General features: G+C 66.6%; 57 protein-coding genes and 1 riboswitch (1 of these 58 running past the window's edge). Of the genes, 46 read left to right on the top strand and 11 right to left on the bottom strand.

What is annotated here, in order from left to right:
* Positions 1 to 117, top strand: the final stretch of a protein-coding gene (locus SZ55_RS23490; protein ID WP_044412507.1) for a DMT family transporter. Its footprint begins 837 nt before the window's first position; the window shows 117 of its 954 coding nt (coding positions 838-954); its start codon lies off the left edge, out of view; its stop codon occupies positions 115 to 117.
* Between the two features lie 6 nt (positions 118 to 123).
* Here SZ55_RS23490 and SZ55_RS23485 read toward each other — a convergent pair whose 3' ends face one another.
* Positions 124 to 975 (bottom strand): HDOD domain-containing protein, encoded by an 852-nt coding sequence (locus SZ55_RS23485; protein ID WP_044412504.1) that lies wholly within the window; start codon positions 973 to 975, stop codon positions 124 to 126.
* Between the two features lie 121 nt (positions 976 to 1,096).
* Between SZ55_RS23485 and ung the strand changes: the two genes are divergently transcribed.
* From ung to SZ55_RS23405, 16 genes are all read left to right on the top strand, one after another.
* Positions 1,097 to 1,792 (top strand): uracil-DNA glycosylase, encoded by a 696-nt coding sequence (ung, locus tag SZ55_RS23480; RefSeq protein ID WP_044412501.1) that lies wholly within the window; start codon positions 1,097 to 1,099, stop codon positions 1,790 to 1,792.
* A 158-nt stretch (positions 1,793 to 1,950) separates the two neighbouring features.
* Positions 1,951 to 2,556 carry an outer membrane protein gene (locus SZ55_RS23475; protein ID WP_044412498.1) on the top strand — a complete coding sequence of 202 codons (606 nt, stop codon included), beginning with the start codon at positions 1,951 to 1,953 and terminating at the stop codon, positions 2,554 to 2,556.
* A gap of 53 nt (positions 2,557 to 2,609) precedes the next feature.
* A complete protein-coding gene (locus SZ55_RS23470; protein WP_044412495.1) occupies positions 2,610 to 3,287 on the top strand; it encodes a response regulator in 678 nt (225 codons plus the stop codon).
* Positions 3,284 to 4,648, top strand: a complete 1,365-nt coding sequence (locus tag SZ55_RS23465) for an ATP-binding protein (protein WP_044412492.1) — start codon at positions 3,284 to 3,286, stop codon at positions 4,646 to 4,648. The genes SZ55_RS23470 and SZ55_RS23465 overlap by 4 nt, the downstream gene beginning before the upstream one ends.
* A gap of 110 nt (positions 4,649 to 4,758) precedes the next feature.
* Complete coding sequence (locus tag SZ55_RS23460; RefSeq protein WP_044412490.1) at positions 4,759 to 5,172, top strand: VOC family protein; 414 nt, start codon at positions 4,759 to 4,761, stop codon at positions 5,170 to 5,172.
* A 55-nt stretch (positions 5,173 to 5,227) separates the two neighbouring features.
* A riboswitch (cobalamin riboswitch) is annotated at positions 5,228 to 5,441 on the top strand.
* Positions 5,442 to 5,497: 56 nt separating this feature from the next.
* Entirely contained in the window at positions 5,498 to 7,366 is a 1,869-nt protein-coding gene (gene btuB, locus SZ55_RS23455; RefSeq protein ID WP_044412487.1) for a TonB-dependent vitamin B12 receptor, read from the top strand.
* Positions 7,367 to 7,479: 113 nt separating this feature from the next.
* Positions 7,480 to 8,091 (top strand): cob(I)yrinic acid a,c-diamide adenosyltransferase, encoded by a 612-nt coding sequence (gene cobO, locus SZ55_RS23450; RefSeq protein ID WP_044412485.1) that lies wholly within the window; start codon positions 7,480 to 7,482, stop codon positions 8,089 to 8,091.
* On the top strand, positions 8,091 to 9,380 hold the full coding sequence (locus SZ55_RS23445; protein WP_152644540.1) for a cobyrinate a,c-diamide synthase: 1,290 nt from the start codon (positions 8,091 to 8,093) through the stop codon (positions 9,378 to 9,380). Before cobO ends, SZ55_RS23445 begins: the two co-directional genes overlap by 1 nt.
* A complete protein-coding gene (bluB, locus tag SZ55_RS23440; protein ID WP_044412479.1) occupies positions 9,377 to 10,027 on the top strand; it encodes a 5,6-dimethylbenzimidazole synthase in 651 nt (216 codons plus the stop codon). Before SZ55_RS23445 ends, bluB begins: the two co-directional genes overlap by 4 nt.
* Positions 10,024 to 10,932, top strand: coding sequence for an adenosylcobinamide-phosphate synthase CbiB (gene cbiB / locus SZ55_RS23435; RefSeq protein ID WP_044412476.1), 909 nt, complete (start codon positions 10,024 to 10,026; stop codon positions 10,930 to 10,932). The genes bluB and cbiB overlap by 4 nt, the downstream gene beginning before the upstream one ends.
* Positions 10,925 to 11,917, top strand: a complete 993-nt coding sequence (gene cobD / locus SZ55_RS23430; RefSeq protein ID WP_044412473.1) for a threonine-phosphate decarboxylase CobD — start codon at positions 10,925 to 10,927, stop codon at positions 11,915 to 11,917. Before cbiB ends, cobD begins: the two co-directional genes overlap by 8 nt.
* A complete protein-coding gene (locus tag SZ55_RS23425; protein ID WP_044412470.1) occupies positions 11,914 to 13,386 on the top strand; it encodes a cobyric acid synthase in 1,473 nt (490 codons plus the stop codon). The genes cobD and SZ55_RS23425 overlap by 4 nt, the downstream gene beginning before the upstream one ends.
* Positions 13,379 to 13,897 (top strand): bifunctional adenosylcobinamide kinase/adenosylcobinamide-phosphate guanylyltransferase, encoded by a 519-nt coding sequence (cobU, locus tag SZ55_RS23420; RefSeq protein WP_044412467.1) that lies wholly within the window; start codon positions 13,379 to 13,381, stop codon positions 13,895 to 13,897. The genes SZ55_RS23425 and cobU overlap by 8 nt, the downstream gene beginning before the upstream one ends.
* Complete coding sequence (gene cobT / locus SZ55_RS23415) at positions 13,897 to 14,955, top strand: nicotinate-nucleotide--dimethylbenzimidazole phosphoribosyltransferase (protein ID WP_044412464.1); 1,059 nt, start codon at positions 13,897 to 13,899, stop codon at positions 14,953 to 14,955. Before cobU ends, cobT begins: the two co-directional genes overlap by 1 nt.
* Positions 14,952 to 15,497: an alpha-ribazole phosphatase family protein gene (gene cobC, locus SZ55_RS23410; RefSeq protein WP_044412461.1), complete on the top strand. Its 546-nt coding sequence runs from the start codon at positions 14,952 to 14,954 to the stop codon at positions 15,495 to 15,497. Before cobT ends, cobC begins: the two co-directional genes overlap by 4 nt.
* Entirely contained in the window at positions 15,494 to 16,225 is a 732-nt protein-coding gene (locus tag SZ55_RS23405) for an adenosylcobinamide-GDP ribazoletransferase (RefSeq protein ID WP_044412459.1), read from the top strand. The genes cobC and SZ55_RS23405 overlap by 4 nt, the downstream gene beginning before the upstream one ends.
* Positions 16,226 to 16,259: 34 nt before the next feature.
* Here the strand turns inward: SZ55_RS23405 and sph are convergent, their stop codons facing one another.
* On the bottom strand, positions 16,260 to 17,810 hold the full coding sequence (sph, locus tag SZ55_RS23400; RefSeq protein ID WP_044412456.1) for a sphingomyelin phosphodiesterase: 1,551 nt from the start codon (positions 17,808 to 17,810) through the stop codon (positions 16,260 to 16,262).
* 199 nt (positions 17,811 to 18,009) lie between these two features.
* Positions 18,010 to 19,830, bottom strand: coding sequence for an acyl-CoA dehydrogenase C-terminal domain-containing protein (locus SZ55_RS23395; RefSeq protein WP_044412453.1), 1,821 nt, complete (start codon positions 19,828 to 19,830; stop codon positions 18,010 to 18,012).
* Positions 19,831 to 19,992: 162 nt separating this feature from the next.
* On the opposite strand from SZ55_RS23395, the gene SZ55_RS23390 reads away from it, so the two are divergent.
* From SZ55_RS23390 to SZ55_RS23375, 5 genes are all read left to right on the top strand, one after another.
* Complete coding sequence (locus SZ55_RS23390; protein WP_044412450.1) at positions 19,993 to 20,406, top strand: MarR family winged helix-turn-helix transcriptional regulator; 414 nt, start codon at positions 19,993 to 19,995, stop codon at positions 20,404 to 20,406.
* Positions 20,407 to 20,458: 52 nt separating this feature from the next.
* On the top strand, positions 20,459 to 21,649 hold the full coding sequence (locus SZ55_RS23385; RefSeq protein WP_152644542.1) for an MFS transporter: 1,191 nt from the start codon (positions 20,459 to 20,461) through the stop codon (positions 21,647 to 21,649).
* On the top strand, positions 21,646 to 21,768 hold the full coding sequence (locus SZ55_RS28845; protein ID WP_269082615.1) for a hypothetical protein: 123 nt from the start codon (positions 21,646 to 21,648) through the stop codon (positions 21,766 to 21,768). Before SZ55_RS23385 ends, SZ55_RS28845 begins: the two co-directional genes overlap by 4 nt.
* 71 nt (positions 21,769 to 21,839) lie before the next feature.
* On the top strand, positions 21,840 to 22,388 hold the full coding sequence (locus SZ55_RS23380; RefSeq protein WP_044412446.1) for a glutathione peroxidase: 549 nt from the start codon (positions 21,840 to 21,842) through the stop codon (positions 22,386 to 22,388).
* Positions 22,389 to 22,518: 130 nt separating this feature from the next.
* The gene (locus SZ55_RS23375) at positions 22,519 to 23,571 is read left to right on the top strand and encodes a DUF2167 domain-containing protein (protein WP_044412442.1); all 1,053 of its coding nucleotides are present in this window, start codon (positions 22,519 to 22,521) and stop codon (positions 23,569 to 23,571) included.
* 126 nt (positions 23,572 to 23,697) lie between these two features.
* On the opposite strand, the gene SZ55_RS23370 is transcribed toward SZ55_RS23375, so the two are convergent.
* From SZ55_RS23370 to SZ55_RS23360, 3 genes are all read right to left on the bottom strand, one after another.
* A complete protein-coding gene (locus SZ55_RS23370; protein ID WP_152644539.1) occupies positions 23,698 to 24,963 on the bottom strand; it encodes an OmpP1/FadL family transporter in 1,266 nt (421 codons plus the stop codon).
* A 190-nt stretch (positions 24,964 to 25,153) separates the two neighbouring features.
* Positions 25,154 to 25,633: a hypothetical protein gene (locus tag SZ55_RS23365; protein ID WP_044412439.1), complete on the bottom strand. Its 480-nt coding sequence runs from the start codon at positions 25,631 to 25,633 to the stop codon at positions 25,154 to 25,156.
* 229 nt (positions 25,634 to 25,862) lie between these two features.
* Positions 25,863 to 26,717: a sulfurtransferase gene (locus SZ55_RS23360; protein ID WP_044412436.1), complete on the bottom strand. Its 855-nt coding sequence runs from the start codon at positions 26,715 to 26,717 to the stop codon at positions 25,863 to 25,865.
* A gap of 93 nt (positions 26,718 to 26,810) precedes the next feature.
* Here SZ55_RS23360 and SZ55_RS23355 point away from each other — a divergent pair, with 93 nt between their 5' ends.
* On the top strand, positions 26,811 to 27,605 hold the full coding sequence (locus tag SZ55_RS23355; RefSeq protein WP_044412433.1) for a lysophospholipid acyltransferase family protein: 795 nt from the start codon (positions 26,811 to 26,813) through the stop codon (positions 27,603 to 27,605).
* 127 nt (positions 27,606 to 27,732) lie between these two features.
* Here SZ55_RS23355 and rne read toward each other — a convergent pair whose 3' ends face one another.
* Entirely contained in the window at positions 27,733 to 30,852 is a 3,120-nt protein-coding gene (gene rne, locus SZ55_RS23350) for a ribonuclease E (RefSeq protein WP_082078322.1), read from the bottom strand.
* 562 nt (positions 30,853 to 31,414) lie between these two features.
* Between rne and rluC the strand changes: the two genes are divergently transcribed.
* Genes rluC through sppA form a run of 3 tightly spaced genes read left to right on the top strand, consistent with a single transcriptional unit; the run spans position 31,415 to position 34,026 of the window.
* On the top strand, positions 31,415 to 32,368 hold the full coding sequence (gene rluC, locus SZ55_RS23345) for a 23S rRNA pseudouridine(955/2504/2580) synthase RluC (protein WP_044412627.1): 954 nt from the start codon (positions 31,415 to 31,417) through the stop codon (positions 32,366 to 32,368).
* On the top strand, positions 32,361 to 33,053 hold the full coding sequence (locus tag SZ55_RS23340) for an HAD-IA family hydrolase (protein WP_044412427.1): 693 nt from the start codon (positions 32,361 to 32,363) through the stop codon (positions 33,051 to 33,053). Before rluC ends, SZ55_RS23340 begins: the two co-directional genes overlap by 8 nt.
* Positions 33,046 to 34,026: a signal peptide peptidase SppA gene (gene sppA, locus SZ55_RS23335; RefSeq protein WP_044412424.1), complete on the top strand. Its 981-nt coding sequence runs from the start codon at positions 33,046 to 33,048 to the stop codon at positions 34,024 to 34,026. The genes SZ55_RS23340 and sppA overlap by 8 nt, the downstream gene beginning before the upstream one ends.
* A 51-nt stretch (positions 34,027 to 34,077) precedes the next feature.
* On the opposite strand, the gene SZ55_RS23330 is transcribed toward sppA, so the two are convergent.
* On the bottom strand, positions 34,078 to 34,656 hold the full coding sequence (locus SZ55_RS23330) for a Maf family protein (RefSeq protein WP_044412421.1): 579 nt from the start codon (positions 34,654 to 34,656) through the stop codon (positions 34,078 to 34,080).
* Positions 34,657 to 34,763: 107 nt separating this feature from the next.
* On the opposite strand from SZ55_RS23330, the gene SZ55_RS23325 reads away from it, so the two are divergent.
* The 18 genes from SZ55_RS23325 (at position 34,764) to SZ55_RS23240 (ending at position 49,195) form a co-directional block, all read left to right on the top strand.
* Positions 34,764 to 35,291, top strand: a complete 528-nt coding sequence (locus SZ55_RS23325; protein ID WP_044412418.1) for a YceD family protein — start codon at positions 34,764 to 34,766, stop codon at positions 35,289 to 35,291.
* A gap of 13 nt (positions 35,292 to 35,304) precedes the next feature.
* Positions 35,305 to 35,487 carry a 50S ribosomal protein L32 gene (gene rpmF, locus SZ55_RS23320; RefSeq protein WP_044412415.1) on the top strand — a complete coding sequence of 61 codons (183 nt, stop codon included), beginning with the start codon at positions 35,305 to 35,307 and terminating at the stop codon, positions 35,485 to 35,487.
* A 3-nt stretch (positions 35,488 to 35,490) separates the two neighbouring features.
* Positions 35,491 to 36,501 carry a phosphate acyltransferase PlsX gene (gene plsX, locus SZ55_RS23315; RefSeq protein ID WP_074970096.1) on the top strand — a complete coding sequence of 337 codons (1,011 nt, stop codon included), beginning with the start codon at positions 35,491 to 35,493 and terminating at the stop codon, positions 36,499 to 36,501.
* Between the two features lie 101 nt (positions 36,502 to 36,602).
* Positions 36,603 to 37,541 carry an ACP S-malonyltransferase gene (fabD, locus tag SZ55_RS23310; RefSeq protein ID WP_044412412.1) on the top strand — a complete coding sequence of 313 codons (939 nt, stop codon included), beginning with the start codon at positions 36,603 to 36,605 and terminating at the stop codon, positions 37,539 to 37,541.
* 14 nt (positions 37,542 to 37,555) lie between these two features.
* Entirely contained in the window at positions 37,556 to 38,299 is a 744-nt protein-coding gene (fabG, locus tag SZ55_RS23305; protein ID WP_044412409.1) for a 3-oxoacyl-ACP reductase FabG, read from the top strand.
* 188 nt (positions 38,300 to 38,487) lie between these two features.
* Positions 38,488 to 38,724 (top strand): acyl carrier protein, encoded by a 237-nt coding sequence (gene acpP / locus SZ55_RS23300; protein WP_016493661.1) that lies wholly within the window; start codon positions 38,488 to 38,490, stop codon positions 38,722 to 38,724.
* A 108-nt stretch (positions 38,725 to 38,832) separates the two neighbouring features.
* Positions 38,833 to 40,077, top strand: coding sequence for a beta-ketoacyl-ACP synthase II (gene fabF / locus SZ55_RS23295; protein ID WP_044412403.1), 1,245 nt, complete (start codon positions 38,833 to 38,835; stop codon positions 40,075 to 40,077).
* A complete protein-coding gene (gene pabC / locus SZ55_RS23290) occupies positions 40,077 to 40,889 on the top strand; it encodes an aminodeoxychorismate lyase (RefSeq protein WP_044412399.1) in 813 nt (270 codons plus the stop codon). The genes fabF and pabC overlap by 1 nt, the downstream gene beginning before the upstream one ends.
* A 3-nt stretch (positions 40,890 to 40,892) precedes the next feature.
* The gene (gene mltG, locus SZ55_RS23285; RefSeq protein ID WP_044412396.1) at positions 40,893 to 41,948 is read left to right on the top strand and encodes an endolytic transglycosylase MltG; all 1,056 of its coding nucleotides are present in this window, start codon (positions 40,893 to 40,895) and stop codon (positions 41,946 to 41,948) included.
* Positions 41,945 to 42,577 (top strand): dTMP kinase, encoded by a 633-nt coding sequence (tmk, locus tag SZ55_RS23280; RefSeq protein ID WP_044412393.1) that lies wholly within the window; start codon positions 41,945 to 41,947, stop codon positions 42,575 to 42,577. Before mltG ends, tmk begins: the two co-directional genes overlap by 4 nt.
* Positions 42,570 to 43,556 (top strand): DNA polymerase III subunit delta', encoded by a 987-nt coding sequence (locus tag SZ55_RS23275; RefSeq protein WP_044412390.1) that lies wholly within the window; start codon positions 42,570 to 42,572, stop codon positions 43,554 to 43,556. Before tmk ends, SZ55_RS23275 begins: the two co-directional genes overlap by 8 nt.
* Positions 43,557 to 43,590: 34 nt before the next feature.
* Positions 43,591 to 43,947: a PilZ domain-containing protein gene (locus tag SZ55_RS23270; RefSeq protein WP_044412389.1), complete on the top strand. Its 357-nt coding sequence runs from the start codon at positions 43,591 to 43,593 to the stop codon at positions 43,945 to 43,947.
* A gap of 56 nt (positions 43,948 to 44,003) precedes the next feature.
* Complete coding sequence (locus SZ55_RS23265; RefSeq protein WP_044412387.1) at positions 44,004 to 44,789, top strand: TatD family hydrolase; 786 nt, start codon at positions 44,004 to 44,006, stop codon at positions 44,787 to 44,789.
* Between the two features lie 563 nt (positions 44,790 to 45,352).
* On the top strand, positions 45,353 to 45,991 hold the full coding sequence (locus SZ55_RS23260) for a TetR/AcrR family transcriptional regulator (protein ID WP_044412384.1): 639 nt from the start codon (positions 45,353 to 45,355) through the stop codon (positions 45,989 to 45,991).
* Positions 45,992 to 46,076: 85 nt separating this feature from the next.
* Positions 46,077 to 47,045, top strand: coding sequence for a GTP 3',8-cyclase MoaA (locus SZ55_RS23255; protein ID WP_044412381.1), 969 nt, complete (start codon positions 46,077 to 46,079; stop codon positions 47,043 to 47,045).
* Positions 47,046 to 47,070: 25 nt separating this feature from the next.
* The gene (locus SZ55_RS23250; protein WP_044412378.1) at positions 47,071 to 47,958 is read left to right on the top strand and encodes a radical SAM protein; all 888 of its coding nucleotides are present in this window, start codon (positions 47,071 to 47,073) and stop codon (positions 47,956 to 47,958) included.
* A gap of 63 nt (positions 47,959 to 48,021) precedes the next feature.
* On the top strand, positions 48,022 to 48,624 hold the full coding sequence (locus SZ55_RS23245) for a DUF4823 domain-containing protein (protein ID WP_044412375.1): 603 nt from the start codon (positions 48,022 to 48,024) through the stop codon (positions 48,622 to 48,624).
* 10 nt (positions 48,625 to 48,634) lie between these two features.
* Positions 48,635 to 49,195, top strand: coding sequence for a DUF1285 domain-containing protein (locus SZ55_RS23240; protein WP_044412372.1), 561 nt, complete (start codon positions 48,635 to 48,637; stop codon positions 49,193 to 49,195).
* 56 nt (positions 49,196 to 49,251) lie between these two features.
* Here SZ55_RS23240 and SZ55_RS23235 read toward each other — a convergent pair whose 3' ends face one another.
* The gene (locus SZ55_RS23235; RefSeq protein WP_044412369.1) at positions 49,252 to 50,916 is read right to left on the bottom strand and encodes an electron transfer flavoprotein-ubiquinone oxidoreductase; all 1,665 of its coding nucleotides are present in this window, start codon (positions 50,914 to 50,916) and stop codon (positions 49,252 to 49,254) included.
* 322 nt (positions 50,917 to 51,238) lie between these two features.
* Here SZ55_RS23235 and SZ55_RS23230 point away from each other — a divergent pair, with 322 nt between their 5' ends.
* Complete coding sequence (locus tag SZ55_RS23230) at positions 51,239 to 51,988, top strand: electron transfer flavoprotein subunit beta/FixA family protein (RefSeq protein ID WP_044412366.1); 750 nt, start codon at positions 51,239 to 51,241, stop codon at positions 51,986 to 51,988.
* Complete coding sequence (locus SZ55_RS23225) at positions 51,989 to 52,918, top strand: electron transfer flavoprotein subunit alpha/FixB family protein (RefSeq protein WP_044412364.1); 930 nt, start codon at positions 51,989 to 51,991, stop codon at positions 52,916 to 52,918. It abuts the gene before it with no gap.
* Positions 52,919 to 53,120: 202 nt separating this feature from the next.
* Here SZ55_RS23225 and SZ55_RS23220 read toward each other — a convergent pair whose 3' ends face one another.
* Positions 53,121 to 54,671 (bottom strand): glycoside hydrolase family 17 protein, encoded by a 1,551-nt coding sequence (locus SZ55_RS23220; RefSeq protein WP_044412362.1) that lies wholly within the window; start codon positions 54,669 to 54,671, stop codon positions 53,121 to 53,123.
* A 115-nt stretch (positions 54,672 to 54,786) separates the two neighbouring features.
* A complete protein-coding gene (locus tag SZ55_RS23215) occupies positions 54,787 to 55,008 on the bottom strand; it encodes a DUF2061 domain-containing protein (protein WP_044412359.1) in 222 nt (73 codons plus the stop codon).
* Positions 55,009 to 55,015: the final 7 nt, after the last annotated feature.

The raw sequence follows: 55,015 nt of genomic DNA, 5'->3' as shown, positions 1-55,015 counted from the left end.
CAGATCAACGGCCTGGCCTACGGCGGGGCCGTGCTGGTGGTGCTGGGTTCGGCGCTGACCGCCCTGGCACCCTCACTGTTACGCAGCTGGAAGGCCCGCCGCCAGCGGGCCGGGTGATGCCGCTCAGGCGTGGCCCTTGCCGCCCATCAGCTTGAACCAGAACGCCACACCGCTGGCCAGTTCGGTGCGCAGGGTGGCAGCGTCCAGCTGGTCCGCGCGCTCGCCGAGCACCCGTCGCCAGGCCGGTAGCTGGGGCAGGCTCTCGTCGTCCGGCTCGCTGGCGCAGAGGCGGCTGGCCACCTGCACCAGGTCGGCCAGGTCGGCCCGCTCGCCGTGCTGGCGATCCCAGTGGGTGCGATGGCGCGCGCAGTCCACCAGCACCGGGGGCAGCTTCCAAGCGGTCAGCACCACCACGCCGATGTCCGCCGAGAGCTGTTCGCACAGCTGCTCCAGCACGGCTTCTTCGCGGGGGATCTCGGGCCACTGGTCGGCCTCGTCCAGCAGCGGCAGGCTGCCGATGTCCTGCACCAGGCCGGCGAGCATGGCGTCCTCCAGGGAGAGGCGGGTGTAGTCCTGGGCCAGGCAGGCGCAGTAGGCGGCGCAGAGCAGGGCGGTGTTCCAGCGATGGCGGAAGACCTTCTGCAGCACCGGGTCCTGGGTGGTCAGCAGGTTCTGCAGGGTGAAGCTGAGCACCAGGTTGTTCAGGCGCTGCATGCCCAGGCGGGCGATCACCTCCTGCAGGTTCACCCCCGGCCGCAGGTTGCGCAGCAGCGGGGTGGCGGCGAACTGCATCAGGTAGGCCGCCAGCGGCGGGTTGCTGTGCAGCAGGCGCGTCACCTGCTCCAGGGAGGCGTGCTCGGACGAGAGCAGCTTGCGCAGCTGCATCGAGGTCTCCGGCATCTGCGGGACCTTGGCCTCGCCCTTCATGAAGTGGCTGAGCAGCGAGAACTTGAGGCGGTCGTAGCGGTTATCCATGGGGTGTGTCCTTCCTCCCTCCTCAATTGACAAGAGTAGAGGGCATTTCTTAGGGTGCCCGACCACTGGACGGCCGGCCGGCCGTGCTCATGCGCCACGGGCGCCGCAGACGGGATGCACCATGACTGAAAGCGATCGGATCAAGCTCGAGGCAGGCTGGAAAGAAGCCCTGCGCGACGAATTCGACAAACCTTACATGAAAGCGCTGGGAAATTTCCTACGCACTGAGAAGGCTGCCGGAAAAGAGATCTACCCGCCGGGACCGATGATCTTCAACGCCCTCAACTCCACGCCGCTGGACCAGGTGAAGGTGGTGATCATCGGCCAGGACCCGTACCACGGCCCGGGCCAGGCCCACGGCCTGTGCTTCTCGGTGCAGCCGGGGGTGGCCATCCCGCCGTCGCTGCTGAACATCTACAAGGAGCTCAAGCGCGACCTGAACCTCGACATGCCCAGCCACGGCTACCTGCAGAGCTGGGCCGAGCAGGGCGTGCTGCTGCTCAACACCTCCCTCACCGTCGAGCGCGGCCAGGCCGGTTCCCACGCCAACCAGGGCTGGCAGCCGTTCACCGACCGGGTGATCGAAGTGGTCAGCCAGCACCAGCCGCACCTGGTGTTCCTGCTCTGGGGCGCCCATGCCCAGAGCAAGCAGCGGCTGATCGACACCCAGAAGCACCTCGCCCTGCGCTCGCCGCACCCCTCGCCGCTGTCGGCCCACCGGGGCTTCCTCGGCAACGGGCACTTCAGCCGCTGCAACAAGTTCCTCGAGCAGCACGGGCTGGCCCCCATCGACTGGCGCGTCCCGCCTCTGGACTGAGTCACCGCAAGGGCCGCAACCCCGCCCCGGGCCTGATTTCCTGATCGACCGGCTGTTCAGCCGAGGTTCAGAGAGGGTTCAGGGGCGGTTCAGTGACCCGCCTGCATCATGGCTCCCGAGTTCGACACCTACACACGTCAACAAGGGAGAACCCCCCCATGAAAAAGATCCTCAACCCCCTCGCGCTGGCCACCACCCTGGGCTTCACCGCACTGTCCGCCCAGGCCGCCGAGCCGTTCGTGGGCCTGACCTGGGGCCAGACCAACAACAACATCCAGAACTCCTCGGCGCTGAACGCCAACATGGACCACCCGAGCCTGGACAAGGTCATCCACAAGACCGGCACCTGGGGCATCCGTGCAGGCCAGGCCGATGACAAGGGCCGCTACTACGCGACCTACGAGAACTTCTCCGACACCCACAGCGGCAACAAGCTGCGCCAGCAGAACCTGCTCGGCAGCTACGACCTGTTCCTCCCCCTGGGTGACAACAACACCAAGCTGTTCGGCGGTGCCACCCTGGGCCTGGTCAAGCTCGAGCAGGACGGTTCCGGCCTGCGTCGCGACAGCGACATCGGCTACGCCGCCGGCCTGCAGGCCGGTATCCTCCAGGAGCTGAACAAGAACACCTCCATCGAGGCCGGCTATCGTTACCTGCGCACCAACGCCAGCACCGAAGTCGCGCCCCACGGCGGTCCCAAGCTGGGCTCCCTGGACCTGCACAGCAGCTCCCAGGCCTACGTTGGCGCCACCTACAAGTTCTGACCCGCTGCACCCACGGGCCGGGCACCTGCCCGGCCCTCTTCATGGAGACGCTGATGAAACTGCTGGTCGTGGAAGATGAGGCGCTGCTGCGCCACCACCTCTACACCCGCCTGGGCGAGCAGGGCCACGTGGTGGACGCTGTCGCCGATGCCGAGGAGGCGCTGTACCGCGCCGAGGAGTATCACCACGACCTGGCCGTGGTGGACCTGGGCCTGCCCGGCATGAGCGGGCTCGACCTAATCCGCCAGCTGCGCAGCCGCGACAAGACCTTTCCCATCCTCATCCTCACCGCCCGTGGCAACTGGCAGGACAAGGTGGAAGGCCTGGCCGCCGGCGCCGACGACTACGTGGTCAAGCCGTTCCAGTTCGAAGAGCTGGAGGCCCGCCTCAATGCGCTGCTGCGGCGCTCGTCCGGCTTCGTCCAGTCCACCATCGAGGCCGGGCCGCTGGTGCTCGACCTGAACCGCAAGCAGGCGATGATGAACGGCGAGTCCCTCGGGCTCACCGCCTTCGAATACCGCATCCTCGAATACCTCATGCGCCACCACCAGCAGGTGGTCGCCAAGGAGCGGCTGATGGAGCAGCTCTACCCGGACGACGACGAGCGCGACCCCAACGTCATCGAAGTGCTGGTCGGCCGGCTGCGGCGCAAGCTCGAAGGCGACAACGGCTTCCGCCCCATCGACACGGTGCGCGGCCAGGGCTACCTGTTCACCGAGCGCTGCCGATGAGGCGACACCCCCTGGCGGGGTTCTCCCTGCGCCTGCGCTTGATGCTCGGCGCCGCCGGCCTGGCGGTGCTGTTCATGCTGGCGCTGCTGCCAGTGCTCAGCAAAGCCTTCGACACCGCCATGGAGCAGGCCATCGAGAAGCGCCTCGCGGCCGATGCCAGCGCGCTGATCGCCGCCGCCCGCATCGTCGACGGCAAGCTCGACATGCCCGACAAGCTCCCCGACGAGGAATTCGACAACCTCGACGCCCACCAGCTCGGTTTCATCTACGACAGCGACGGCCGCCTGATCTGGCAGTCGCGCTCCTCGCAGGATGAGAGCGTCCACTACATGCCGCGCTACGACGGGCGTGGCCACGAGTTCACCCAGATCCACGACGACCGCGGCCGGCGCTTCTTCGTCTACGACGTCGAGATCGACCTGCTGCGCGGCCAGGCCGCCGCCTTCAGCATCGTCACCATGCAACCGATGAGCGACTATCAGGTGATGCACGACGGCTTCCTCCAACAGCTCTACTTCTGGCTCGGCACGGCCCTGCTGGTGCTGCTGGTGATGCTCTGGTTCGGCCTCACCTGGGGCTTTCGCAGCCTGCGCCGCCTCAGCGAGGAGCTGGACCAGGTGGAGTCCGGCACCCGCGATGCCCTGAGCGATGCCCACCCCCGCGAGCTGCTGCGCCTGACCAAGTCCCTCAACCGCCTGCTGGACAGCGAACGCCGCCAGCGCGAGCGCTACCGCCATTCCCTCGACGACCTGGCCCACAGCCTCAAGACGCCGCTTTCGGTGCTGCAGGGCGTCAGCGAGACCATCGCCACCCGCCCCGGCGACACCGAACCGGCGCGGGTGTTGCGCAACCAGATCGAACGCATGAGCCAGCAGATCGGCTACCAGCTGCAACGGGCCACCCTGCGCAAGAGCGGCCTGGTGCGCCACCGGGTGCAGCTCGCCCCGCTGCTGGACACCCTCTGCGACGCCCTCGACAAGGTCTACCGCGACAAGCGGGTCAGGGTCCTGCGGGACTTCGACCCGAACCTGCAGGTACCCGTGGAGCAGGGCGCCCTGCTGGAGATGCTCGGCAACCTGCTGGAGAACGCCTACCGGCTGTGCCTCGGCACCGTGCGGGTCAGCGCCCGGGAGCACGAGGCCAGTTGCGAGCTGGTGGTGGAGGACGACGGCCCCGGCGTACCGCCGGACCAGCGCGCGCGCATCCTCCAGCGCGGCGAGCGGGCCGACGCCCAGCACCCGGGGCAGGGTATCGGCACCGCCGTGGTGCTGGACATCGTCGAGAGCTTCGAGGGCGAACTGGCCCTGGGCGACTCGCCCCTCGGCGGCGCCGAGTTCCGCATCCGCCTGCCCCGGAACTGAGCGGCGCGCCGACGCCGTTCGCCGGACGGTCATCGACAATCCGGCGGATCGGCGGAGCATGAGGGGGACGCCACGGAGCGTGGCGGAACCCCACAGGGAGGAACCCCCTCATGCGCATCAATGCCTACCTGATCTTCCCCGGCACCTGCCGGGAGGCCTTCACCTTCTACGCCGATGTACTCGGCGGCGAACTCCGGATGATGACCTTCGGCGAAACCCCGGCCGCTGCCCACGTACCCACCGATTGCCACGGACACATCATCCACGCCTGCCTGACCCGCGACGGCCAGTCGCTGATGGCCTCCGACAGCCTGCCCGAGCAGCCCCACGCCGGCATTCGCGGCTGCTCGGTGTCGCTCAACGTCGACAGCATTGCCGAGGCCGAGCGGGTGTTCAGCGGGCTGAGTGCCGGCGGCACCGTGCAGATGCCCCTGGAGCCCACCTTCTGGGCCGTTCGCTTCGGCATGTTCGAAGACCGTTTCGGCGTGCCCTGGATGGTCAACTGCGAGAAGGACGGCGCCTGAACCCTCCCGTCCGGCGCGGCGCGGGCTCGATTGACCCTGTCCCGCCGCGCCACTAAGCTGCGCGCCTGCACCAGGTGCCCCACGGCTTTTGGCCGGTGGGGTGAAACAGGGAAGCCGGTCCATTCCATCAAGAATCCGGCGCTGCCCCCGCAACGGTAGGCGAGTCAACCACCGCATCCAGCCACTGTGCCCACGCATGGGAAGGCGCGGTCGGGGAACCCCAGGTTCCGCTCGCAAGCCCGGAGACCGGCCCGGTGCGAGCGAGCATGGCCACGGCCATGCATCCATCCCTGGAGTCGCGCGGGTGGCGCGACGGAGACCCCACATGCAGTCCCCCGTATCCCGGGCATCCGCCACATGGATGCTGCTCGGCCTCGGTGCCGTTCTGCCGGCCCATGGCGAGCCCCTCGAACTGGCGCCCCAGAGCGTCACCGCCACGCGCACCTCGCAGCCAGTGCGCGCCAGCCTGGCCGCCACCACCGTCATCGACCGCGACGCCATCGAGCGCAGCCAGGCCCGCTCGGTGCCCGAGCTGCTGCGCCAGGTGCCCGGCGTCACCCTCAGCAACAACGGCGGCCCCGGCAAGAACACCACGCTGTTCATGCGCGGCGCCGAGTCCGACCACGTGCTGGTGCTGGTGGACGGGGTGAAGATCGGCGCGGCCAGCAACGGCCTGGCTGCCTTCCAGGACCTGCCGGTGGAGCTGATCGAGCGCATCGAAGTGGTCCGTGGCCCGCGCTCCAGCCTCTACGGCTCCGAAGCCATCGGCGGAGTGATCCAGATCTTCACCCGCCAGGGCAGCGGCGACGGCACCGCCAAGCCCTGGTTCTCCACCGGCTACGGCACCCACGCCAGCTACCAGGGCAGTGCCGGCGTCAGCGGCGGCGGCGAGCAGGGCTGGTACAGCCTGGGCATGAGCAGCCAGGACAGCGACGGCATCGACGCCACCCGCGCGCGCAGCAGCTACCACGAGGGCGACGCCGACGGCTACCGCAACCTCTCCGGCAACCTGCGCGCCGGTTACCGCTTCGACAACGGCCTGGAACTGGACGGCACCCTGCTGCGGGCCAAGGCCCACACTGATCTGGACCTGGTGTCGCGGTCCAGCCCCGGCGGCGGCCGCAATGCCAACGCCGACAACGAGCAGCGTGTCATCGGCGGGCGCGCCCGTTTCAGCCCGGTGGAGCCCTGGGGCATCACCCTCCAGGCCGGGCGCAGCGAAGACCTGTCGCGCACCGAGGCCGGCGGGCAGTTCGACTCGCGCTTCGACACCCGCCGCGACACCGCCTCCTTGCTCAACGAATTCACCCTGGCCGAGGGCCACACCTTCAGCGTCGGCCATGACTGGCAGCAGGACGAAGTGGACAGCTCCACCCGCTTCGACCGCGACTCGCGCCTCAATCGGGGCACCTTCGCTCAGTACCTGGGGGAAGCCGACCGGCATGACTGGCAGCTCGCCCTGCGCCGCGACGACAACCAGCAGTTCGGCCGCCACGACACCGGCAGCGCCGCCTGGGGCTACGCCCTCAGCGAGGCGCTGCGCTTCAGCCTCAGCTACGGCACCGCCTTCAAGGCGCCCACCTTCAACGAGCTGTACTACCCCGACTACGGCAACCCCAGGCTCAAGGCCGAGACCTCCGAAAGCCTCGAAGCGGCGCTGAGCGGCGAACACGACTGGGGGCACTGGTCGGCCAACCTGTTCCGCACCCATGTCGACGACCTCATCGTCCACGATGCCCAGGCCGGCACCGGCCCCTTCGGCGGCCCCAACAACATCGGCAAGGCGCGCATCGACGGCGCCGAGCTGAGCCTCGGCAGCCGCTGGCTCGGCTGGGACTGGAACGCCAACCTGACCCTGCTCGACAGCGTCAACCGCGCCCACGACGGCAACCACGGCAAGCAGCTGCCGCGCCGTGCCCAGCAGGTGTTCAACCTGGACCTGGACCGGCGCATCGGCGCCGTCGGCCTGGGCGCCACCCTGCACGCCGAGGGGCGGCGTTTCGACGACGTGGCCAACGACGACCGCCTGGCCGGCTTCGCCACCCTCGACCTGCGCGGCGAGTACTGGCTGAACGAGGAATGGCGCCTGCAAGCCAAGGTCAGCAACCTCTTCGCGGCCGACTACGAGACCGCCAAGGACTTCAACCAGCCCGGCCAGGCCGTCTACTTCAGCGTCCGCTACCAGGCCCTGTAACCCCTGAACATCCTTGCCGGGTGCGGCGGAAAAGCCTTCGGGCCGCCGCCGCACCCGGCGTAAACTGCGCATCCTTCCGCCGGCGCCCGCGTCGGCCCGAACCGAGGACTCCCATGAGCGAATCCCCCGAACGCGACCAGCGCCACAAGGCGCGCATGCAGCGCAAGAAAGCCCTGATCGACGAGAAGATCGCCCAGGCCCAGGACGAATACGGCCTGCTGCTGGTGCACACCGGCAACGGCAAGGGCAAGAGCAGCTCCGCCTTCGGCATGGTCGCCCGCGCCCTCGGCCACGGCTTCAAGGTGGGCGTGGTGCAGTTCATCAAGGGCGGCATGTCCACCGGCGAGGAGGCCTTCTTCCGCCGCTTCCCCGAAGAGGTGAGCTTCCACGTCATGGGCGAGGGCTACACCTGGGACACCCAGGACCGCCAGCGCGACATCGACAAGGCCCGCGCCGCCTGGGCCGTGGCCCGTGAACTGCTGGACGACCCCGAGGTGGGCCTGGTGGTGCTCGACGAACTGAACATCGCCCTCAAGCACGGCTACCTGGACCTGGAGACCGTGCTCCGCGACATCGAGTCCCGTCCCGAGCACCAGCACGTGGTCGCCACCGGCCGGGGCGCGCCCGAGGCGCTGATCGAGGCGGCGGACACCGTCACCGAGATGAGCCTGGTCAAGCACGCCTTCAAGGCCGGGGTGAAGGCCCAGAAAGGCGTGGAGTTCTGATGACCCGCACCTGCCCCGCACTGCTCATCGCCGCACCCGCTTCCGGCCAGGGCAAGACCACCGTCACCGCCGCCCTGGCGCGCCTGCACGCCCGCCAGGGCCGGCGCGTGCGGGTGTTCAAGTGCGGGCCGGACTTCCTCGACCCGATGATCCTCGCCCGCGCCTCCGGCCACCCGGTCTACCAGCTGGACCTGTGGATGATCGGCGAGGCCGAGAGCCGGCGCCTGCTGTGGGAAGCGGCGGGGGAGGCGGACCTGATCCTCATCGAGGGCGTCATGGGGCTGTTCGACGGCTCGCCGTCCGCCGCCGACCTGGCGCGGCACTTCGGCGTGCCGGTGCTGGGGGTGATCAACGGCGCCGCCATGGCCCAGACCTTCGGCGCCCTGGCCGTGGGCCTGGCCACCTACCAGCCGGACCTGCCGTTCGCCGGCGTGCTCGGCAACCGCGTCGGCAGCCAGCGCCACAGCGACCTGATCCGCGACAGCCTGCCGGACTGGATCCGCTGGTACGGCGCCCTGCCGCGCAGCGCCGAGGTGGAGCTGCCCAGCCGCCACCTGGGGCTGGTGCAGGCCGAGGAGCTGGCCGACCTGGACGCCCGCCTGGACGCCGCCGCCGACGCCCTGGCCGCCAGCGCCGAAGTGGCGCTGCCGCCCGCCGTGGCCTTCGCCGCGCCGGCAGCCGAACCCCTGGAGCCCTGGCTCGAAGGCGTGCGCATCGGCGTCGCCCGTGACACCTCCTTCGCCTTCCTCTACCAGGGCAACCTCGACCTGCTGCAGCGCCTGGGCGCCGAGCTGGTGTTCTTCTCGCCCCTGGTGGACGCCGAGCTGCCGGCGGTGGACAGCCTCTACCTGCCCGGTGGCTACCCGGAGCTGCACCTGCCGCAGCTGGCCGGCAACCCGGCCATGGCCGCCGCCGTCCGCGCCCACCACCAGGCCGGCAAGCCGATCCTCGCCGAGTGCGGCGGCATGCTCTACCTGCTGGAGGCGCTCACCGATGCCGCCGGCCAGTCCGCCGAGCTGCTGGGCCTGCTGCCCGGCCGCGCGGTGATGCAGAAGCGCCTGGCCGCCCTGGCCCTGCAGGAAGCCGCGCTGCCGGAAGGCACCCTGCGCGGGCACACCTTCCACCACTCGCTGCTGGAGTCCCCCGAGGCACCGCTGGTGCGTGGCCTGTGTCCCAACGACAAGCCGGTGGCCGAGGCGGTGTACCGCATTGGCCGGCTGACCGCCTCGTACATCCACTTCTACCTGCCGTCCAACCCCCGGGCGGCTGCGGAGCTGCTGCGCCCATGAGCGACCACGCCTACCGCCCCGAGGACCGCGAGGCGATCTACCGGGTCATCGCCGAGCGTCGCGACATGCGCCACTTCGCCGGTGGCGAGGTGGCGCCCGAGCTGCTGGCGCGGCTGCTGGAGGCCGCCCACCAGGCGCCCAGCGTCGGCCTGATGCAGCCCTGGCGTTTCATCCGCATCCGCGACCGGGCGCTGCGCGAGGCCATCCACGGCCTGGTGGAAGCGGAGCGGGTGCGCACCGCCGAGGCCCTGGGCGAGCGTTCCGACGAATTCATGCGGCTGAAGGTGGAGGGCATCCTTGACTGCGCCGAGCTGCTGGTGGCCGGCCTGATGGACGGGCGCGAAGCCCATGTCTTCGGGCGACGCACCCTGCCGGAAATGGATATGGCTTCGCTGGCCTGCGCCATTCAGAATCTCTGGCTCGCCGCCCGCGCCGAAGGGCTGGGCATGGGCTGGGTCTCGCTGTTCGAGCCCCAGGCCCTGGCCGAGCTGCTGGGCATGCCGCCCGGCAGCAAGCCCCTGGCGGTGCTCTGCCTGGGCCCGGTGGAAGCCTTCTACCCGGCGCCGATGCTGGCGCTGGAAGGCTGGGCGCAGCCGCGCCCGCTGAGTGATCTGCTGTTCGAGAACCATTGGGGACACACGCAATGAGCCTGGGCCTGACCACACTGGTCGCACTGCTGCTGGACGCCCTGTTCGGCGAGCCCCGTCGCGGCCACCCGCTGGTGCTGTTCGGCCGCTGGGCCGAGCGCCTGGAGCGTCGTTTCAATCCGGGTGGACGCGGCTGGCGCAGCCACGGCGTCAGCGCCTGGCTGCTGGCGGTGCTGCCGCCGACGGCGGTGGTCTGGCTGCTGGCCGATATCCCCGGCCTGGGCTGGGTGGTCAGCGTGCTGGCGCTGTATGCCGCCATCGGCCTGCGCAGCCTCAACGAACACGCCGAGCCGGTGGCCCAGGCGCTGGAACAGGGTGACCTGGCCCGCGCGCGGGAGCGGGTCGGCTACATGGTCAGCCGCGACACCCGCGAGCTGGACGACAGCGCCGTGGCCCGCGCCGCCACCGAGTCGGTGCTGGAGAATGGCAGCGACGCGGTGTTCGCCGCACTGTTCTGGTTCGCCGTGGCCGGCGCGCCGGGCGTGGTGCTCTACCGCCTGGCCAACACCCTCGACGCCATGTGGGGCTACCGCAACGCGCGCTTCGAACGCTTCGGCTGGGCGGCGGCGCGCATCGACGACCTCCTCAACTACATCCCCGCGCGCCTGGTGGCGCTGACCTACGCCGTGCTCGGCAAGACGGCGCTGGCCCTGCAGTGCTGGCGCCAGCAGGCGCCGCTGTGGGACAGCCCCAACGCCGGCCCGGTGATGGCGGCCGGCGCCGGTGCGCTGGGCGTGCAACTGGGCGGGCCGGCGATCTACCACGGCGAGCTGCACGAGCGGCCGCGCCTGGGGGAGGGCGAGCCCGCCCGCGCCGCCGACATCCAGCGTGGCATGGACCTGGTGCGCCAGGGCGTGATGCTCTGGGTCGCCGTACTGATCGTCGGAGGGTGGCTCCTTGCTTGAACATGGCGGACGGCTGCGCCTCGCCGCGCAGCGCTATCGCATTCCCGAAGGCGACTGGCTGGACCTCTCCACCGGCATCGCCCCCTACGGCCTGACCCTGCCGCCGATCCCCGCTCAGGCCTGGGCCCGCCTGCCGGAGCGGGACGACGGCCTGGAAGACGCCGCCCGCGACTACTACGGCGCCTGCGGGCTGCTGCCGGTGGCCGGTTCCCAGGCGGCGATCCAGGCCCTGCCGCGCCTGCGCAAGCGCAGCCAGGTGGGCATCATCTCGCCGTGCTACGCCGAGCATGCCGCCGCCTGGCGCCGTGAAGGCCACCGCCTCGAAGAGATCAGCGAAGCCGGCGCCCGCCGTGCCGTGGACCGCCTCGACGTGCTGCTGGTGGTCAACCCCAACAACCCCACCGGGCAACGCTTCACCCCGGACCTGCTGCTGGACTGGCATGGCCGCCTGGCCGAGCGCGGCGGCTGGCTGGTGGTGGACGAGGCGTTCATGGACGTCACCCCGGAGCAGAGCCTGGCCACTGCCAGCCACCTGCCGGGGCTGATCGTGCTGCGCTCCTTCGGCAAGTTCTTCGGCCTGGCCGGCCTGCGCCTGGGCTTCGTGCTGGCCGAGGGGCGGCTGCTGGGCGAGCTGGACGAACTGCTCGGTCCCTGGACCGTCAGCGGCCCGGCCCGCGCCCTGGCCCGGGGCCTGCTGGAAGACCGCGCCGGCCAGGCCCGGCAGCGCGAGCGCCTACTGGCCGACGGGCAGCGCCTGGAGGCCCTGCTGGCCGGCCACGGCCTAGTGCCCACCGGCGGCTGCGCGCTGTTCCAGTGGGTGGCCATGCCCCACGCCAAGGTGCTGCACGAATACCTGGCGGCGCGGGGCATCCTCACCCGGCTGTTCACCGCACCGCCCAGCCTGCGCTTCGGCCTGCCGCCGGACGAGGCCGGCTGGCGCCGCCTCGACGAGACGCTGGCCGGCTTCAACCAGGAGTTCGCATGACCACCCTCATGGTGCAGGGCACCACCTCCGACGCCGGCAAGAGCACCCTGGTGACCGCGCTGTGCCGCTGGCTCAAGCGCCAGGGCGTGGCGGTGGTGCCGTTCAAGCCGCAGAACATGGCGCTGAACAGCGCGGTGACCGCCGACGGCGGCGAGATCGGCCGCGCCCAGGCGGTGCAGGCCCAGGCCTGCGGGCTGGCGCCGCACACCGACATGAACCCGGTGCTGCTCAAGCCCAACAGCGACACCGGCGCCCAGGTGATCATCCACGGCCGCGCCGTCACCTCGATGAACGCCGTGGCCTACCACGACTACAAGAAGGTCGCCCTGCAGGCGGTGCTGGCCTCCCACCAGCGTCTGCAGGCGGGCTACCAGGTGGTGATGGTGGAGGGCGCCGGCTCCCCGGCGGAGATCAACCTGCGCGCCAACGACATCGCCAACATGGGCTTCGCCGAGGCGGTGGACTGCCCGGTGATCCTCATCGCCGACATCGACCGGGGCGGCGTGTTCGCCCACCTGGTGGGCACCCTGGAACTGCTCTCGGACAGCGAGCAGGCGCGGGTGAAGGGCTTCGTCATCAACCGCTTCCGGGGCGACATCGCCCTGCTGCAACCCGGCCTCGACTGGCTGGAGCAGCGCACCGGCAAGCCGGTGCTGGGGGTGCTGCCGTACCTCACCGACTTCCACCTGGAGGCCGAGGACGCCATCGACCGCCGCCAGGCCGACAAGACCGGCGAGGTGCTGCGGGTGGCGGTGCCGGTGCTGCCGCGCATCAGCAACCACACCGATTTCGATCCCCTGCGCCTGCACCCGCAGGTGCAGCTCACCTTCGTCGCACCGGGGCAGCCGCTGCCACCGGCGGACCTGGTCATCCTCCCCGGCTCCAAGAGCGTGCGCGCCGACCTGGCGCGGCTGCGCGAGCACGGCTGGGACCGCGCCCTGGCCCGTCACCTGCGCTACGGCGGCAAGGTGCTGGGCATCTGCGGCGGCTACCAGATGCTCGGCCGGCGCATCGCCGATCCCCATGCCCTGGAAGGCCCGGCGGGGGAGAGCGAGGGCCTCGGCCTGCTGGAACTGGACACCGTGCTGGAGCCGGAGAAGCAACTGCGCAACGTGCGCGGTCGCCTGAGCCTGGGCGACGTGCTGGTGCCGGTGAGCGGCTACGAGATCCACGCCGGCGTCAGCCAGGGCCCGGCCCTGGAGCGCCCCGTCGCCCAGCTGGAGGATGGCCGCTGTGACGGTGCCCTGAGCCCGGACGGCCAGGTGCTCGGCACCTACCTGCACGGCCTGTTCGAAGGCGCCGAGGCCCGCGAGGCGCTGCTGCGCTGGGCCGGCCTGGAGCAGGTGCAGGCCGTGGACTACCCGGCGCTGCGCGAACGCGACATCGAGCGCCTGGCCGATCAGGTCGAGCGCCACCTGGACACCGACCTGCTGCGCCGCCTCTGCGGCCTGGAGCCTGCCCATGGCTGAACTGATCCTCGGCGGCGCCCGCTCGGGCAAGAGCCGCCTGGCCGAACGACAGGCGGCCGACTCCGGCCTGGCGGTGGTGTACATCGCCACCAGCCAGCCGCTGGATGGCGAGATGAGCGCCCGCGTCGCCCATCACCGCGCCCGCCGGCCCGACCACTGGGGCCTGGTGGAGGAGCCTGTGGAACTGGCCCGCGTGCTGCGCGAGCACGCCAGTGCCGGCACCTGCCTGCTGGTGGACTGCCTGACCCTCTGGCTCACCAACCTGCTGATGCTGGAGGACGATGCGCGCCTGGCCGCCGAGCGCGATGCGCTGCTGGCCTGCATCGCCGAGCTGCCCGGCCGCGTGCTGCTGGTGAGCAATGAAACCGGCCTGGGGGTGGTGCCCCTGGGTGAACTGACCCGGCGCTACGTGGACGAGGCGGGCTGGCTGCACCAGGCCCTGGCCGAGCGCTGCACCCGCGTGACCTTCACCGTCGCCGGCCTGCCCATGCTGTTGAAGGGAGCTTCCTGATGAACACCGACGCCTGGTGGCTGGCCGCCTGCCAACCCGAAGACGCCTCCGCCCGCGACCTGGCCCTCGCCCGGCAGGACCAGTTGACCAAGCCCCGTGGCGCCCTGGGCCGCCTGGAGGACGTGGCCGTGACCCTGGCGGCCCTGCAGGGCCGCGAGCGTCCGCGCATCGAGCGACCCTGGTTCACCGTGTTTGCCGGTGACCACGGCGTGGTGGCCGAGGGCGTGTCGGCCTATCCCCAGGCGGTGACCGGCGAGATGCTGCGCAACTTCGTGCGCGGCGGCGCCGCCATCAGCGTGCTGGCCCGCACCCAGGGCGCACCGCTGGAGCTGGTGGACCTGGGCACCGCCGTCCCCATCGAGTCGCTGCCCGGTGTGCTGCACCTGAACCTCGGGCCGGGCACGGCGAACTTCGCCCAGGGCCCGGCGATGAGCGAGGCCCAGTGCCACGCCGCGCTGGCGGCCGGTCGCGACAGCGCCGAGCGTGCCCGTGCCGAAGGTGCCGACCTGTACCTGGGCGGCGAGATGGGCATCGGCAACACCACCACTGCCAGTGCCCTGGCCGCCGCCCTGACCGGCACCTCCGCCACCACCCTGGCGGGCCCCGGCACCGGCCTGGACGCGGCGGGCGTGCAGCGCAAGGCCCAGGTGATCGACCAGGCCCTGGCCCTGCACCGGGCTCACTGCGAGGCTCCCCTGGAGGCCCTGCGGCGCCTGGGCGGCTTCGAGCTGGCGGCCCTGGCGGGCGCCTACCTGGCCTGTGCCCAGCACGGCATCCCGGTACTGGTGGACGGCTTCATCTGCAGCGTTGCCGCGCTCTGTGCCGTGCGCCTCAACCCCGCGTGCCGCCCCTGGCTGTTGTTCGCCCATCGCTCCGCCGAGCCGGGCCACCTGGCGGTGCTGGAGGCGTTGGGCGCCGAGCCGCTGCTGGACCTGGGCCTGCGCCTGGGCGAGGGCAGTGGTGCGGCGGTGGCCTTGCCGCTGCTGCGCCTGGCCTGCGAGCTGCACGGCGGCATGGCCACCTTCGCCGAGGCGGCCGTCTCGGACCGCCCGGCATGAGCCTGGTCATCGACCTGCTGCGCCATGGCGAGACGGAGCGCGGGGGCGGCTTTCGCGGCAGCCTCGACGATGCCCTGACCGCCACCGGCTGGACGCAGATGCGCGCAGCCGTGGAAGGCGCCGGGCCCTGGACGCGGATCGTCAGCTCGCCGCTGCAGCGCTGCGCCACCTTCGCCCGCGAGCTGGCGGAGCGGCTGGCGCTGCCCCTGGCCTTCGACGAGGACCTGCGCGAGCTGCATTTCGGTGACTGGGAAGGGCGCAGTGCGGCCGAGCTGATGGAAACCGACGCCGACGGGCTCGGTGCCTTCTGGAACGATCCCTATGCCTTCACCCCGCCCAACGGTGAGCCGCTGGAGGCCTTCGAGGCACGGGTGCTGGCGGCCCGCCAGCGGCTGCTGGAGGGCGGCGATGGGCCGGTGCTGGTGGTCAGCCATGGCGGGGTGATCCGCCTGTTGCTGGCGCAGGCCCGGGGCCTGCCTCGGCAGCAGCTGATGAGCGTCGAGGTGCCCCACGCCTCGCTGCAACGGATCGTGCTGCCATGACGCCGTTGCTGATCGCCCTGCAGTTCCTCACCCGCCTGCCGGTGCGCCTGCCGGGCATGCCCGAGCCGCAGCAGATCGGTCGCTCGCTGCTGTTCTACCCGCTGGTGGGCGCGCTGCTCGGCCTGTTGCTGCTCGGCCTGGAGTGGCTGCTGGGTGACACCGCGCTGCTGCTCAAGGCGGCGCTGCTGCTGGCCGCCTGGGTGGCCCTGAGCGGTGGTCTGCACCTGGATGGCCTGGCCGATACGGCGGACGCCTGGGTCGGCGGCTACGGCGACCGCGAGCGCACCCTGGCGATCATGAAGGACCCGCGCAGCGGCCCCATCGCGGTGGTGGTGCTGGTGCTGGTGTTGCTGCTGAAGTTCGCCGCGCTGGTGGCGTTGCTGGAGCAGGGCCCCATCGCCGCGCTGCTGCTGGCGCCCTGGCTGGCGCGTGGCCTGCTGCCGCTGCTGTTCATGACCACCCCCTACGTGCGCCCGGGCGGGCTGGGCCAGGCCCTGGCCGAGCACCTGCCGCGCCAGGCGCTACCCTGGGTGCTGGGCGCCCACGCGCTGCTGGGCCTGGTGTTCGGCTGGGTGGCGCTGGTGTCGCTGGCGGCGGCCCTGGCCGTGTTCGCCGTGTGGCGGCGCGGCCTGATGCGCCGGCTGGGCGGCACCACCGGGGACACTGCCGGAGCGCTGGTGGAGCTGGTGGAGGTGGCGGTGCTGGTGGCGGTGGTGCTGCTGGCCTGAGCACCGGGGCCGCGCGGCCCCGGTGCGACCCGGTTCAGAAACGCAGCTTGCTGCGCCAATCCTCATGGACGGCGGTGGGGGCTACTTCCACACGGAAGCGGCTGCCGTCCTGTGCGTTGCCCCAGAGGAACAGGTGGTCCTTCCAGGCGCCGTCGGGCCAGATCTTCAGGTAGTAGTCGTGGCCGGGCAGGGGGCGTTGCCCGCTGTAGTCGATGAAGGCCACCTGGTCGCCGTCCTTCAGGCACTGCCCCTGGTCGTTGTCGATCTGCACGCGCAGGTGCCGCGAGGGCTTGCCGGCGGCGGGGTAGTAGCCCCATTTGCCGGCGCCGTGTTCGTACCAGGTGAGGAAGTAGCCGGGGTAGGCGCGGGATTCCAGGGTGACGTAGTCGCCGTTGCGCACGCAGAAGCTGGCGAAGTGGTCCCAGGCATTGAGGCTGAAGGTGCTGGCGTCGTCGCGGCCGTTGCCGGTGACGGTGACCCAGTTGGTGGCCTTTGCCCCGGTGCGCAGGGCGTTGCCGTTGTCCAGGCTGCGCAGCACCACGCGGGCATAGCGGTTGTCGGTGGGCTTGTAGGCCTGCTGCGGCGTGCGCAGCGGGTCGGCGTAGGTGAAGGCGGCCACCGGGTAGTGGTCGGAGTAGTCCTGGTAGTACCAGGTGTTGACGCCGTCGCTGGCGCTCCAGCGCGGGGAGGGGATGTCCAGCGCCTGGTTGTGCCAGTAGGACACCTGGCCGTGGCGGTTGGAGACGAGGATGTAGTCGAGGTACTCCGGCGGGTTGCTCGGCGCCTTGCCGGGGCCGTTGTCCTTGTAGGGGTACTGGTAGCCGGTGACGCCGTTGCGCCGGGTGTCGAAGGTGGCGGAGGCACCGGCGTAGCTGTCGGGCTCGCGCAGGTCCAGCTGGGCCAGCATGTGCGGGTATTCGTCGCTGCCGCGGATGACGTTGAGGTCGCCGCCGATGAACAGCACTTCGTTGGCGGGGATGTTCTCGCGGTCGATGAAGGCGCGCATTTCCCTGAACTGGCTTTCCCGCACGGCACGGCCTCCATCCGGGCAGGCGCTGTCGGCGGCCTGGGTGTGGGTGGCGATGACGTGGAAGGGGCGCTCGCCGCGCAGCACCTTGACGTAGACGAAGCCCTTGTTGGCCAGCCGGTCGGCGCCACAGGCATCGCGGTAGAGGTATTGCACCCGGCGTGCGATGGGCCAGCGGCTGACGATGGCGACGCCGCCGTCCTCGAGGTTGGCGGCGGGGTTGCCGGTGGTGGCGTCCCAGCCGGCAGTGGAGCGGCCGAGGACGGGCGTCTGGTGCGGGTAGCGGTCCTTCAGGCCGTTCAGCAGGATGTCGGAGGCGGCGTTGTCGAACAGTTCGTTGAAGATCACCAGGTCGCGATCCTCCAGGTACGCGGCGCGGGTCATCAGGCGCGCGCGCTCCTGGTTGTTCCAGCTGAACTTGAATGGCAGCGGCGTGAGGAAGAAGGCGTTGTGGGTGAGCAGGTTGTAGGCGTCGGGCCGGGGATCGGGGGCGGCCTGGGCCTGGGTGGTGGCGAGGAAGGCGAGCAACGCTCCGGTGATGCGGGCAGATGGGGTCATCGGCATGTCCTTGATGGGGGCTCAGGGCGGCGCGACGCTACCACCCGTTGGCGGACCGGCTAAGGCTTCGTCCGTTTCGTCCGCTGTAAGAAACATCAGCTGTGTGACGGCGACATTTCATGGGGATAGCTGAAGGCCTGGCGTCGTCTGCCCCAGGCCTCCCGCCGGGAGCGCCTGGGGCGATGCCCCACCCGGTGCCTCATTCGAAGACGAAATGCTCCCCCGGCAGGCCCATCACCGAGCCGGTGGGCTTGGTCATGGCGACGGCGTGGCCCTTGGCGCGGGGCAGCAGGCGGTCGAAGTAGAAGTCGCTGGTGGCCAGCTTGGCGCGGTAGAAGTCCTCGGACTCGCTGCCGCCTTCACGCAGGTGGCGGCGGGCGGCGGCTTCCTGCAGGGCCCAGGCGTAGGCGAGGGCGGCGTAGCCGGCGTACATGAGGAAGTCGTGGCTGGCGGTGCCCACCAGGTCGCGGTCCTTGCGGGCGCGCAGGGCGATGCGCAGGGTCAGGACGTTCCACTGCCCGGCGAGCTTGAGCAGGGTGAGGGCGCGGCCGCGCATGGCGGGCTCCTGCTTGATCAGGTCCACGGCGAAGCGGGCCATCTGCCCGGTGAAGTCGCGCACGGCCTTGCCCTGGGTCATCAGCAGCACCTTGCGGCCGAGCAGGTCGAGGGCCTGGATGCCGGTGGTGCCTTCGTAGAGGGTGGCGATGCGGGCGTCGCGGACGATCTGCTCCATGCCGTGCTCGCGGATGTAGCCGTGGCCGCCGAATACCTGCATGCCGAGGTTGGCGCTCTCCAGGCCCAGTTCGGTGAGGCAGCCCTTGAGGATGGGGGTGAGGAAGCCGAGCTTGTCGTCCCAGTGTTCGTACTTGCCGGTGTCGTTCTGCAGGATGCCTTCGATCATGCGGTCGGCGTACTGGGTGGCGAGGTAGACCAGCGCGCGGCCGCCTTCGGCGATGGCCTTCTGGGTCAGCAGCATGCGCCGCACGTCACCGTGGTGCATCAGCACGTCGGCCACCTCGCCGGGCTCCTTGGTGCCGGAGAGGGCGCGCATGGAGCGGCGTTCGCGGGCGTAGGCGAGGGCGCCCTGGTAGGCCAGTTCGGCGGTGGCGACGCCCTGGATGGCGGTGCCGATGCGGGCGCTGTTCATGAAGGTGAACATGCATTCCAGGCCCTTGTTCGGCGGGCCGATGAGGTAGCCGGTGGCGCCGTCGAAATTCATCACGCAGGTGGCCGAGGCCTTGATCCCCATCTTCTTCTCCAGCGCGCCGCAGCTGACGCCATTGCGCGGGCCGAGGCCGCCGTCGGCGCCGGGGAGGAACTTGGGCACGATGAACAGGGAGATGCCACGGGTGCCCTTGGGCGCGTCGGGCAGGCGGGCGAGGACGATGTGGATGATGTTCTCGGTGAGGTCGTGGTCCCCGGAGGAGATGAAGATCTTGGTGCCGGTGAGGGCGTAGCTGCCGTCGGCGTTGGCGTCGGCGCGGGTCTTCACCTGGCCCAGGTCGGTGCCGCACTGGGGTTCGGTGAGGCACATGGTGCCGGCCCAGCGGCCTTCGGTGAGCGGGGTGAGGTAGGTGCGTTTCTGTTCCTCGGTGCCGTGCTGCATGAGGGTATTCATGGCGCCGAGGGAGAGGCCGGGGTACATGGAGAAGGGCCAGTTGGCGGTGCCGAGCATCTCCTGCTTGAGAGCGCCGAGGCTCATGGGCAGGCCCTGGCCGCCGTATTCCACCGGGTGCGAAAGGCCCTGCCAGCCGCCGGCGACGTAGGCGTCGTAGGCCTCCTTGTAGCCCTTGGGCGTGCGCACTTCGCCGTTCTCCAGGTGGCAGCCTTCCTCGTCGCCTGAGTGGTAGAGCGGGGCGATGACTTCCTCGCAGAGCTTCGCGCACTCGCCGAGGATGGCGTCGACCATGTCGGGGGTGGCGTCCTGGCCGTTGGCGAGGCTGCGGTAGTGGGCGGGGAAGTCGAAGACTTCGTTGAGCAGGAAACGGGTGTCGCGCAGGGGCGCCTTGTAGCTGGGCATCGGAACCTCGGCAGGCAGGTGGCAGTCGCGCCGAGTTATACGGCGCACCGGTCATGTCGGCCTTGGCAGCGGGAACGGTGGCGTCTGGCAGTTCGGACAATACCGGCCGGCGGTTGCGGTTTTCGTTGACGCTTTCCTTGATGCGGGTATATACACGCATTCATGTCGACTTCCCCCTGCCTGTGCACGCGGCTGCGCCGCGCCAGCCGCAACCTGACCCGCATCTACGACGAGGCGCTCGAATTCGCCGGGATCAACGTCGCCCAGTATTCGCTGCTGAGGAACCTGCAGCGGCTGGATCGGCCGAGCATCACCGACCTGGCGGAGGCGCTTGCGCTGGACCGCAGCACCCTGGGCCGCAACCTGAGGGTGCTGGAGGGCAAGGGCCTGGTCGGGCTGGGTGAGGGCGAGGACCAGCGCAACCGCGTGGCGTTCCTGACCGCTGAGGGCCAGGCCTGTGTCGCCTTGGCCTTGCCTGCCTGGGAGTCGGTGCAGCGACGGATGGTTGAGCGCCTGGGCGAGGGGCAGCGCGATGCGCTGATGGCCCTGCTGGGTGACGTGGAATCCCTGGACTGACTGTTTCGCGATAACGCGGGTGCCTGCCCGTAGAGGACATGCAATGAATTCGATGTGGCGCATGAGTGGCTGGGTGTTGCTGGGGGCGTCGCTGATCCTGGCGCTGTCGCTGGGCATCCGCCACGGCTTTGGCCTGTTCCTGGCCCCGATGAGCGGGGAGTTCGGCTGGGGGCGGGAGGTGTTCGCCTTTGCCATTGCGCTGCAGAACCTGATCTGGGGGCTGTCGCAACCCTTCACCGGGGCCCTGGCCGATCGCTTCGGTGCGACGCGGGCTGTGGTGGTGGGCGGTGTGCTCTATGCGCTGGGGCTGGTGCTGATGAGCCTGTCCCATACGCCGCTGCAGCTCTCGGCCAGTGCGGGGCTGCTGATCGGCATCGGGCTGTCGGGGACGTCGTTCTCGGTGATCCTCGGGGTGGTCGGGCGGGCGGTGCCGATGGAGCAGCGCAGCATGGCCATGGGCATTGCGGCGGCAGCCGGTTCGTTCGGCCAGTTCGCCATGCTGCCGGGCTCCCAGGGGTTGATCAGTTGGCTGGGCTGGTCGTCGGCGCTGCTGGCGCTGGGGCTGCTGGTGGCGTTGATCGTGCCGCTGGCGGGGATGCTCAAGGACCGTCCGTTGCCCAGCAAGGGGCCGGAGCAGAGCCTGGCCGAGGCGCTGCGCGAGGCGGCGGTGCACCGGGGGTTCTGGCTGTTGTCGCTGGGCTTCTTCGTCTGCGGGTTCCAGGTGGTGTTCATCGGCGTTCACTTGCCGGCCTACCTGGTGGACCAGCACCTGCCGGCAACTGTGGGCACGACGGTGCTGGCGCTGGTGGGGCTGTTCAATGTGTTCGGCACCTACATCGCCGGCTGGCTGGGCGGGCGCCTGGCCAAGCCTCGGCTGCTGACCGTGCTGTACCTGCTGCGGGCAGTGGTGATCCTGGCCTTCCTCTATATGCCGCTGTCGGTGTGGAGCGCCTATGCCTTCGGCATGGCGATGGGGCTGTTGTGGTTGTCGACGGTGCCGCTGACCAACGGCACGGTGGCGACCCTGTTTGGGGTGCGCAACCTGTCGATGCTGGGCGGCATCGTGTTCCTCTTCCACCAGCTCGGGGCCTTTCTCGGTGGCTGGCTGGGCGGCTACCTGTACGACCACACCGGCAGCTACGAAGTGGTGTGGCAGATCTCCATCCTGCTCAGCCTGATGGCGGCCGCGCTGAACTGGCCGATCCGCGAGCACCCGGTGGCGCGCCTGCAGGTGGCGGTGTGAGGACGCGCCTGGCGCTGGTCGCCGTGGCGGCCCTGGTGCTGGGCCTGACCGCGCTGGCCTGGTGGGGGTGGCAGCGGGGTGGCCTGGCGCTGCTGCAACTGAACATGAGCCTGTGCTGATTGCCGGCCGGCGGGCCCGGCGCTAGCCTTGCTCCACCGCTTGACCCGCCGCGTGCCCGAGGATGCCTGCCATGAAACGCCTGTTCGCCGTGCCCCTGCTCGCCCTGTTCACCTTGCCCGCCGTGGCGGCGGAGTGCCCACCGCTGTTGCAGCACAGCCTGCCGCAGTTGCGGGCCAAGGCGACGGTGGACCTGTGCGAGCGCTTCGCCGGCAAGCCGCTATTGATCGTCAACACCGCCAGCCACTGCGGGTTCACCCCGCAGTTCAAGGGGCTGGAAGCGTTGTACCAGCGCTACAAGGCCGAGGGCTTCGAGGTGCTGGGCGTGCCTTCGGACGACTTCAAGCAGGAGGCGGCCAATACGGAGGAGACCGCGAAGGTCTGCTACGTGAACTACGGCGTGACCTTCACCATGACCGAGCCGCAGCACGTGACCGGTGACGAGGCGACGCCGCTCTACCGCGAGCTGATGGAGCAGTCCGGGCAGGCGCCACGCTGGAACTTCTACAAGTACGTGGTGGATCGCCAGGGCAAGGTGGTGGCGCATTTCTCCAGCCTCACCAGCCCGGATGACGAGGACCTGCAGAAGGCGATCCGCCAGGCGCTGGACAGCAAGCCCTGACCCGGCGAGGGGGCGAAAAGGCTGATCAGCCGGGAGTGTGTTTCAGAATCTTTCGGCTGGTTCCGGTTTGCGTGGCGTTCCTGTGATAGGGTTCGCGGCCTGTTTTTCACCCCCTCTCCTGGAGACACCCATGTCGATCAAGGACCTGATCCTGGCCGGACTGCTGGCCGCCGCCATTCCCACCGCCTTTGCCGCCAAGCCGGCAGCCCCCGTTGAAGAGAGCACCTCTCAGGCCGAACAGGCCACGGACGAGGGTGCCGATGAAGAGCAGGGCATGAGCGAGGAAGAGTTCCTCAACAGCCTGAACTTCAAGCAGGGCAAGGTGGTGATCGGTGACAACCTGGCCACCCTGGATGTACCCGAGCAATTCGTCTACCTGGACGGCAAGGACGCCGAGCGCGTGCTGGTGGAGGCCTGGGGCAACCCGCCGGATGCCGAGGAGCCGCTGGGCATGATCCTGCCCAAGGGCATCTCTCCGCTGGCCGATGAGTCCTGGGCCGTGACCATCGAGTACGAGGAGAGCGGCTACGTGTCCGACGAGGATGCCAGCGACATCGACTACAACGAGATGCTGCAGGGCATGAAGGACGACACCAAGGAAGACAACAAATGGCGCGCCGAGAACGGCTACGAGCCGGTGCAGCTGATCGGCTGGGCCTCCCAGCCGCGCTATGACGCCAATGGCCGCAAGCTGCACTGGGCCAAGGAGCTGAAGTTCGGCGATTCCGAAACCCACACCCTGAACTACAACATCCGCGTGCTGGGCCGTAAGGGCGTGCTGGTGCTGAACTTCATCGCCAACATGGACCAGTTGCCGACCATCGAGCAGAACCTGCCGGCGGTGCTGGCGATGACCGAGTTCAACCCGGGCAACCGCTACGCCGACTTCAACCCGGACCTGGACAAGGTTGCGGCCTACGGTCTGGGCGCGCTGATCGCTGGCAAGGTCGCCGCCAAGACCGGCCTGCTGGCCATTCTGCTGGTGCTGCTGAAGAAGTTCTTCTGGGTGCCGATCGCCATCGGTGGCTGGGTCATTGCCCGTGTCCGCGGCAAGAAGAAGGAAGCGCCGCAGGCGGCCGAGCCGGTCCAGCCGGAGGTGGCACCGGTGGTGCAGCCGAGCAAGCCGGTGGAACCTGCTGCGACGGTGATGGACCTGAACCGCGAAGAGCCGCCGAAGTCCTGACGGTGGCTGCTGCCCGGGGTGATGTGTCACCCCGGGCGCACATGAAAACGCCGCGATACCCGAGAGGGAATCGCGGCGTTTTCGTTTTGGGGTGTACCCCGGCAGCGACGGCCGCCGGGGTTCAGGTCAGAAGCGGTAGGTGACCTGGGCGCCCAGGCCGTGGGCGCTGTTCTTGTAGGTGGAGGAGTAGCTGCCTTTGGTGCTGCTGCTCTGATTGATGGTGGCGTCGTCTTCCTTCAGGTAGGAGTAGGCGAGGTCCACGGTCCAGTCGTCGTTGGGGCTCCAGGCGGCACCGAGGCTGAGGATCTTGCGGTCATCGGTGGGAATGCGCGGGGAGCGGTACTCGTTGCGGGTCGGGCTCTGGTCGTAGGCCAGGCCGGCACGCAGGGTCCACTCGCGGTTCAGCTTGTAGGCTGCGCCGACGGCGTAGGACCAGGTGTCGCGCCAGTTCTGTTCTTCGGTGATGGTGCCGATACGACCTGCCAGCGGCGCCGGAACCCCCTTGTTGTTGACCGTGATGTCTTTCAGGCGACTCCACCGGGTCCAGGTGGTGCCGGCATAGAGGGTCCAGTCGGCATTCAGGTCGTGGGTGACGGAGAAGTCGACCGACTCGGGGGTTTTCAGTTTCAGCGAGGCGTCGTACTTGCTGCCGGCAAAGGGGCCAAAGCCGGTTCCGGAAATCTGGGTATCACCTTCCAGCTTGAAGTCGACCATCGAGTGGTAGGTCAGGCCGAGGCGAGTGCTGGGGGTGGCTTCGAACAGCACGCCTACGTTGTAGCCCAAGGCAGTGTCGTCACCCTTGATCTTGACCTTGCCATCGTTGCTACCTGGGCTAGATGGATTGAGCGTGGCAGAGGTCAGCTCGCCGTCAATGCGGTTGATGGTGGGGCCGAAGCCGACGGAGAGCTGGTCGTTGATCTTGTAGCTGACGGTGGGCTGCAGGGTGATCACGCGAACTTCGCTGCGGGTGCCGTAGTAGCGGCCCTGGAAGCCGTTCTCATAGTCGGTCACCAGGCCGAAGGGCACGTACATGCCGAGGCCGAAGGTCCATTTGTCGTCGATGGGTTTGACGTAGTAGCCCATGGGCACGCCGATGAACGGGACCATGTCGCCGTCGTTGCTGCCCGAGAAGGATCCGCGGCCATGGTCGATGTCGGTCTTGGCGTCCAGCAGGGCAACACCGCCGCTGACCTGTTCGCGCTTGAGCCGCGACATGCCGGCGGGGTTGCCGAAGACGGTGGAGGCATCGTCGGCCGAGGAGGAGCGGCCGGCGAAGGCAGTACCCATGCCGCTCACGCTCTGTTCGTTGATGGCGAAACCGCCGGCGAGGCTGTAGGTGGATGCGCCGGCAACAGCGAGAGCGAGGCTGGTCTTTATGATTCTTGTGATCACGGTTGACTCCTGGGTCTGGTAAGGCAGGGGCGGAAACTAGCAGGATTTCCAGACCCTTTCCAGCTACGTTGAGTTCCCGCTAAATCGGCGTTCTAGAGGCTTTCGTGTGGCAAATTGCCGCTAATTTCACGCTTCGTGCAAAAAGCCTTGGACGCTCGTTCCTGACTGATTGGTCAGTGATCGATTTATCTTAGGCAGCCTGTTGAGGAAGTCCTACGCAGCGATTCCAGGCAGCGAGGTAATCGCTGGGATTTCCCTGCGGGTTGAATACGCGCCGCCAGACATCCGCCATGCCTGGCCAGTCATCCGCCGAGGGCATCACGAGGACTTCGCTTTCCACCAGCAGCCAGGCGATGGCGGTGGCGTAGCGCAGGTTCACCGCAAGCTCCAGGTGGGGAGCGCCCAGGAAGGCGTGCTGGCTGGCCAGGCCCCGCACCAGGCTGGCCAGGTCCGGATCGCGGGCCAGGTGCTGGTCCCAGAGTTGGCGATGGTGCGCTTCGCTGATGTGGTAGAGGCCGTAGCCGGCGCGATCCCCCAGGGCCGTGCCAAGATCGGACTGGCACGCGGCGGCGCCGAGCAGGAGCACTTCGGCCGTGGGGGAGGGGCGTTGCAGGTAGGCCAGGGTGGGGCGGATGACGTGTTGGCAGAGATCGTGTGCGGCTATGCCCATGATGCCCTCGCGGAAGGTGCCGGCGGGGTCGGGGGGCGTGTGGCAGCTTCTCGTTCTGGGAAAGGACCCCGCCGGGAGCGGGGTTAGCCGCTCGATTTGAAGTGTAGTGGGATAAAGGTGCTGTAAAGGCCTGTTTTTAAACTGTTTGGCGTCTTGCGCCGGGCGCCATATGCCAGGCAGTCATTAACAGCCTGCGGAGTAGGCCGCCCGGTATGACGGGCGGCCGGGATCACAGGCCGGTGGCCACGGGACGACTGGGGTCGGTTATCCATTCGCTCCAGGAGCCTGCGTAGAGCGGTGCGAGCGGGTAGCCGGCAAGGCTCAGGGCGAACAGGTTGTGGCAGGCGGTGACGCCGGAGCCGCAGTAGGCCACGAGGCTGTCTGCTGGGCGGTCGGCGAGGAAGGCCTGGAAGCGCTGGCGCAGGGCCTGGGCGGGCAGGAAGCGGCCGTCGGCGCCGAGGTTGTCGGTAAAGGCGGCGCACTGGGCTCCGGGGATGTGCCCGGCGACGGGGTCGATGGGCTCCACCTCGCCCTTGAAGCGCGGCAGGGCGCGGGCGTCCAGCAGGGTGAGTGCGTGGGAGTCGAGGCGAGCCTGGAGCTGACGGGCATCCAGCACCAGGCTGAAGTCGGGGGTGCCGGTGAAACTGCCGGTGCGTTCGGTGGGCTGCTCCGCATCCAGGGGCAGGCCGGCTTCGCGCCAGGTCTTCAGGCCGCCGTCGAGCAGGTAGACGCCATCGCGCTTGCCCAGCCAGGCGAGCAGCCACCAGGCGCGGGCGGCGAAGGCGCCGGGGCCATCGTCATACAGCACGATGGTGCTGGCGTTATCCACGCCCCAGCGGCGCAGGGCTGCGACCAGTCGATCCGGCTCCGGCAGCGGGTGGCGTCCGGTGATGCCCGGTTGCACGGGGGCGGAGAGGTCACGCTCGAGGTCGGCGAAATGGGCGCCCGGGATATGCCCTTCGGCATGGCTGCGCTGGCCGTAGGACGGATCATCCAGTGCGAAGCGGCAATCGAGGATCACCAGGCCGGGCTCTCCCAGTCGAGGCGCCAGTTCATCAGGGCGGATCAGTTGCGCGAGGGGCATGACGGTCTCCTGTGTCGAATCGATGACGATGCGCATCATAAGGAACGATCGCGCGTTGCGTCGCGCGGATGAACACGAGATGGGAGGGCCACGATGCCAAACCTGCATTCATTCGCCCAGAGCGCCACCCTGGCACGCCGCGTCGGCGTGGTGGTCGGTTCGGTGCTCTGGACCCTGTATTTCTGCTGCCTTGTCCTGTGGCTGGCGCTCTGGCGGCGCCTGGACCGCCAGCGTGTGGACGGTTTCACGCGGGCCTGGTCACGCGGGCTGCTGCGCCTGGTGCGGGTTCGCCTGTCGGTCCATGGGCAGTGGCCGGATTTCAATGATGGCCGGCGTTACCTGATCCTCTGCAATCACTCCAGCCACTACGACATCCCGGCCTCTTTCGTGGCGCTGCCGGGCTCCATCCGCATGCTGGCCAAGCAGGAACTCTCCCGCGTGCCTTTCCTGGGCGCGGCGATGAAGGCGGCGGAGTTCCCGTTCATTGACCGGCACAACCGGCGGCAGGCGCTGGAGGACCTGGCCAAGGCGCGCGCCATGATGGAAAGCGGCATTGTGCTGTGGGCCGCGCCGGAGGGGACGCGTTCCCCGGATGGTCGGTTGCAGCCATTCAAGAAGGGCTGCTTCCACCTGGCTCTTGATACCGATGCGGTGATCGTGCCGGTGGCCATTCGTGGCATTCATCGGGTGCTGCCGGCGCGCTCCTGGCGTTTCAACCTGGGGCTGCCGGTTTCCGTGCATGTGGGTGAGCCGATCGATGCCAGCCAGTACGACGTGGCACGTCTCGGGATGCTCATGGAACTGACTCGTGAGCGCATGGAGGCCTTGTTGGAGCCTGGGGTGGCGCAGCCGGAAGCGGTGAGGCAGGTACTGCTGGAGCCGGCCTGAACCTGCTCGCAGCGGCGAAGGGGGAGGGCGGTTAACGAGCTGCCCAGCCTGAGACGGCTCGGTGCTGTGAACGAGGCATGAAAAAAGGGACGCCATTGGCGTCCCTTTTTCATGGAGCAAGCAGGCCTCAGACGGTCGGCTTGTCCTTCTCTTCCTCGCTGGCCTGCTGTTCTGCAGCAGGTTGCTCGGCTTCGACGGTTGCGGCTTCTACTGCCTGGGCCTCGGCCTGGGCGGCCTCAGCTTCGGCGGCCGGTGCGGCCTCTTCGGTCGGCTGAGCTTGTGCCTCGGCAGGGGCTTCGGCCACGACCGGCTCCTCGACCACCGCAGGTGCAGCCTCGGCTTCGACCGGGGCGGCGGCAGCGGCAGCAGCGGCTTCACGAGCCAGGCGCTCGGCCTCCTGCTGGCGACGACGAACCTCGCGAGGATCGTTGGGCGCGCGGCCGGTGCTGCTCACGCTGGCAGCGGGGGCAGCTTCGACGCTCGGAGCGGGCTCGGCGACGACCTCTGCCACGGGTTCCGGCTGAGGCTCGGCGGCTTCGGCCTGGGGCTCGACGGCAGCAGCCGGTTCGGCAGCTTCGGCGACTTCAGCCGGCTGGGCCTGAGGCTCGCTGGCCACTTCGGCGCTTTCGCTCTGCTCGGTCACGGCAGTGGCCGGTTCGTTCGCTTGCGGCGCGTCTTGCGGCTGGATCAGCTCCAGGCTGGCCTGCTGCTCGGTGGTTTCGCTGACGGCGTTCGCTTGCGGCTCGACCTCGGCAGCCTCTGCTGCTTGGCTGGCGGCTTCGACGGCGATCACGGAGCCGGCGGCGACCGCTGCAACCACGGCGGCCTCGGAGGGCTCGTTGGCCTGCTCGGCATCGCCTTCGGCTTCTTCATTACCGTCCAGCGACTCGTCGCCATTCACTTCACGCTGACGCTCGCGGCGGTTGCTACGGCGGCGCTGGCCACGGGAGCGACGACGGGGGCGTTCGCCGTCCGCGCCTTCCTGGCCGTCGTCCAGCAGCTCTTCGCTGTCGTTCAGCAGTTCTTCTTCGCTCGGGGCGGCGGCAGCCTGCTCGGGGCGCGGTTGGCGCTCTTCACGGGGCGGACGCTCACCACGCTCGCGGCGGTTCTCCTGGCCTTCACGCGGCTCACGGGCTTCGCGGGGCTGGCGCTCCTCACGGGGCTGACGCTCTTCGCGGGGTTGGCGTTCCTCACGGGCCTGGCGTTCTTCACGCGGTTGGCGCTCTTCGCGAGGCTGACGCTCCTCACGGGGCTGGCGCTCTTCGCGCGGGGCGCGCTCTGCACGAGGTTGGCGCTCTTCGCGCGGCTCACGGCCTTCGCGGGGCTGGCGCTCTTCACGCGGTTGACGGTCTTCGCGAGCCTGACGTTCTTCACGCGGCTGGCGCTCTTCGCGAGGCTTGCGCTCGTCGTCACGACGGCCTTCACGGCCTTCGCGGCGGCGGTTCTGCTGACGACCGTTACGACGCTCCTCACCGGTACGGGCGGGGCGCTCGCTGGCGGCGGCCTTCTCGGGCGCGGGGCTCGGCTCGTCCTTGCCGGCGAACAGGCTGACCAGCGACTTCACCAGGCCCTTGAACAGGCTCGGTTCGGCGGCTGCAACGGCGGCGGTGGGCGGTGCCATCGGGGCCGGTGCGGTCGGGGCGGGAGCCGGACGCTCGGGGGCGACGGTCTTCACGGCGGCTTCCTGGCGAACCAGGGTGCGGGTGGAAGCGGCCGGGTGGTGTTCCTCGACTTCGGTGGGGGTCATCTCGTAGCTGGACAGGCCAGTGAGGACTTCCGGGTTGTCGTCGCGCAGGCGCTGGACTTCGAAGTGCGGGGTTTCCAGGTGGTCGTTCGGCAGGATCACGATGCGTGCGCGGGTGCGCAGCTCGATCTTGGTGATGCTGTTGCGCTTCTCGTTGAGCAGGAAGGCGGCGACCGGGATCGGGACCTGGGCGCGGACTTCGGCGGTGCGGTCCTTGAGGGCCTCTTCCTCGATCAGGCGGAGGATGGCCAGGGACAGGGATTCGACGTCACGGATGATGCCCTGGCCGTTGCAACGGGGGCAGACGATGCCGCTGGTCTCGCCCAGGGACGGACGCAGGCGCTGGCGGGACATTTCCAGCAGGCCGAAGCGGGAGATGCGGCCGACCTGTACGCGGGCGCGGTCGGCTTCCAGGGCTTCGCGGACCTTTTCTTCCACGGCGCGCTGGTTCTTGGCCGGGGTCATGTCGATGAAGTCGATGACGATCAGGCCGCCGATGTCGCGCAGGCGCAGCTGGCGGGCGATTTCCTCGGCCGCTTCCAGGTTGGTCTGCAGGGCGGTTTCTTCGATGTCACCGCCTTTGGTCGCACGCGCCGAGTTGATGTCGATGGACACCAGGGCTTCGGTCGGGTCGATGACGATGGAGCCGCCGGAGGGCAGTTTCACTTCGCGCTGGAAGGCGGTTTCGATCTGGCTCTCGATCTGGAAGCGATTGAACAGCGGAACGCTGTCCTGGTAGAGCTTGATCTTGTTCTGGTACTGCGGCATCACCTGGCGGATGAAGCTGAGGGCTTCTTCCTGGGCTTCGACGCTGTCGATCAGCACTTCGCCGATGTCCTGGCGCAGGTAGTCGCGGATCGCGCGGATGATGACGTTGCTTTCCTGGTAGATCAGGAAGGGGGCGCCACGCTCACCGGAGGCTTCCTTGATGGCGCTCCAGAGTTGCAGCAGGTAGTCGAGGTCCCATTGCAGCTCCTCGCTGGAGCGGCCGAGGCCGGCGGTGCGCACGATCAGGCCCATGTCGGCCGGTGCGTTCAGGCCGTTCAGGGCTTCGCGCAGTTCGTTGCGCTCTTCGCCTTCGATGCGACGGGAGATGCCGCCGGCGCGGGGATTGTTCGGCATCAGCACCAGGTAGCGGCCGGCGAGGCTGATGAAGGTGGTGAGGGCTGCGCCCTTGTTGCCGCGCTCCTCCTTCTCGACCTGGACGATGACTTCCTGGCCTTCGTTGAGCACGTCCTTGATGTTGACGCGGCCCTCGGGAGACTTCTTGAAGTATTCGCGGGAGATTTCTTTCAGCGGCAGGAAGCCGTGACGTTCGGCACCGAAGTCGACGAATGCGGCTTCGAGGCTGGGTTCGATGCGGGTGATGCGGCCTTTATAGATGTTGGCCTTTTTCTGTTCGCGGGCGCCCGACTCGATGTCCAGGTCATACAGGCGTTGGCCGTCGACCAGGGCAACACGCAACTCTTCGGGCTGAGTTGCGTTAATCAGCATTCTTTTCATGTAGTACCGTCGGTTTCCGGGGCTACCGGAAACGGCGACCGGCACACACGACTCTCGCGGTCGGTGTCAGGTGCGTGTCAGGAGCGGGTTAATGCTCCCGTGTCCAGCGACATCAGGCCATCTGGCCGGGGTCGCGACGACGTCTCCCGCTGCTGTTGTCGTAACAGAAGCAACGTTTATCAGGAGGAGGAATCAGCCATCGGCAGCGGACGGAATAAAACGTCTTGGTTGAAGCGCTGCTACGCAGTCCGACGGTTGTGCATCTCCACCCTACACTTGTCCCTTGAAAATCGGGTGCCGCTCGCAGAATCCGTAGCGGGTTGCATTTACCGCGACCGCCCTAGGGTGGTCACGCGTCATGGCTCAAGGCTTTTTTCTCCGAATGATCGCTGTTCTGGAGCGAAAATTCTGACGGACGGCCTGACGTCCTGAATGGGTTGCACGTGGCTGGGATGGCAGTTTTGGCGAGCATCCGGGGCACGGCCGCTTTTGGCGGCGTTCGCGACTATAGCAGCAATCATTAAGTGCTTCAAATCCATAAAAAATTGTTATGATCGCCGCCATGACGACTCCCTCCTCTCCGACTTCCGGCGTGCAAATGCTCGAAGTTGCGCCGGAATATGCCGGTCAGCGTATTGATAATTTCCTCCGGACCCAGCTGAAAGGCGTCCCCAAGACCTTGATCTACCGCATCTTGCGCAAGGGCGAAGTGCGGGTGAACAAGGGGCGCATCAAGCCCGAGTACAAGCTGCAGGCTGGCGATGTGGTGCGGGTGCCGCCGCTGCGTCTCGCCGAGCGGGATGAGCAGGTACCGGTTGCCCAGGGGCTGCTGGAGCGTCTCGAAGCCGCCATCGTTTATGAAGACAAAGGGCTGATTGTCCTCAACAAGCCGGCCGGTATTGCCGTGCATGGTGGCAGCGGCCTCAGTTATGGGGTGATCGAGGCGTTTCGCCAACTGCGGCCCGATGCGCGGGAGCTCGAGCTGGTTCATCGCCTGGACCGGGATACCTCGGGCCTGCTGATGATCGCCAAGAAGCGCAGCATGTTGCGTCACCTCCACGAAGCACTGCGCGGTGATGGTGTGGACAAGCGCTACCTCGCCCTGGTTCGGGGGAGTTGGCCGACGTCGAAGAAAAAGGTCAGTGCACCGCTTCTGAAGAACACCCTGCGCTCCGGCGAGCGGATGGTGGAGGTGGATGACGAGGGTAAGGATGCTCTGACCGAGTTCCGCGTGCTGCGGCGTTTTGGTGAGTTCGCCACTTTGATCGAGGCGAGCCCGATTACCGGTCGTACCCATCAGATCCGGGTCCATACCCGGCATGCCGGCCATGCCATTGCGGGTGATCCCAAGTACGGCGATGAGGATTTTTCTGGGGAAATCCGCGAGTTGGGCGGCAAACGCCTGTTCCTGCATGCCTATGCGCTCTCCCTGGTTTTGCCCGATGGCACGCCCCTGAGTCTTGAGGCGCCAGTGGATGAAATGTGGTCGCAGACCCTGGAGCGGTTGGGTGCCTGACTATCAGCTGCTGATCTTCGACTGGGATGGCACCCTGGTGGACTCCATTTCGCGCATCGTCGAGTCCCTTCGAGTGGCGGCGGAGGCTTGCGGTCTGCCGCAATTGGACGATTCGGCGCTCAAGAGCATCATCGGCCTCGGCTTGCCCGAGGCGATTGCAGTGCTTTACCCGGATCTGGCCGATCCGCAGCGGATTGCTCGCTACCGTGAGGTCTATGCGTCGCACTACAGTCATCTGGAGGCGGCCCCGTCGCCGCTCTTTGCGGGCGTGGAAGATGCGCTGGAGTCGTTTCGCGAGGCTGGCTATCGCCTGGCGGTGGCCACGGGCAAGACGCGGCGCGGGCTTGATCGTGTCCTGGCGGGGCGTGGTTGGGAGTGCTACTTCGATATCACTCGCTGCGCTGACGAAACGGCGAGCAAGCCTGATCCCTTGATGCTGCGCCAGATCATGGCGCATTGCGGCGTCAATGCCGGTGCGTCGCTGATGGTGGGGGACTCGCCCTTTGATCTGCGCATGGCGCGCAATGCGGCAATGGACTGCGTGGCGGTTGGTTATGGCGCGCAGTCGCTGGATGTCCTGCGGCTGGAGTCGCCGACGCTGGCAATCGAGCATTTTGATGAGCTGCGCCATTGGTTGGCTGGTGGCGCGAACAACCCGGTGAACAAGGTGGAATTGCATGTCTGATGAATGGAACGCATCGGCACCCGCTGGTGGTGATGACAAGAGTTGGAGGCTGCTTGAAAAGGCTGTTCTGGCGGGCGTTCAGGAACAGCGGCGAGCTCGGCGCTGGGGTATTTTCTTCAAGCTCCTGACCTTCCTTTATCTGTTCGGCGCGCTGCTGATGTTTTCGCCGTTGTTCGATCTGCAGAAGACGGCGGCGCGTGGTGAGGCCCATACGGCACTGGTCGAGGTTCGCGGCATGATTGCGGATAACGAGGCTGCGAGTGCCGACAACATCGTGAGCAGTCTCAGGGCGGCCTTCGAGGATCCGAAGACTAAGGGGGTTGTGCTGCGCATCAACAGCCCGGGCGGCAGTCCCGTCCAGTCGGGCTACATCTATGACGAGATCCGGCGGCTGCGGGGTGAGCACCCCGATACCAAGGTCTATGCGGTGATCACTGATCTTGGGGCATCTGGTGCCTACTACATTGCCAGTGCAGCGGACGAGATCTACGCGGACAAGGCAAGCCTGGTGGGGTCCATTGGTGTCACGGCGGCCAGCTTCGGCTTCGTCGACCTGATGGGTAAGCTGGGTGTCGAGCGTCGTGTCTATACCTCGGGCGAGCACAAGGCGTTCCTTGATCCGTTCCAGCCTCAGAAGGACGACGAGACTCGCTTCTGGCAGGGTGTGCTGGATACCACTCATCGCCAGTTCATCGAGAGCGTGAAGAGGGGGCGAGGTGATCGGCTGAAGGTCGACGGGCATCCCGAGCTCTTTAGTGGCTTGGTCTGGTCCGGTGAGCAGGCTCTTGAGCTGGGTCTGGTGGATAAGCTCGGTAGCACCAGCTACGTGGCGCGCGAGGTCATCGGTGCCAAGGAAATCGTCGACTACACGAAGCAGGACACGCCGTTTGATCGCTTTGCCAAGCGCCTGGGTGCGAGCATGGCTGAGCAGTTGGCGATGTGGATGGGGTTCCAGGGGCCTTCGCTGCGCTGAACCTCGCAGGTAGTTGCCAGAAAAGCCCGGCTTGTGCCGGGCTTTTTCGTCTCAGGGGACCTGCCGGCCTTCGGCGAGCAGCATGTCCACCAGGCGGATCAGTGGCAGGCCAACCAGGCTGGTGGCGTCCTCGCCCTCTGTGGTGCGGAACAGCGCGACGCCGAGCCCTTCCGCTTTGAAGCTGCCGGCGCAGTCGTAGGGCTGCTCTGCCTGCAGGTATCGCTCGATGGTGGCTTCGTCCAGTTTGCGGAAGTGCACGGTGAAGGGGATGCAATCCACCTGGCAGCTGCCGGTTCGCGTATTGAGCAGGGCGAGGCCCGTCAGGAAGCTTACGCTGGCGCCGCTTGCGGCCATGAGTTGCTGCTTGGCGCGGGTGAAGTCGCCGGGCTTGCCCAGGACCTGCTGGCCGAGCACGGCAACCTGGTCGGAGCCGATGATCAGGTGCTGGTCATGGATGTGCGCCAGGGCACGGGCTTTCTGTTCGGCGAGGCGGCGCACCAGTTGCTCGGCGCCTTCTCCCGGGTGGCGTGTTTCATCAATGGCGGGCGCGCTCCAGGTGAAGGGAAGGCCCAGGCGCTCCAGCAGGGCGCGCCGGTAGGGTGAGCTGGATGCGAGCACCAGATTGGTCATGATCGACTCCGCGAAAAAATGCCGCGATTCTATCGGGCGTGCCGTGCGGCGGACAGGTCGGAATTTGTTTTGACAGGGCAGGGGGGCATCCCTAGAATACCGCGCCTATGTTGAATGGGCCGATTCCAACTCACGTCGATCCGCGCAAGATGGCTGATCGCAGCGCCACCCTCCAGGGTGAGCTGCCTCTCGCCAGTCTCGAGCGTTTGTGCGATCCCCTCTCCGATGACGCAGGTCGCGTTACCGTGAGGCTTTCGTTCGAGCGCGACGAGCAGCGCACTGTGGTGATCCACAGCGAACTCGACGTCGAGGTCAAGATGGTATGTCAGCGTTGCCTGGAGCTGGTCGCGCTGCCGATCCACAGCGAGTGTACGTACGCCGTGGTGAAGGAGGGTGCGGACAGCCAGTCACTGCCCAAGGGCTATGACGTGCTGGAAGTGGGTGAGGATCCGCTGGATCTTCTGACTCTGGTCGAGGACGAGCTTCTGCTGGCCTTGCCCATTGTTCCGGCCCATGACCCTGAGGAATGCCAGCAGCCGGCGGGGCTTGATGAGCCCGAACCGAGCGAGGACGAGGTTCCGCGGTCCAACCCGTTCAGCGTACTGGCGCAGTTAAAGCGTGACCCAAACGTTTAGGAGTTAATTGATTATGGCTGTTCAGCAGAACAAAAAATCCCGCTCTGCCCGTGACATGCGTCGCTCCCACGACGCCCTCGAGGCCAATGCCCTGTCCATCGAGAAGAGCACCGGTGAAGTTCACCTGCGCCACCACGTCTCCCCGGACGGCTTCTACCGTGGTCGCAAAGTGATCGACAAGGGCTCGAACGAGTAATCCTTGTCCGTCTCTGTTATAGCGATTGACGCAATGGGCGGGGACTTCGGTCCCCGTTGCATTGTTCCGGCCAGCATTGCCTGCCTGGCTGAGTTCCCCTCCTTGCATCTGGTCCTTGTCGGCCAAGCCCCCGTCCTTGAAGAGCTCATCGCCCGCGAAAGCGGAGTCGATCGTCGACGCCTGTCCGTCGAGCATGCTGCCGAAGTGGTGGCGATGGACGAGCGACCCTCGCAGGCGCTGCGCAGCAAGCCCGACTCCTCCATGCGTGTCGCTCTGGACCTCGTCCGTGCCGGGCGTGCCCATGCCTGCGTGAGCGCCGGCAATACCGGTGCGTTGATGGCGCTTTCCCGCTACGTGCTCAAGACCCTGCCGGGAATCGATCGGCCCGCCATGGTGACTGCGATCCCCACGGCGCGCGGCCATTGCCACCTGCTGGACCTGGGCGCCAACGTGGATTGCAGTGCCGAGCATCTCTATCAGTTTGCGGTGATGGGCAGCGTTGCGGCTGAGGCGCTCGGGTTGCGCAGCCCTCGTGTGGCGTTGCTGAACGTCGGCACGGAGGACATCAAGGGCAACCAGCAGGTCAAGCTCGCGGCCAGCCTGCTTCAGCAGGCCAATGGGTTGAACTACATCGGCTACATCGAGGGCGATGCGCTGTATCGCGGTGAGGCGGATGTGGTGGTCTGCGATGGCTTCGTCGGCAACATCCTGCTCAAGTCCAGCGAGGGGCTGGTGGCGATGATTGCCGCGCGCATCGAGTCCCTGTTCACCGAGAATCTTGGCTCCCGTCTTGTTGGTGCGCTGGCGCTGCCGCTGTTGAGTCGTCTCAAGGGCGACCTGGCTCCGTCCCGCCACAATGGCGCGAGCTTTCTCGGGCTGCAGGGGATCGTGGTGAAGAGCCACGGCTCCGCTGGCGCGGATGGTTTCCAGAGTGCGATTCGTCGTGCCGTCATCGAGGTGCGGGAGAATCTGCCGCAGCGACTCCATGGGCGGCTCGAGGATCTGTTGCTCTAGGATGTGACCGCTGGCCGAGGGTTGTCATCCAACTGTCAGTCCGTTGCGCCTGGCGCCGCCAGGTGTGCGAATCGAACAAGGCAAACACGGGAACCGTTCCAATGTCCGCATCCCTCGCATTCGTTTTCCCCGGCCAGGGCTCTCAGTCCCTTGGCATGCTGGCTGAGCATGGCGCTTCGAGCCGCCTGGTCGCAGAGACCTTCGGCGAAGCCTCCGAAGCACTCGGTTACGACCTGTGGGCCCTGACCCAGCAAGGTCCCGAGGAAAGCCTCAACCAGACCGACAAGACCCAGCCGGCGATCCTGACCGCATCCATCGCCTTGTGGCGCCTGTGGCTGCAGGAAGGCGGCGCACGTCCCGCCTATGTAGCTGGTCACAGCCTGGGCGAATACTCCGCTCTGGTAGCCGCAGGCAGCCTGCAGTTCGCTGACGCCGTGAAGCTCGTCGAGCGCCGTGGGCAGTTGATGCAGCAGGCCGTCCCGGCTGGACAGGGCGGCATGGCGGCCATCCTGGGTCTCGAGGATGCCGATGTGCTGGCAGCCTGTGCCGAGGCTGCAAAGGGTGACGTGGTCAGTGCGGTGAATTTCAACGCGCCGGGCCAGGTGGTGATTGCCGGTTCGGCTGCAGCTGTCGAGCGTGCCATCGAAGCCTGCAAGGCGCGCGGTGCCAAGCGTGCGATGCCGCTGCCGGTGAGCGTGCCGTCCCACTGTGCCCTGATGAAGCCTGCTGCAGAGCGTTTCGCCGAGTTTGTCCAGGCGCTGGACTGGAGGGCGCCCGAGATCGCGCTGGTGCAGAACGTCAGCGCCTCGGTGGTGACCGACCTTGATGTGCTCAAGGCCGACCTCCTGGCTCAGCTCTACAGCCCGGTCCGCTGGGTCGAGTCGATGGTGCGCCTGTCCGAGCAGGGTGTTACCGATCTCGTCGAGTGCGGCCCCGGCAAGGTCCTGAGTGGTCTGAACAAGCGCTGCGTCAAGGGCATCGCCACCCATAACCTGGATACCCCCGACGCCTTCGCAGCCGCTCGCGCTGCGCTGGCCTGATCAAGGAGAAGACCATGAGTCTGCAAGGTAAGGTCGCACTGGTTACCGGCGCGAGCCGTGGTATCGGCCAGGCCATCGCCCTGGAACTGGGCCGCCAAGGTGCCGTCGTCATCGGCACCGCCACCACGCCGGGCGGCGCCGAGCGCATTGCCGAATACCTGAAGGAGCACGGCATTGAAGGGGCCGGCCTGGTTCTGGATGTCAGCAGCGATGAGTCCGTCGCCAGCACGCTGGAGCACATCCAGCAGCATCTGGGGCAGCCGCTGATCCTGGTGAACAATGCCGGCATCACCCGCGACAACCTGATGCTGCGCATGAAAGACGACGAATGGTTCGACGTCATCAATACCAACCTGAACAGCCTGTTCCGCTTGAGCAAGGCAGTTCTGAGGGGCATGACCAAGGCGCGCTGGGGCCGCATCATCAACATCGGCTCCGTGGTCGGTGCGATGGGCAACGCCGGCCAGGCCAACTACGCTGCTGCCAAGGCTGGTCTCGAGGGCTTCGGTCGGGCGCTGGCCCGTGAAGTGGGCTCTCGCGCCATCACCGTCAACTCCGTTGCCCCTGGTTTCATCGATACCGACATGACTCGCGAACTGCCCGATGCACAGCGCGAGGCCCTGTTGACCCAGATTCCGCTGGCTCGCCTTGGTCAGGCCGAGGAGATTGCGAAGGTGGTCGGATTCCTCGCTTCCGATGGTGCTTCCTACGTCACAGGGGCTACCATTCCGGTGAACGGTGGGATGTATATGAGCTGAATGTGACGAATCCCCTCAGGAAACTGTCATACGAGCTGTCTAAAATCCGGTACTCGAGTGCAATTGGGTTCTGGACGGCTCCTGACGGGGCCTGAAGGGGTTCGGAGTCCTGCTTGAAAAGCAGAAAACCCTTTCTATACACTGCAGCCCAAGCTGCACGGATTTTTCCATAGGAGTGAAAACAAGGTATGAGCACCATCGAAGAACGCGTCAAGAAGATCGTCGCCGAGCAACTGGGCGTCAAAGAAGACGAAGTCACCAACAGCGCTTCCTTCGTTGAAGACCTGGGCGCCGACTCCCTTGACACCGTTGAGCTGGTGATGGCTCTGGAAGAGGAATTCGAGACCGAGATTCCGGACGAGCAAGCCGAGAAGATCACCACCGTTCAGGAAGCCATCGATTACATCAACGCTCACGCGCAATAAGTAATCGTCGGTTCCCCGACCTGGAAAAGCCGCACGACCCTGAAGGTCGTGCGGCTTTTCTTTAAGCGGTTTTTGCCGCCGATCAGCAACATGTAAAAGGAGAGCGCTGTGTCGCGTAGACGCGTCGTGATCACCGGCCTTGGCATGCTGTCGCCCTTGGGCAACACCGTCGCCGATAGCTGGCAAGGCATTCTGGCTGGCCGCAGTGGCATCGGCCTCATCGAGCATATGGATCTGTCGGCCTATGCCACCCGTTTCGGCGGCTCGGTCAAGGGCTTCGATGTCGAGCAGTACCTGTCGGCCAAGGAAGCACGAAAGCTCGACCTGTTCATCCAGTACGGCCTGGCCGCGAGTTTCCAGGCCGTGCGTGACGCTGGCCTGGAAGTGACCGATGCCAACCGCGAGCGCATCGGCGTGGCCATGGGGTCGGGCATCGGTGGCCTGACCAACATCGAGAACAACTGCCGTTCGCTGATCGAGCAGGGGCCGCGGCGCATCTCGCCGTTCTTCGTCCCGGGTTCGATCATCAACATGGTGTCCGGCTTCCTGTCGATCCACCTGGGCATCCAGGGGCCGAACTACGCCATCGCTACGGCGTGTACCACCGGCACCCATTGCATCGGCATGGCGGCGCGTAACATCGCCTACGGTGAGGCGGACGTGATGATCGCCGGTGGCTCCGAGATGGCGGCCTGCGGCCTTGGTCTCGGCGGCTTCGGTGCGGCCCGTGCACTGTCTACCCGCAACGACGAGCCGACTCGCGCGAGCCGCCCGTGGGACAAAGGGCGCGATGGCTTCGTGCTGTCGGATGGCGCCGGTGCGCTGGTGCTCGAAGAGCTGGAGCACGCCCGTGCCCGTGGCGCCACCATCTATGCCGAGCTGGTCGGCTTCGGCATGAGTGGCGATGCCTTCCACATGACCTCTCCGCCGGATGACGGCGCCGGTGCCGCGCGCTGCATGCGCAACGCCCTGCGTGATGCTGGTCTGAATGCGGACCAGGTGCAGTACATCAATGCCCATGGCACCTCGACGCCGGCCGGTGACCTGGCGGAAGCCGCTGCCGTGAAGAGCGTCTTCGGCGATCACGCCTACCGCGTTGCGGTGAGCTCGACCAAGTCGATGACCGGCCACCTCCTGGGCGCTGCCGGGGCCGTTGAGGCGATCTTCAGCGTGCTGGCGATCCGCGACCAGGTGGCTCCGCCGACCATCAACCTGGAGGAGCCGGACGAAGGCTGCGACCTGGATTTCGTGCCTCACCAGGCGCGCTCCATGCCCATCGACGTCGTCCTGTCCAACTCCTTCGGTTTTGGCGGCACCAACGGTTCCCTGGTGTTCCGTCGCTTCGAGGGCTGATGGACGACTGGATCGATGGCCGGCCGGCCGCTTCCCTTCCCATGAGGGATCGCGGCCTGGCCTACGGTGATGGCCTGTTCGAGACCATCGCCGTTCGCCGGGGCGTTCCAAGCCTGTTGGAACGTCATCTGGCGCGCTTGGCTGAAGGCGCGCGTCGGCTCTTCCTGTCTCTGGATCTGGAGACCGTCCGTAACGAGCTCCTGGCATTCTCCGCCGAATTGGGGGAGGGCGTTGCAAAGCTCATCGTCACCCGGGGTGATGGCCTGCGCGGCTATGCACCCTCCAGCGGCCCGGCCCGTCGCCTGCTGATGGCCAGTCCATTGCCTGCCTACCCATCGGTATGCGCCGAAGAGGGCATCGAGCTTTTCCCCTGCACCACGCGCCTGGCCGAGCAACCCCTGCTGGCTGGCCTCAAGCATTTGAACCGGCTTGAGCAGGTTCTCGCGCGTGCCGAGTGGAGTGACTCCCGCTATGCGGAAGGGCTGGTACGAGACCATTCGGGCCGGCTGATCGAGGGCGTGTTCAGCAACCTTTTCCTCGTGCATGACGGTCAGTTACTGACGCCGGACCTGCAGCGCTGTGGTGTGCAGGGTGTCATGCGCGCGGCATTGCTGGATCTGGCCGCAGCCGAGGGAATCAACGTCCAGGTCCGCGACATCGCGTTCGACGAGTTGGCGGTCGCTGACGAGGTCTTTACCTGCAACAGCCTCTATGGCATCTGGCCGGTGCGCGCCTGCGGCGAGCATGTCTGGTCGGTGGGCCCGCTCACCCGTAAACTGCAGCCCCTTGCCCTCGCCCAACTGGACTGCTGATTCGTGATTCGCAAATTGCTCATGCTGCTGCAGGGTGGCCTGTTCCTCGTTGGTCTCTTGCTGGCGTTCGCGGGTTGGCAACAGCACCTGGCCCTTACCCAGCCCCTCGACCTCAGCGAGGAGCGCCTGCTCGATGTGCCGGCGGGTGCAACCCCGGGTGGCATGCTCAATCGACTGGAGGAGCAGGGCGTGATCCACAGCGCCTTCTGGCTGCGCCAGTACTGGCGTTTCAACCTTTCCGGCCAGGCGCTGCACAGCGGTGAGTACCGCATGACCCCGGGCATGACTGCCGAAGGGTTGCTCGGGCTCTGGCAGCGGGCCGATGTCGTCCAGTACAGCCTCACCCTGGTCGAAGGCTGGAATTTCCGCCAACTGCGTGCCGCGTTGGCCAAGCAGGTCAAGCTGGAACAGACCCTGGCCGGTGCCAGCGATGATGAAGTGATGAAGCGCCTCGGTCTGGAAGGCCAGCATCCCGAGGGGCGATTCTTCCCCGATACCTACCGTTATGTACGCGGCATGCGTGATACGGACCTGCTTCGCCAGGCTCACCAGCGCCTGGAGCAGGTCCTGGACGAGGAGTGGCAATCCCGTGCCCAGGGTTTGCCCTACAAGGATGCCTATGACGCATTGATCATGGCCTCGATGGTGGAAAAGGAGACCGGCGTCCCGGAGGAGCGTGGGCAGATCGCCGGCGTGTTCATCCGTCGCCTCCAGCAGGGCATGCTGCTGCAGACCGACCCCACGGTGATCTACGGCCTGGGTGAGCGCTACACCGGCAAGATCACCCGCGCCCACCTGCGCGAGGCGACGCCCTACAACACCTACGTCATCGCCGGAATGCCGCCGACGCCCATCGCCATGGTGGGGCGCGAGGCCATCCACGCGGCCCTCAACCCGGTGGAAGGCAAAAGCCTCTACTTCGTCGCCCGTGGCGACGGTAGCCACGTTTTTTCGGAGACCCTCGAAGCGCACAACAAGGCGGTCCGTGAGTTCCAGCTCAACCGCCGTGCGGACTACCGCTCGAGTCCCGCTCCCGTCAGCAAGAAGGACACCCCGTGAACGGCCTGTTCATTACGCTCGAAGGCCCCGAAGGGGCCGGCAAGAGCACCAACCGCGACTTCATCGCCTCTCGCCTGCGCGAGCGTGGCGTTGAAGTCCTGCTAACCCGCGAGCCCGGTGGCACACCGTTGGCCGAACGCATCCGCGAGCTGCTGCTGGCGCCCAGTGACGAGTCGATGGCGGTGGATACCGAGCTGCTGCTGATGTTCGCCGCCCGCGCCCAGCACCTGGACCGCGTCATCCGTCCCGCGCTTGAGGCCGGGCAGGTGGTGCTGTGTGATCGCTTCACCGACGCCACCTACGCCTACCAGGGCGGTGGCCGGGGTGTGTCGATGGCGCGTATTGCCGAACTGGAGCGCTTCGTCCAGGGCAGCCTGCGTCCGGACCTGACCCTGGTGTTCGACCTGCCGGTGGAAGTGGGCCTCCAGCGCGCCGCAGCCCGTGGCCGGCTGGACCGTTTCGAACAGGAGGACCGCAGCTTCTTCGACGCCGTTCGCCAGGCCTATCTTGAGCGTGCCGCCCAGGCGCCCGAGCGTTATCGGGTGATCGATGCGGCGAAGCCCCTGGCCGATGTCCAGCGTTACCTGGATGCCCTTCTGCCGGAGTTGCTGGAGCGCTGCCATGGCTGAAGCCTACCCCTGGCAGGACTCGCTCTGGCAGCACCTGGCCGGTCGCCCGCGTCATGCCCATGCCTACCTGCTGCATGGGCCGGCCGGCATCGGCAAGCGTGCGCTCGCCGAACGCCTGATGGCACGGCTGCTGTGCCAGCAACCTGCGGGAAACGATGCCTGTGGCCAGTGCAAGTCCTGTTTCCTGCTGGCGGCGGGCACTCACCCTGACAACTACGTGCTGGAGCCCGAGGAGGTCGACAAGGCAATCCGTGTCGATCAGGTGCGAGACTTGGTGGATTTCGTCGTGCAGACCGCTCAGTTGGGGGGGCGCAAGGTCGTACTGCTGGAGCCGGCGGAGTCCATGAACCTGAACGCGGCCAACGCCCTGCTCAAGAGTCTGGAGGAGCCTTCCGGCGACACTGTGCTGCTGCTCATCAGCCACCAGCCGAGCCGCCTGCTGCCTACCATCAAGAGTCGCTGTGTGCAGCAGGCGTGCCCGTTGCCCGGCGAGGCGGAGAGTCTGGCCTGGCTCGCCCGGGCCCTGCCCGACAGTGATGCCGCGACCCGCTCGGACCTGTTGGCCCTGGCCGGCGGTTCGCCCCTGACCGCGTTGCGTCTGCACGGACAAGGCGTGCTGGAGCAGCGTGCCCAGGTGGTGGAGGGGGTGAAGAAACTGATCAAGCAGCAAGTCGGCGTCAGCCAGTTGGCCGAAGGCTGGAACGCGGTACCGCTGGTGCTGCTGTTCGACTGGTTCTGCGATTGGGCCCAGTTGATGCTGCGCTACCAGTTGACGCAGGACGAAGCAGGGCTGGGGCTGGCGGACATGCGCAAGGTCGTCCAGTACCTGGCGGACAAATCCTCCCAGGCCAAGGTGCTGGCGATGCAGGAGTGGCTCCTGCAGCAGCGGCAGAAGGTGCTGGGCAAGGCCAATCTCAACCGTGTCTTGCTTCTCGAAGCCTTGCTGGTGCAGTGGGCAAGCTTGCCCGGACCGGGCTAGAATCGCCCACTGAGCCAGCCAGCAGGAACGCCGAATGAGTCTCCCACCCAATCTAGGCCCGCGTAACGGGATCCTGTCCCTGACGATCAAGGACAAGTCCGTGCTCTACGCCGCCTACATGCCGTTCATCAAGAACGGTGGCCTGTTCATCCCCACCAACAAGAGCTACAAGCTCGGTGACGAGGTGTTCATGCTGCTGAACCTGATGGATGAGCAGGAGAAGATCCCGGTGGCGGGCAAGGTGGTGTGGATCACCCCGAAGGGCGCCCAGGGCAATCGGGCTGCCGGCATCGGCGTGCAGTTCAACGATGGCGACACCACCGCCCGCAACAAGATCGAGACCTACCTGGCCGGCGCGCTGAAGTCCGATCGTCCCACCCACACCATGTAATCTCCGGCGCCGCCCAGGCGGCGCTTCCCTGTATCCCTCCAGTGGCACCCCGCACCATGTTGGTCGACTCTCATTGTCATCTTGATCGCCTTGACCTGGCTGCCCATGGCGGCTCCCTCGATGCAGCGCTCGATGCGGCGCGCGCCCGGGGCGTTGGGCAATTCCTCTGCATTGGCGTGAGCGCCGACAACGCTGCCGCAGTGAAGGCCCTGGCCGACCGCTACGGTGATGTGCACTGCTCGGTCGGCGTACACCCGCTGGATCTCGCGCCTGGTCAGCCTCCAGCCCTGGACTGGTTGCTGCAGGAACTGGATCACCCGCGTGTGGTGGCCATTGGCGAGACCGGGCTCGACTATCACTACGAGCCGGAGGCAGCGGAGCTCCAGCAGCAGGCTTTCCAACTGCACCTCGAGGCTGCACGGATCACCGGCAAGCCGGTCATCGTCCACACCCGCGAGGCGCGGGCGGACACCCTTGCCCTGCTGCGAGAAGCTGCCTTGCCCCAGGCAGGCGTGTTGCATTGCTTCACCGAAGACTGGGACATGGCCCGGGCTGCGCTCGACATCGGCTTCTATATCTCCCTTTCAGGGATCGTCACCTTCCGCAATGCCGAGGCGCTGCGCGAGGTCGCTCGCCAGGTGCCTGCCGATCGGTTGCTGGTAGAGACGGATTCCCCCTACCTGGCACCGGTGCCCCACCGGGGCAAGGCGAACCTGCCGCAGTATGTGCGCGAGGTGGCGGAGTTCCTGGCGGAGCTGCGAGGTGTGTCCTATGACGCGCTGGCCGAGCAGACCACGGCCAACTTCTACCGTCTGTTCCCGCTGGCCCAATCGGCTGCCTGACGCACAGGCAAAAAAAACCCGGGTTCTGGGGGATGAATCCGGGTCAAGACCATTAGGAGTAAAACAAAGTACGCGATCCTCGGTACTTTGGCCGGCGGGGCACTTGGGGGGAGATGCCGCGCACCGGTAAAGGGAAGTATTGGCCAATATCCCCGAGCGTCCAGAGCAGATCGGTCGTTTTTTAAACAGATTTGGAATACTCCCGCCCCCGCTGAGTCCCCCCTGTTCCTGCCTACCGTCTTGCATGCCGTAGCCCCAAAGAATGGGCGCAACATGACTTTTTCCCTTTGATCGGGCTTGCGATGGGCGTCGAATCGTCTGGCGTCGTCTTATAGATTGCTGATCGAATCCGGTCGGATTGATGTCTGGATGACTTCCAAGCGTACTGTTTGGAGGGGGCGAAACCCTTCTGGGTCGCGCTTTCCAGCCATCCGGGGGCGTGTCGGCTGCTGCCTAATATGCCCGGCTGGGTGCTGGCAATACGCTCATAGTCGGATGTTCCGTGCATTTTGCCGGCATTTAGGCATAATACCCGGCTTGATTTTTGACCCTATAGTCCCTTTATGCAGAAAGAACCCCGTAAAGTCCGTGAGTTTCGCCGCCGCGAGCAGGAAATCCTCGATACCGCGCTCAAACTGTTCCTGGAGCAGGGCGAGGACAGCGTCACCGTCGAGATGATTGCCGACGCAGTGGGTATCGGCAAAGGCACGATCTACAAGCACTTCAAGTCCAAGGCCGAGATCTACCTGCGCCTGATGCTGGACTATGAGCGCGACCTGAACGAACTGCTCCACTCGGCGGACGTGGATCGCGACAAGGAAGCCCTGTCCCGTGCCTATTTCGAGTTCCGGATGCGGGATCCGCAGCGCTACCGCCTGTTCGATCGCCTGGAAGAAAAGGTGGTGAAGAACAGCCAGGTGCCCGAGATGGTGGAGCAACTGCACAAGATCCGCGCGTCCAACTTCGAGCGCCTGACCCAGTTGATCAAGGGGCGTATCGCCGAAGGCAAGCTGGAAGACGTACCGCCTTACTTCCACTACTGCGCGGCCTGGGCGCTGGTGCATGGCGCCGTTGCGCTCTACCACTCGCCTTTCTGGAGCAACGTCCTGGAAGACCAGGAAGGCTTCTTCCAGTTCCTGATGGACATCGGCGTGCGCATGGGCAACAAGCGCAAGCGTGACAATGAGTCGCCATCCGGCTGAATGATGGACGCCTGCTGGGCGCCGAGCCATGGGACGGGCTCGGGGCCCGGCGATATACTGCGCCACCCCCTCCTCGGAGCGTCCCGTGATCGTCGATCGACAAGGCAGGCGGTTTCGTAACCTGCGCATCAGCCTCACTGCCGCTTGCAACTATGCCTGCACCTACTGCGTGCCTGACGGCAAGCGCCTGGTCGCCGCCCATGACGAGTTGCCTGCCGATGCGCTGGTGCGCGGTGTGGCCTACCTGATCGAAGCCGCAGGCATCGAACGGTTGCGCATCACCGGCGGAGAGCCCTTGGTCAGCCCCAAGCTCGAAGCCTTTCTGGATGGCATCGGCCAGCTCGGTCTCGATGACATCAGCCTGACCACCAATGGCCAGCTGCTTTCCCGCAAGTTTCCCGCGCTGCTTGCCAGCGGCATCCGTCGCCTCAATGTTTCCCTGGATACCCTCGATGCGGATGCCTTCCGCCGGATCGCCAGGGGAGGAGACCTGGCGTCCGTGCTTCGTGGAATGGATGAAGCGGCCGCTGCCGGGATCAGGATCAAGGTCAACATGGTACCGCTGCGGGGCCAGAACCTCGACCAGGTGCTGCCCCTGCTGGAGTACTGCCTGGCGCGCGGTTTCGAGCTGCGCTTCATCGAGCTGATGCGCATGGGGCACCTGGCACGCGACGCGGCTGGTTTCCAGCGTCAGTTCGTCGGCCTGGATGAACTGCTGGCCGCCGTTGGCGAACGGTACGCCTATGTTCAGGCCGATGCGCCGGTGGACGCGACCGCGTTGCGCTATGAGATTCCGGGACGCGGCCACTTCGGGGTGATCGCCAATGAGAGCGTGCCCTTCTGCCGGACCTGTTCGCGCCTGCGCCTGTCGTCCACGGGCTGGCTGCATGGCTGCCTGTCCTCCAGCAATCGTCACTATGTGGGGGACTTGCTGCACAAACCCCGTCACCAGGCACTCCCTGCACTGCAGCGGCTGCTCGTCAGCGCATTGGCGGACAAGCAGGATGTCGCCTTCTCCGGTGGTGTGACGGTCATGAAGATCATCGGCGGCTGATGGCCGCCTCGGCGAGAAACAGCCCATGAGCTTTCCCGTTTCCTATATCGAACCCGTGTTCCGGCCGCCGAGTGAGGCGAACTCCCTGATCCTGCCGGTGACCAACGGCTGTTCGTGGAACCAGTGCACCTTTTGCGAGATGTACACGCAGCCCCAGAAGAAATTCCGGGCACGTGACGAAGCGCAAGTGCTGGAGGAAATCCGTCGTTGCGGCGAACAACTGATCGTCCAGCGGGTTTTCCTGGCTGATGGCGATGCGCTGGTGCTGCCGACTCACCGCCTGCTGACGATCCTCCGCGCCATTGCCGAGCACCTGCCGGAGGTGACGCGTGTCTCCAGCTATTGCCTGCCGAGGAACTTGCGTCGCAAATCGGTCGAGGAGCTAAAGGAGCTGGCCGATGCGGGCTTGGGGATGGTGTATGTCGGTGCCGAGTCGGGGGACGACGAGGTGCTGGACCGGGTCAACAAGGGTGAAACCGCGGCCTCGACCCGCGATGCATTGCTGAAGCTCGGCGAGGCTGGCATCGCCCGTTCGGTGATGATCCTCAACGGGCTGGGCGGAACGGGGCTCAGTGACCAGCATGCTGATCATTCCGCGCAGTTGATGAACGAGACCCAGCCCGAATTTCTCTCCACGCTGGTGGTCAGCTTTCCAATGGGGGATGACCGCCTGCGGTCGCGTTTCGAGGATTTCCGTCCCCTGGACCAGATCGGCCTGTTCCGCGAAGTCGAGCGGATGCTGGAGGGGCTGGAGCTGCACGACACGGTCTTTCGCAGTGACCATGCGTCCAACTACCTGGTCCTCAAGGGGCAGCTGGGAGCGGACAAGCCGCGCCTGCTGGAGCAGGTGCGCCAGGCCATCGCTGCGCCTGGGCGCGCCAATCTTCGCCAGGAATGGCAGCGCGGGTTGTGATGGCGCGGAACCTGCATTTCATACCGCCAGTGCCGGATTTACGTCGCTGGACGGAGGAACGTTATGCATAGGCTGATGGTGTTGCTGGTGATCGTGGCGTTGGGTGGCTGCATGAAGGTGAGCGACCTGGCCCTGGGCGCGCGGGACCACATGAGCGATGCGGGCCTGCTGGACCACAGCGAGACGCGCCGTGCCAATACGTGGCGCCTGCAGGCGGACTCCCTCATCTATATCGCCCAGAGCGCCTTCATGCCGGAGAACGGCACCCATACCCGGCCGAACGTGGTGGCGGAGGAGGCGTTCCGGGGCTTCGTCGAGTATTTCCCCATGGTCCGTCGCGCACGCCAGCCAGTGAGCCTGGAGCAGGCGATGAGCGAGGCGCGGGCGGTTGGGGCGAACTACCTGCTGTATACGCGCTTCGCCGATGCGGATGACCGGATCGGCACGCTGGAAGAGTGGGAGGACCAGGAAGCGGTGGATCGGCTCGGCGTCGACAACGGCGTGATCCAGCTGATGCTGATCGAGACCAACACCCGCTACCTGGTGGACACCGCGCGGATCACCAACCGCGGCGGGCTGTTCACCTTCTATGACCAGAAGCCCGAGGACCTGATCGGTCCGCCCCTGAGAGAGTACGCGCGCAGCCTGTTGGGGCTGAGCCGCTGAGGAGGATGCCATGAGCGATACAGGCAAGGCAGGTGATCTGCTGGCACAGCTGCCCAAGGGAAAGGGGCTGCCACCTGTCCACCTGTGGAACCCCGATTTCTGTGGCGACATCGACATGCGCATCGCCCGGGACGGGACCTGGTACTACCTTGGTTCGCCCATCGGGCGGAAGCCGATGGTGCGGCTGTTCTCGTCCATCATCCGCCGTGACGGCGATGACTACTTCCTGGTGACACCGGTGGAAAAGGTCGGCATCACCGTCGAGGACGCGCCCTTTGTTGCGGTAAGTGTCGAGGTGAGCGGGGAGGGCGAGCGTCAGGTGCTGCGCTTCGTCACGCATGTCGAGGACGAGGTGGAGGCCGGCGCCGAGCATCCCATTCGCGTGGTGATCGATCCGGTCACCCAGGAGCCTTCGCCCTATGTGCATGTGCGGGCCAACCTGGAGGCGCTGATCCACCGCAACGTCTTCTACCAACTGGTCGAGCTGGCGGTGGTGCGCGAGATCGATGGTCGTCGCTGGCTGGGGGTGTGGTCGGGCGGGAAGTTCTTCCCGATCGGCGAGGAGCCTTGATCGGCTTCCCACAAGCAACAAAAAAGGCCCCTTGGGGCCTTTTCTGTTTGTTGCGATTACATGTTGGGGTAGTTCGGGCCGCCGGTGCCTTCCGGGGCAACCCAGGTGATGTTCTGCGCCGGGTCCTTGATGTCGCAGGTCTTGCAGTGGACGCAGTTCTGGGCGTTGATCTGGAAGCGCTTGTTGCCGTCTTCCTGGGTCACCACCTCGTATACGCCGGCCGGGCAGTAGCGTTGGGCGGGTTCGTCGTACAGCGGCAGGTTCTTCTCGAGCGGAATGCTCGGGTCGGTGAGCTTCAGGTGGCAGGGTTGTTCCTCTTCATGGTTGGTGTTGGAGAGGAATACCGAGGACAGCTTGTCGAAGCTGATCTTGCCGTCCGGCTTCGGATAGTCGATGCGCTGGGACTGGGCGGCGGGCTTCAGGCAGGCGTAGTCCGGCTTGTTGTCACGCAGGGTGAAGGGGATCTTGCCGCCGAACCAGTTCTGGTCGATGTAGTTGAACGCACCGCCGACCAGGGCGCCGTACTTGTGGATGGCGGCACCGAAGTTGCGGCTGCAGAACAGCTCGTCGTACAGCCAGCTGGACTTGAAGGCATCGACGTAGCCGGTCAGTTCGTCGCCACCTTCTTTGCCAGCGGCCAGGGCGGCGGCGATGGCCTCCGCAGCGAGCATGCCGGACTTCATGGCGGTGTGGCTGCCCTTGATCTTGGCGAAGTTCAGGGTGCCCAGGTCGCAGCCGATCAGCGCGCCGCCCGGGAAGACCATCTTCGGCAGGGAGTTCAGACCGCCCTTGCAGATGGCGCGGGCACCGTAGGCGACGCGCTTGCCGCCTTCCAGGTACTGCTTGATCACCGGGTGGTGCTTGTAGCGCTGGAACTCGTCGAACGGCGAAAGGTAGGGGTTGGCGTAGGACAGGTCGATGATCAGACCCACGACCACCTGGTTGTTCTCCAGGTGATAGAGGAAGGACCCGCCGGTGTTCTCGGTGCCCATGATGTCCATCGGCCAGCCGGCGGTGTGCACCACCAGGCCCTGCTCGTGCTTGGACGGGTCGATGTCCCAGATCTCCTTGATGCCGATGCCGTAGTGCTGGGCGTCGGCCTCGGAGTCGAGGTTGTATTTCTTGATCAGCTGCTTGCCGATGTGGCCACGGCAGCCTTCGGCGAACAGGGTGTACTTGGCACGCAGTTCCATGCCGGGGGTGTAGTAGCCTTCCTTCGGATGGCCTTCCCGGTCGACACCGAGGTCGCCGGTGACGATGCCGCGCACCACGCCATTCTCGTCGATCAGCGCTTCCTGGGCGGCGAAGCCCGGGTAGATCTCGACGCCCAGGCCTTCGGCCTGCTGGGCCAGCCAGCGGCACAGGTTGCCCAGGGAGATGATGTAGTTGCCCTCGTTGTGCATGGTCTTGGGCACGAAGAGGTCGGGGATCTTGATCGCGCCCTCGGCATCCTTGAGCATATAGATGTCGTCGCGCTTGACCGGAGTGTTCAGCGGAGCGCCCAGCTCCTTCCAGTCAGGGAACAGTTCGTTGAGCGCGCGGGGTTCGAAGACTGCACCCGAGAGGATGTGGGCGCCGACTTCGGAACCTTTCTCGACCACGCATACGCTGATCTCCTGACCAGCTTCGGCGGCCTTCTGCTTCAGTCGGCATGCTGCGGACAGGCCAGACGGGCCGGCGCCGACGATGACGACGTCGAATTCCATGTATTCGCGTTCCACTGTCTATCTCCTCAAGGCTCTCTTCGATGTTTTATGTGGGAGGGCTAGGCTCGATCCCTGACCAGAGCTGGCGCATTATATCCACACCCTTTGGCGGGTCCAATACAAACGTTTGTTTGAATTTTGTCAAAGCCTGATAGGATAAGGCTCTGCGGCTTATGACTGGGTATTTTCCCGTATTGACCGGTTTGGGTGTTACGGTCAAGATACGGTCGGTTTTGCACTCGCCGTATGGGCTGACCGTCGGTTCCGGCCGATGAGCATCACCCGCCAGGTTCGCCTTGGCGACATTCTTATTTCACCGGAGAGTAACGAGGAATCCATGAAGGTTCTTGTAGCTGTCAAACGAGTGGTCGACTACAACGTCAAGGTCCGCGTCAAGGCGGACAACTCCGGCGTCGACCTCGCCAACGTCAAGATGTCGATGAACCCCTTCTGCGAGATCGCTGTCGAAGAGGCCGTGCGTCTGAAGGAAAAAGGCGTCGCGACCGAAATCGTCGTCGTCACCATTGGCCCGAACACCGCTCAAGAGCAGCTGCGTACTGCCCTGGCCCTCGGTGCTGACCGCGCCATCCTGGTCGAGTCGGCCGATGAGCTGAATTCCCTGGCCGTCGCCAAGCTGCTGAAAGCCGTCGTGGACAAGGAGCAACCCCAGCTCGTGATCCTCGGCAAGCAGTCCATCGACAGCGACAACAACCAGACCGGCCAGATGCTGGGCGCCCTCACTGGCTTCGCCCAGGGCACCTTCGCCTCCAAGGTCGATGTCGCTGGCGACAAGGTCAACGTCACCCGTGAGATCGACGGCGGCCTGCAGACCGTGGCCCTGAACCTCCCGGCCATCGTCACCACCGACCTGCGTCTGAACGAGCCGCGCTACGCTTCGCTGCCGAACATCATGAAGGCCAAGAAGAAGCCGCTGGACGTGGTTACCCCCGACGCCCTGGGCGTTTCCACCGCCTCCACCGTCAAGACCCTGAAAGTCGAAGCGCCTGCTGCCCGCAGCGCCGGCATCAAGGTCAAGTCCGTGGCTGAACTGGTCGAGAAACTGAAGAACGAGGCGAAGGTAATCTAAATGGCTATCCTGGTTATCGCTGAACACACTAACTCCGCCCTGGCCGCCGCTACCCTGAACGTAGTGACCGCTGCCCAGAAGATCGGCGGCGACATTCACGTCCTGGTTGCCGGTTCCGGCGTTGGCGGTGCTGCCGAAGCGGCTGCCAAGGTTGCTGGCGTTTCCAAGGTACTGGTTGCTGACAACGCGGCTTTCGCCCATCAGCTGCCGGAAAACGTCGCGCCCCTGATCGCCGAGCTGGGCAAGGGCTACAGCCACGTTCTGGCTGCTGCCACCACCAACGGCAAGAACTTCCTGCCGCGCGCTGCTGCGCTGCTGGACGTCGACCAGATCTCCGAGATCATCGCCGTTGAAAGTGCCGACACCTTCAAGCGTCCGATCTACGCCGGTAACGCCATTGCCACCGTGCAGTCCACTGCTGCCATCAAGGTGATCACCGTTCGTACCACCGGCTTCGACGCTGCTGCTGCCGAAGGTGGCTCCGCCGCCATCGAAGCCGTGGGCGCTGCCAACGACGCTGGCAAGTCCGCCTTCGTGGGTGAAGAGCTGGCCAAGTCCGACCGTCCCGAACTGACCGCAGCCAAGATCGTCGTCTCCGGCGGCCGTGGCATGGGCAACGGTGACAACTTCAAGCACCTGTACTCCCTGGCCGACAAGCTGGGCGCTGCCGTCGGTGCTTCCCGCGCCGCCGTCGACGCCGGCTTCGTGCCGAACGACATGCAGGTCGGCCAGACCGGCAAGATCGTCGCCCCGCAGTTGTACATCGCCGTGGGCATCTCCGGTGCCATCCAGCACCTGGCCGGCATGAAGGACTCCAAGGTCATCGTCGCCATCAACAAGGACGAAGAAGCCCCGATCTTCCAGGTGGCTGACTACGGCCTGGTGGCTGACCTGTTCGAAGCCGTACCCGAGCTGGAAAAGCTGGTCTGATCCCGCTGCTCCAGTCGTGAAGAAGCCCGCTTCCTGGCGGGCTTTTTCATGCCTGCATGATTCCTGGCGGCAACCTTCCTGACCTGTCTCCTGATGTCTGCACGTACGTCCCTGCTTCGCTCATGGACGGCGCTGCAGCCCCCGTTCGACTCCCAACAAAAAGCCCGCCATGAGGCGGGCTCTTCGAGCGATCCAGCCGGTCTCAGCGTGTCAGCTTCAGGCTGCGAACCATCGCCAGGGTCATCAGCAGGGCGGTGGCAGCCCAGCCGATGGCCTGGATGTTGCCCAGGGTTTCCTCGACGAGCTGGGGAATGATCCCCAGGCCGATCATCAGGGCCAGCAGCAGCGTCTCGCGGCGCGAGGCGCTGACCGGGCGGGCGAGATAGAACAGCGCCGGCAGCAGCAGTGCTGCGCTGGGGAAGCTGCGGTAGCGCGCATCGAACACCAGGCCCAGCATCAGCACCGCGCCGACGAAGCCGGCACCGAGCAGCCACCAGCCGCCACGGGCTTCCAGCCAGGCGAACAGGCGTTCACGCGCTGCACCTCGGGCGGACAGACTCAGCACACCGTGGGCCAGCACCACCAGGTTCAGCGCCACGATGGTGGCGGCCCAGGCCCACTCGCCGGCATAGCGTGCGGTCACGCGGGTCAGCTCGGCCCACATGCCGATGCTGCCGGCGCCCAGGGCGGCCAGCAGCGGCATCAGCCAGGCCGCGCGCACCGAGGCGGGGCGGCCACCCAGAGCGAGGGCGACCAGGAACAACAGGGCGCTGGCGCCCAGCCAGTTCGGCCAGTGGGGGAGGTTGGAGACCGGCCCGGCCAGCACGCCTTTCTCGGTACGGTCGGCGCTGAACAGGCCCCAGTAGCCGCCCACCGCGCCTTCGCTGACGCGCTTCCAGGGCTGGTCGAAGGCTTCGATCAGGTTGTAGCGCCAGCCGTTTTCCTCGGCCATGTGGACGAAGCCACGGATGAACTTGGCCTCGTTCACGCGGCTGGGCAGGGCGGTTTCGCGCTGGCGTCCCTCGCTGGGCCAGCCGGTCTCGCCGATCAGGATGTCCTTGGGCGCGAAGCGCTTGCCGAAGTCCTCGCGGATCTCGCCGACGTGGGCGAGGGCCTCGTCGATCCCCGCCGGGTCGTCTTCCCAGTAGGGCAGCAGGTGGATGGTGAGGAAGTCCACCGCCGGAGCCACCTCCGGATGGCGCAGCCAGAACTCCCACACATCGGCGTAGGTCACCGGTTGCTTCACCTGGGCTTTCACCTCGGTGATGAGCTTGGCCAACTGGGCGCCGGTCACCTCCTTGCGCAGCAGGGTCTCGTTACCGACGATCACTGCCTCGACCACGTCCGGGTTGGCGTTGGCGGCTTTCACCAGCGCGGTGATTTCCTTGCCGGTGTCCACCGGGTTGCCGTTGACCCAGGCGCCGAGCATCAGCTTCAGCCCATGCTTGCGAGCCAGCTCCGGCATGGCTTCGAGGCCGGTCATCGAATAGGTGCGCACGCAGTGGAAGCGCGTCGCCAGCAGCGCCAGGTCGGCATCCATGCGTTCGGGGCGCAGGACGAACGGCTGGTCGAACGGCGATTGGTCCTTGTCGAACGGGCTGTAGGACGCGCATTGCAGCTTGTGGGTCGGCGTGGCGGCGTCCGGCAGGATCACCGGCTTGCCCTGGCCGTACCAGAGGCCGGCGAGCGACAACAGGGCGATCAGAGATGCGAACAGGTAGGGGAACAGGGGGAATCGGCTGGTTGGGCTCATTGGATGTGTCGCGGCTGGCGGCAAAGCGCCGAATCTTAGCGGATTAGCACCCTGCGTAGGAATGTGCCTTTCCTTCCGACCCGCCGCTGCCTGTGTCCAGTCGTTACCGATGCCCTCAGGCGTGGCGATGACCCCAGCCCGCAAAGCCGTTCGCACCATCGATGCCGCGGGCTTCCAGGCGCTTCCAGAGCTTCTCGTGCAGGTGGAAACCCACCGAGTTCACCAAGGGTTCCACCAGGGCCACCAGGCCGCCGACCGTCACGCTGCCGGTGAGCAGGTAGGCCACCGTGAAGGCGATGCCGAAGTGCATGAGGGTGAAGGTCACGGTCTTGAGCATGATGGTG

This window comes from Pseudomonas sp. FeS53a (genome assembly GCF_000931385.1).
In the GTDB taxonomy this organism is placed as follows: domain Bacteria; phylum Pseudomonadota; class Gammaproteobacteria; order Pseudomonadales; family Pseudomonadaceae; genus Metapseudomonas; species Metapseudomonas otitidis.
Note: the sequence above shows the minus strand (reverse complement) of the source record. Positions and strands in the feature narration are given on the sequence as shown.

Bases quoted from the DNA above. Each gene is read 5' to 3' on its own strand.
- SZ55_RS23485 (WP_044412504.1), bottom strand. From the start codon at position 975: ATGGATAACCGCTACGACCGCCTCAAGTTCTCGCTGCTCAGCCACTTC.
- ung (WP_044412501.1), top strand. From the start codon at position 1,097: ATGACTGAAAGCGATCGGATCAAGCTCGAGGCAGGCTGGAAAGAAGCC.
- SZ55_RS23475 (WP_044412498.1), top strand. From the start codon at position 1,951: ATGAAAAAGATCCTCAACCCCCTCGCGCTGGCCACCACCCTGGGCTTC.
- SZ55_RS23470 (WP_044412495.1), top strand. From the start codon at position 2,610: ATGAAACTGCTGGTCGTGGAAGATGAGGCGCTGCTGCGCCACCACCTC.
- SZ55_RS23465 (WP_044412492.1), top strand. From the start codon at position 3,284: ATGAGGCGACACCCCCTGGCGGGGTTCTCCCTGCGCCTGCGCTTGATG.
- SZ55_RS23460 (WP_044412490.1), top strand. From the start codon at position 4,759: ATGCGCATCAATGCCTACCTGATCTTCCCCGGCACCTGCCGGGAGGCC.
- btuB (WP_044412487.1), top strand. From the start codon at position 5,498: ATGCAGTCCCCCGTATCCCGGGCATCCGCCACATGGATGCTGCTCGGC.
- cobO (WP_044412485.1), top strand. From the start codon at position 7,480: ATGAGCGAATCCCCCGAACGCGACCAGCGCCACAAGGCGCGCATGCAG.
- SZ55_RS23445 (WP_152644540.1), top strand. From the start codon at position 8,091: ATGACCCGCACCTGCCCCGCACTGCTCATCGCCGCACCCGCTTCCGGC.
- bluB (WP_044412479.1), top strand. From the start codon at position 9,377: ATGAGCGACCACGCCTACCGCCCCGAGGACCGCGAGGCGATCTACCGG.
- cbiB (WP_044412476.1), top strand. From the start codon at position 10,024: ATGAGCCTGGGCCTGACCACACTGGTCGCACTGCTGCTGGACGCCCTG.
- SZ55_RS23425 (WP_044412470.1), top strand. From the start codon at position 11,914: ATGACCACCCTCATGGTGCAGGGCACCACCTCCGACGCCGGCAAGAGC.
- cobU (WP_044412467.1), top strand. From the start codon at position 13,379: ATGGCTGAACTGATCCTCGGCGGCGCCCGCTCGGGCAAGAGCCGCCTG.
- cobT (WP_044412464.1), top strand. From the start codon at position 13,897: ATGAACACCGACGCCTGGTGGCTGGCCGCCTGCCAACCCGAAGACGCC.
- cobC (WP_044412461.1), top strand. From the start codon at position 14,952: ATGAGCCTGGTCATCGACCTGCTGCGCCATGGCGAGACGGAGCGCGGG.
- SZ55_RS23405 (WP_044412459.1), top strand. From the start codon at position 15,494: ATGACGCCGTTGCTGATCGCCCTGCAGTTCCTCACCCGCCTGCCGGTG.
- sph (WP_044412456.1), bottom strand. From the start codon at position 17,810: ATGACCCCATCTGCCCGCATCACCGGAGCGTTGCTCGCCTTCCTCGCC.
- SZ55_RS23395 (WP_044412453.1), bottom strand. From the start codon at position 19,830: ATGCCCAGCTACAAGGCGCCCCTGCGCGACACCCGTTTCCTGCTCAAC.
- SZ55_RS23390 (WP_044412450.1), top strand. From the start codon at position 19,993: ATGTCGACTTCCCCCTGCCTGTGCACGCGGCTGCGCCGCGCCAGCCGC.
- SZ55_RS23385 (WP_152644542.1), top strand. From the start codon at position 20,459: ATGTGGCGCATGAGTGGCTGGGTGTTGCTGGGGGCGTCGCTGATCCTG.
- SZ55_RS23380 (WP_044412446.1), top strand. From the start codon at position 21,840: ATGAAACGCCTGTTCGCCGTGCCCCTGCTCGCCCTGTTCACCTTGCCC.
- SZ55_RS23375 (WP_044412442.1), top strand. From the start codon at position 22,519: ATGTCGATCAAGGACCTGATCCTGGCCGGACTGCTGGCCGCCGCCATT.
- SZ55_RS23365 (WP_044412439.1), bottom strand. From the start codon at position 25,633: ATGGGCATAGCCGCACACGATCTCTGCCAACACGTCATCCGCCCCACC.
- SZ55_RS23360 (WP_044412436.1), bottom strand. From the start codon at position 26,717: ATGCCCCTCGCGCAACTGATCCGCCCTGATGAACTGGCGCCTCGACTG.
- SZ55_RS23355 (WP_044412433.1), top strand. From the start codon at position 26,811: ATGCCAAACCTGCATTCATTCGCCCAGAGCGCCACCCTGGCACGCCGC.
- rne (WP_082078322.1), bottom strand. From the start codon at position 30,852: ATGAAAAGAATGCTGATTAACGCAACTCAGCCCGAAGAGTTGCGTGTT.
- rluC (WP_044412627.1), top strand. From the start codon at position 31,415: ATGACGACTCCCTCCTCTCCGACTTCCGGCGTGCAAATGCTCGAAGTT.
- sppA (WP_044412424.1), top strand. From the start codon at position 33,046: ATGTCTGATGAATGGAACGCATCGGCACCCGCTGGTGGTGATGACAAG.
- SZ55_RS23330 (WP_044412421.1), bottom strand. From the start codon at position 34,656: ATGACCAATCTGGTGCTCGCATCCAGCTCACCCTACCGGCGCGCCCTG.
- SZ55_RS23325 (WP_044412418.1), top strand. From the start codon at position 34,764: ATGTTGAATGGGCCGATTCCAACTCACGTCGATCCGCGCAAGATGGCT.
- rpmF (WP_044412415.1), top strand. From the start codon at position 35,305: ATGGCTGTTCAGCAGAACAAAAAATCCCGCTCTGCCCGTGACATGCGT.
- fabD (WP_044412412.1), top strand. From the start codon at position 36,603: ATGTCCGCATCCCTCGCATTCGTTTTCCCCGGCCAGGGCTCTCAGTCC.
- fabG (WP_044412409.1), top strand. From the start codon at position 37,556: ATGAGTCTGCAAGGTAAGGTCGCACTGGTTACCGGCGCGAGCCGTGGT.
- acpP (WP_016493661.1), top strand. From the start codon at position 38,488: ATGAGCACCATCGAAGAACGCGTCAAGAAGATCGTCGCCGAGCAACTG.
- pabC (WP_044412399.1), top strand. From the start codon at position 40,077: ATGGACGACTGGATCGATGGCCGGCCGGCCGCTTCCCTTCCCATGAGG.
- SZ55_RS23275 (WP_044412390.1), top strand. From the start codon at position 42,570: ATGGCTGAAGCCTACCCCTGGCAGGACTCGCTCTGGCAGCACCTGGCC.
- SZ55_RS23270 (WP_044412389.1), top strand. From the start codon at position 43,591: ATGAGTCTCCCACCCAATCTAGGCCCGCGTAACGGGATCCTGTCCCTG.
- SZ55_RS23265 (WP_044412387.1), top strand. From the start codon at position 44,004: ATGTTGGTCGACTCTCATTGTCATCTTGATCGCCTTGACCTGGCTGCC.
- SZ55_RS23260 (WP_044412384.1), top strand. From the start codon at position 45,353: ATGCAGAAAGAACCCCGTAAAGTCCGTGAGTTTCGCCGCCGCGAGCAG.
- SZ55_RS23250 (WP_044412378.1), top strand. From the start codon at position 47,071: ATGAGCTTTCCCGTTTCCTATATCGAACCCGTGTTCCGGCCGCCGAGT.
- SZ55_RS23245 (WP_044412375.1), top strand. From the start codon at position 48,022: ATGCATAGGCTGATGGTGTTGCTGGTGATCGTGGCGTTGGGTGGCTGC.
- SZ55_RS23240 (WP_044412372.1), top strand. From the start codon at position 48,635: ATGAGCGATACAGGCAAGGCAGGTGATCTGCTGGCACAGCTGCCCAAG.
- SZ55_RS23230 (WP_044412366.1), top strand. From the start codon at position 51,239: ATGAAGGTTCTTGTAGCTGTCAAACGAGTGGTCGACTACAACGTCAAG.
- SZ55_RS23225 (WP_044412364.1), top strand. From the start codon at position 51,989: ATGGCTATCCTGGTTATCGCTGAACACACTAACTCCGCCCTGGCCGCC.
- SZ55_RS23220 (WP_044412362.1), bottom strand. From the start codon at position 54,671: ATGAGCCCAACCAGCCGATTCCCCCTGTTCCCCTACCTGTTCGCATCT.
- SZ55_RS23215 (WP_044412359.1), bottom strand. From the start codon at position 55,008: ATGCTCAAGACCGTGACCTTCACCCTCATGCACTTCGGCATCGCCTTC.